Below are 57671 nucleotides of genomic sequence, written 5' to 3'. Positions count from 1 at the left end.
AACCTTCGCGATTATAAACGAGTGCCTCGTTATTCATATTCTATGCCGCTATCAGTATCATCTGGTTCACCAAACCATTCTTTTAACTCTCTTACCGAAATATAAGGTGCTATCCAAACTGTTCGAACTTTTGACGGAAACATATTAAGATTATAACCTCCATGCACGGCAGTATTAGGAGCATCACATTCTGTACATCCTGCCTCTTGCCAAACATCAGGTGCTCCAAATTCTTTTTTTCACTGCAGATATATCTTTTCCCATTACGCTTAATTCAAATGGTTCCAGCTTCCCTTCACGAAAAGCGATTTCTAACACGTTCTGCACTCCTTGTTTTGTATTTATTTGGAATTTAGAAGCTGACGTACTTACTATTTTTATTTCGTCATAAATCTAACAAATTCGAATTTGTTATGAATATAGTTTCCCTTTTATATACTCTACCTTCCATTAATGTTTCGTCAAAAGCTCATTCATTGCCAACCTTCCATTTTCTAATACTTTGATTTTATACGTATTGTTAAAGCTTTTAATTTTAGTTGTCCCATCACCATATGTAATTCCATATTCTTCATAAGCAGTTACGACATATTCTGCTTTATTAATTAATTTAATACTATTCACTTGATAGGGTAGCAACGTCTCTGAGATATTTTTATCATTTATATATTTAATATATTTTTGACTTTCTCGGTACGCTTTTCCTTTCGGATCTAAAAAACTCTTTATGTACGAGAAGTCATTTTCCCTAATTGCTTTCATACCAGCATCTGCATATTTCTCCATAAAATCTCGAATTTCATCTTCTGACACTTGTTCCTTAGTAGACTCCTCTATTTTATATTTATTTTCTGAGAAGTTTTCTTTCTTCTGCCCCTTTTCAACTGATGTGATCTGCTCCTCTTGTTTCTTTTGTTCCTTTTTCAGCTCACCTTGAGATTCAAGATATAAATACATAGGAGCCTTATCTAAGTCTTCATAGAGATTTTTCATAATTGTAGAAGCAAACGACATATCCCCAAGAATAAACTGCTGGTTCATTATATTATATGTTGTAAAAAGTTTTATTGTATACCTGACCAACTGTTGCTCAGACTCTGTATATCCATGTTTTTTAGGATCAATCTCATCCGATAACAATTTTTCATAATTTCGAAAAAAACTTAAAATGAATGCATGATCTTTTCTAGAAATTGTTCCTCGTTCACTCCGAACAGGAACACCTTTTGCAATTTCATCGGTAGCGTTAGAAATAATACTTATAATCTTTTGACTCTCTCTACTAACTTTCGAACTCTTATCATGATAAAAATAATGATTATACGCTATATAGCCTCCTATCGAAATTATTATAAACAAAAATATAAATAAGCATTTTTTAAACAAAACTTCCTCCTCATCATCTATAAACTTTATTTCGTTCGTAATTACTAAAATACTCTATATCACATTATTAAATCTATATATCTTTATAAATAATTTATTTATTATAAAAAACTCAATACTTTACTTGAAATAAAAGCTTTATCAATTACATATAAAATAAGTTCATTACGTTTATGATAATCGGTAAATGGCTCAGGATTCATATAACGTTTGACAAGTTCTTTCTTATTTTTATGATTCATAACCATATCAGATGTTAACAATAGCGTATTTGCCATAAAAATCGTTATATCTTCTGTAAGGTCAGGAAACGTTCGCAAAATAGCACGATTATATAAATCTTCCGTCATACAAAAATGGCGTGAAATTTCAAACAATATTCAAATTCTAATTAAGGTTATTTTTCATTCTTTTTACTATAATAAAGTTAACAGAAACATTCCATTTTACTACTAGCATAGTTACGTTAAGAGAAAGAACTTTATATTCCAAAAGTAATTGATAATTAATTTCAATAAAGTTATACATTTCTCTTGACAAAATAACAGATTTTATATGATAATTAATATCGAATTAGAATTATTATCGTTAATTAAGAACTTTATTTTCTGAGCACACTAGTTTATGTTGCTCAAAACTTATAATTAGGAGGAAATGTGATATGTTATTAATCGGCACAGAAGTAAAACCATTTAAAGCAAATGCTTATCATAATGGAGAATTCATCCAAGTTACTGACGAAAGTTTAAAAGGAAAATGGAGTGTAGTTTGCTTCTACCCAGCAGACTTCACATTCGTTTGCCCAACTGAACTTGAAGACTTACAAAATCAATATGCAGCTCTTAAAGAACTAGGTGTTGAAGTATACTCTGTATCTACAGATACTCACTTCACACATAAAGCATGGCATGATAGCTCAGAAACGATTGGTAAAATCGAATACATTATGATTGGTGACCCAACTCGCACAATCACTAGCAACTTCGACGTGTTAGTGGAAGAAGAAGGACTTGCAGCTCGCGCTACATTCATCATCGATCCAGATGGCATTATCCAATCTGTAGAAATCAATGCTGACGGTATTGGTCGCGATGCAAGCATCCTTATTAACAAAATTAAAGCAGCACAATACGTTCGTAACAACCCAGGCGAAGTTTGCCCAGCGAAATGGAAAGAAGGAGCTAAAACACTTAAACCAAGCCTTGACCTTGTAGGTAAAATCTAAGGAGAGCGATCAAAATGATACTAGATGCAGATATAAAAGCACAACTATCCCAATACCTTCAACTAATGGAAAGCGACATCTTACTTAAAGTTAGCACAGGAGACGATGATGTTTCTAAAGATATGTTAGCTCTAGTTGATGAATTAACTGCTATGTCATCTAAGATTAAAGTCGAAAAAGCGCAACTTGAGAGAACACCAAGCTTTAGTGTGAATCGTATCGGCGAAGAAACTGGCATAACGTTCGCTGGTATTCCTTTAGGACACGAATTTACTTCATTAGTGTTAGCATTACTTCAAGTAAGTGGACGTGCTCCAAAAGTTGAACAAAAAGTAATTGATCAAATAAAAAATATTCAAGGTGAATATCATTTTGAATCTTATATCAGCTTAAGCTGTCACAACTGTCCTGATGTTGTTCAAGCTCTTAACGTAATGAGCGTTCTAAATCCTGGTATTACACATACTATGATTGACGGCGCTGCATTCAAAGAAGAAGTAGAAAGCAAAGATATCATGGCAGTACCAACTGTTTACTTAAATGGCGAACCTTTCGGAAGCGGTCGTATGACACTTGAAGAAATTTTAGCTAAAATGGGTAACGGTCCTGATGCATCAGAATTCTCTGATAAAGATCCATACGATGTTCTTGTTGTTGGCGGTGGCCCAGCTGGTGCGAGTGCAGCAATTTATGCAGCACGTAAAGGCATCCGCACAGGTATCGTTGCGGAACGCTTTGGCGGTCAAGTAATGGATACACTAGGTATCGAAAACTTCATTAGCGTAAAACGCACCGAAGGTCCTAAGCTAGTAGCAAGCCTTGAAGAGCACGTAAAAGATTACGATATCGATGTAATGAAATTACAACGTGCAAAACGCCTAGAGAAGAAAGAGCTTATTGAAGTGGAACTTGAAAATGGTGCTGTTCTAAAAAGTAAGAGTGTAATCATTTCAACAGGTGCTCGCTGGCGTAATGTTGGCGTACCAGGTGAAGCTGAGTTCAAAAACAAAGGTGTCGCATACTGCCCTCACTGTGACGGTCCACTATTTGCTGGAAAACACGTAGCAGTTATCGGCGGCGGTAACTCTGGTATTGAAGCAGCAATCGACTTAGCAGGTATCGTAAAACACGTAACTGTTCTTGAATTCATGCCAGAATTAAAAGCTGATGCTGTACTGCAAGAACGACTTTACAGCTTACCTAACGTAACTGTTCTGAAAAATGTTCAAACAAAAGAAATTACTGGTACCGACACAGTAAACGGCATTTCTTACATCGATCGCGAAACAGAAGAAGTTCATCATATCGAACTTCAAGGTGTATTCGTTCAAATCGGTCTTGTACCAAACACAGACTGGTTAGGAGACACTGTTGAACGTGTTCGCGGTGAAATCGTAATTGATAAACACGGTGCTACAAACGTACCAGGAGTGTTTGCTGCAGGTGACTGTACAAATAATCCGTACAAACAAATTATTATTTCTATGGGTTCAGGAGCAACTGCAGCTTTAGGTGCTTTTGATTACTTAATCCGTAACTAATCAAGTTTTTACAAAAGCAGGTGCCTTTGGCACCTGCTTTCTTTATCATGCTAATCTATAAACTAAAAACCTTTCATTCCCATTCTTCTCATAAGCTCCCGGTAACCTTACTTCCGTCTCCAGCTCAAAAGCTGTCTGATTCTCTAGGAAAAAGATATAATCCTCGGACGGATAATATAAAATAATATCTACACTTCTCTCTACTTCCTCCACCGAAAGTAATATGTTATTTACAACATTCATAAACACTTGTACCGAAAACGGGTTAAAAAAATAAAAACGATTATCACGCATGTCAATCTTATATTCTTGTGCTAAGCAACATTGAAACTCAATTTTATCCTTACTATTTTTCGATTTTTTTGCATAACGATCACGATTTTCCACTGCTTCTTTATAGAACACTTCATTCATTTCAATCCCAACTGCCGAAGCACCGCACTTATGATGCATATAAAAGTTCAATCGCCCTTTGCCGCACCCAAAATCTACAACTCGATCACTACTTTTGATTTCGTATTGATTCAATAACTCATCTAAACCACTATATGGCGTTGGTTCATAGCGATGATAATGCATAGACTTATTAAATCCTTTTTGCTCCCCTACAGTCTTTATATTTAACACTGCGTCGTAATATTGTTCGTTCATTTATTTGCTCCTATTGAGAAATGATACTTTTATTATATACGATAAAGAATTCTGCTACATTCATAGAGGATCGAGCTGACAAGTACATAAAATTATATCGGCGCTTCTCCCCTATTTATCGGCGATATTTTCATTATATCGGCGCTTAGACACAACTTATCGACTATTCGACAAAGGATATCGATTTCGCGACATATAACGACAAAAAGCAAGAGCTAGAAAGCCCCTGCTTTTTCATTCCTTCATCTCTGTTCAAATTTATTAAGCAATGCACGCACTTCATCTGTTGATTTCGTGCTCATCAATTGATTTCTTAATTCAGCAGCTCCATGGAATCCTTTAACATAAATTTTGAAAAAGCGATGAAGTCCTGTGATGGAACGTGGTAGTACTTCCGCATATTGATCTTGAAGATCAAGCTGTAGTCTTAAAAGATCAAGGTGTTCTTTACTGCTATGTTCTCTTGGCTCTTTTTCAAACGCAAACGGATTTTTAAAAATACCTCGCCCGATCATCACACCATCAATGCCGTATTTTTCAGCAAGCTGTAGCCCGGTTTGACGGTCAGGAATGTCTCCATTGATTGTTAGGAGCGTATTTGGTGCGATACGGTCACGTAATTTTTTGATTTCTGGAATTAACTCCCAATGAGCAGCCGCTTGGCTCATTTCTTCTCTTGTACGTAAATGAATAGAAAGGTTTGCAATATCCTGTTTGAAAATATGCGTTAACCACTCCTCCCACTCATTTACTTCCTTAAAGCCAAGTCGTGTTTTTACGCTGACAGGTAGTCCGCCTGCTTTTGCTGCTTGAATAAGTTCTGCTGCGACGTCTGGACGCAGAATAAGGCCACTACCTTTTCCTCTCGAAGCTACATTCGGTACAGGACAGCCCATATTAATATCGATTCCTTTAAACCCTAGTTCTGCCATGCCAATACTCATTTGACGGAAATATTCGGGATTATCTCCCCAAATATGCGCCACTATTGGCTGTTCATCTTCTGTAAAAATCAAACGGCCACGCACACTTTTCATACCCTCTGGATGACAATAGCTATCCGAGTTTGTAAACTCCGTGAAAAATACATCCGGTCGACCGGCTTCACTTACTACGTGACGAAAAACAACATCTGTCACATCTTCCATTGGTGCAAGTACAAAAAATGGTCGTGGTAAATCACGCCAAAAATTATCTATCATGTCAAACTCAAATCCTCTCAATTAAAAAAGTCTAAAGTCAAATGTTACAATCGCTTATTATCAAACACCAGTACATTTGAACATTTATTATTTGTAAAAATCAGCAATATTTATAAACCAAAAAGCAGATGGTATAGATTTTTTCTATATCAACTGCTTTTTTATTATACCAACTTAAGCCAAGCTACACACTCCACATGAGTCGTATGCGGGAACATATCAACAGGCTGTACTTCTTGTGTTTTATACCCGCCTTCTTCTAGTACTTTTAAGTCGCGTGCAAGTGTTGCTGGGTTACATGATACGTATACGACGCGCTTTGGTTTCATGTCGATGATTGTATTTAGTAATGCTTCATCGCAACCTTTGCGCGGAGGGTCGACGACGATTGTGTCGGCGATTACGCCTTCTTTGTACCAGTTTGGAATGACAACTTCCGCTTCTCCAACTGCAAATTCTGCATTTGTCATGTTGTTGAGTTCTGCGTTTCGCTTTGCGTCTTCGATTGCTTCTGGCACAATTTCAACGCCATATACTTTTTTCGCTTTTTGCGCTAAGAATAGAGAAATGGATCCGATTCCGCAGTACGCATCAATAACTGTTTCATTTCCGTCTAGTTGTGCATATTCTAATGCTTTATCGTATAGCACTTTCGTTTGCTCTGGGTTTACTTGATAGAACGAACGCGCTGAAATCGCAAATTGAATATCACCGATAAAGTCATAAATATATTCTGATCCATATAGAACTGTTGTTGTCTCTCCAAAAATAACATTTGTACGTTTCGTGTTTACGCTTTGAACAATTGATTTTACATTTGGGAATTTCGCTGTAATTTCTTCGATTATCGCCTTTTTATTTGGAAGTTCTGCCGTGCGCGTGATGAAAACAAGCATAATTTCCCCTGTTACGTGTCCATATCTTGCCATTACGTGGCGAAGTGTGCCTTTATGACGTTCTTCATTGTACGCACGAATGCCATGCGTTTCACAAATGCGTTTCACTTCTTGAATTAATGTATCGTTCTCTTCCGCTTGAATTAAGCACGTTTCCATATTGATAATATCATGCGTCCCTTGACGGTAAAAACCCGCTACTAGTCCGCCTTCACGTTCTCCAATTGGCACTTGTGCTTTGTTGCGATACACCCACGGATTTTCCATACCGAGAACAGGGTGAACTGGCACGTCATGAAGACCTCCAATACGCTGCATGACATCACGTACTTGCTTTTGCTTCGCTGCTAACTGTCCTTCATACGTTACGTGCTGAAGCTGGCAACCACCGCATTGGTTGTAAACCGGGCACTCTGCCTCTTTACGATATGGACTTTCTGTGTAAAGCTTCATTAAGCGGCCAAATGCGAAATTCTTTTTTACTTTAATAATTTTAATTTGCGCTTTTTCACCTGGTAATCCGTTTTTGACGAAAATGGGATATCCGTCCACTTTCGCAACACCGGCACCATCATGGGTTAAATCTTCAAATACTACATCTATAAACTCGTTTTTTTCAACTGGTGGCGTCATTTTATTACTCATTTTCCGACCTCTCTTTTTCATAACACTGCGTTACATTTTATCATACTTACATAGTCTTTTTCTATTGGAAGAAAAAAAGCTATTGACGACACTTCTCTATTAATGTTACGCTACTAATAATTTAATACGGACGGTGTTACCTCATATATCCTCGATAATATGGATCGAGAGTTTCTACCTGGCAACCAATAATTGCCGGACTATGGGGAAAACTAATGAATATTAGCTTATAGGAAGACTTATATTGATTAGCTTTCTCTCATAGATGAAAGTGAATCTATTATGAGTCTTTTTTTATTTTCACTTTTAACAGGTCGGACATCTTACGTATGACATAAAACTTTTTAATCCTTTATTTATTAGTTATATAACTAATGTTTTATGTAAAAACTTTATAAGAACTTGTGAAAGGGGCAATTACATGCAATATGTAATAAGCATTATCGGCATCCTCGCCGTGTTAGGTTTATGCTTTGCTTTATCAAACAACAAAAGTAAAATTAACTTTCGTGCAATTGCTATTATGATTGTTTTTCAAATTTTTATTGGTTGGTTTATGTTTGCCACAAAGGTTGGTCAACAAATCATTATTTTAATTAGTAAAGTCTTCAACAAACTCATTAAACTTGGTACAACAGGTGTTGATTTTCTTTTTAATGGAATTCAACGAGATTTTGTCTTTTTCTTAAACGTACTATTAATTATCGTCTTTTTCTCGGCACTACTTTCTATTTTTAGTTATTTAGGCGTTTTACCATTTATTGTTCGCGTTGTAGGTGGTGCTATTTCAAAAGTTACTGGTTTACCACGCGTCGAGTCCTTCCATGCCGTAAATTCTGTATTTTTCGGTTCAAGTGAAGCTTTAATCGTAATTAAAAATGACTTAAAACACTTTAATAAAAACCGTATGTTCATCATTTGTTGTTCAGCGATGAGCTCTGTTTCAGCTTCTGTTACCGCATCATACGTGATGATGCTAGATGCGAAATATGTATTAGCTGCTCTTCCATTGAACTTATTCTCAAGCTTAATTGTTTGTTCTTTATTAACACCCGTTGATACAAAACGCGAAGAAGAAACTGTTCAAAAGTTTGATCGAAGCTTATTTGGTGATAGCTTCATTGGTGCAATGATTAATGGTGCATTAGACGGCTTAAAAGTAGCTGGTATCGTTGCTGCATTAATGATCGCCTTCATTGGTGTAATGGAAGTTGTAAACTACGTAATTACCTCCGCTTCAGGTGCAATGGGACATACAATTACACTACAACAAATTTTTGGTTATATTCTAGCCCCATTTGCTTTCCTAATGGGGATTCCAGTTCATGAAATTATCCCAGCTGGCGGCATTATGGGAACGAAAATCGCCTTAAATGAATTTGTAGCAATTCTTGATTTAAAAGAAATTGCGAAAACATTATCTCCACGTACAATTGGAATCGTTACAGTATTCTTAATTAGCTTCGCAAGTATTAGCCAAATTGGTGCAATCGTTGGTACCATTCGTGCTCTTTCTGAAAAACAAGGAAGTGTTGTTTCTAAATTTGGTTGGAAAATGCTATTTGCATCAACACTTGCTTCTATTTTATCCGCTACCATCGCTGGATTATTTATTTAACAAAAAGTCTCTATGATACGAGTCGTATCATAGAGACTTTTTGATTTCGCTTACTTTAAATTTAGCTTAATTCTTATTTCCTAATATTTATTATCCTTCCCAAAATGTTATAATTTGTAAAAATGAGATGAGGGATTATAATGAAGGCTCATATTCTTTTTGATTTTTTACATGTACTGTTTTTCAGTTTAAAAAGCTACTATATATTAGGAATTCCAATGTATGTATTCATTCTACCTGTCCTTTTTGTAGCAGCTTATGTAAGCATTTCCTTCAATAAAAAAAGAAAAAGTAGGTCGATTCACAACCACTAATTTTCCTCAAATGATATGATGAACAAGGGTATAAACCCACCACTCTTATAGGGGTGGGTATTTCAATGTAAATAGGCAACATACTACACAATAGAAGGTGATCGTTATGAAAAAATATATCGCTATTGCTTTATGCACATCTGCTATTCTAGCGGGCTGTAACACTAGCAATGTAAGTAATGAACCAAAACAAGAGAAACAGGTTCAAAAGCAAGTAAAAAAACAAGACGAGCTTGTAAAACCGCAAGGAAAGATTGTTTCTGATCCTATTACATATGAATCTATGAATACATCAATTCGTGTGACAGATGTAAAAGATTCTTTCACAGAAGTACAATATAAAATTTGGCGAACAGCAGACGGGAAAGAGAGCGCAAAACCTTTCGCTTCTAAAGAAAAAGACAATCAATTTGTAATTCCTTTTCATGTAAACGAGTTTGAAGGAAAACGCGGTGAATATCAAATTGAAGCATTCGGTGTGAAAGAAGACGGCAAACGCATCCCTCTTACACCATCTACCATTACATTCCAGCAACATGTTCCTATCTTAATGTATCATGCTATCGATGATTATCACGGTCAAGGAATTAAAGACTTATTTGTATCACCTGCTAACTTTGAAGCACAAATGAAATATTTAAAAGACAACGGGTATACGTTATTAACATTTGAACGATGGAACGAGATTAATAAAGTGAATAAACCGATATTTGTAACACTTGATGATGGGATGAAAAATAATATGAATGCATTCCGCATTCTGCAACAATTAAAGGATGCTACTTTTAAACCGACTGCAACCGAATATATGATTGTTGATAATGTAGGTGTTGAAGGTGCCTTATCAGCTGATGAAATAAAAGAGATGGTGAACTCTGGTATTTTCTCTGTCCAATCTCATACAGCGACACATGCTGACCTACCAAAAATCACAAACTATGAAGAAGAATTAAAAGGATCGAAAGAAAAGCTTGAAAAGATTACTGGAAAGCCTGTGATCGCTATTGCCTATCCGTTTGGACATGTAAATGATCAAGTTGTTGCAGAAACGAAAAAATATTATCAGTTTGCTACAACAACTAAACCAGGACAATTCATTACAAAAGGTGAAGCGGACGAATTGTTAAAAATGAAACGTGTTCGCGTCCACCACACAACTACGGTAGAGCAATTTGCTGCGTCTATTAAATAAGTATACATAAAAGCTCAATAACAGATGTATTCTATTTATATTTTTGAATTTTTCCTGTATTATGTATATAATAAACATTTCGAATAAAGGAGATTACATATATGTCATTTGAACAGAACTTAGAGAAATATGCTGCACTTGCAGTAAATGTTGGCGTAAACATTCAACCTGGTCAAACGTTATCGATTAATGCTCCACTTGAAGCTGCTCCATTTGTACGTCTCGTTACAGAAAAAGCATATAAATCTGGTGCAAAGCATGTATATGTAGATTGGAATGATGAAGTGTTAACACGCTTAAAGTTTGATTTAGCTCCAGATGAAGCGTTCTCTGAATTTCCTGCTTGGAAAGCGCGTGCACGTGAAGAATTAGCAAAAGAAGGTGCGGCATTTATGTCTATTTATGCAGAGAATCCTGACTTATTAAAAGGTGTAGATGCAACAAAAATTGCAACTGCTCATAAAGTTGCTGGAGAAGCGATGAAGGTATATCGCGATTATGTACAAGCTGATAAAGTAAGCTGGTGCGTCATCTCTGTTCCTACAAAAGAATGGGCTGCAAAAGTATTCCCTGATGTATCGCCCGAGCAACAAGAAGCAAAGCTGTGGGATGCTATTTTCCAAGCGACTCGTACAAATCTTGAAAACCCAGTTGAAGCATGGAAAAAGCATGATGAAACATTACATAAAAAAGTCGACTACTTAAATGAAAAACACTATAAAGCACTTCACTACACAGGCCCTGGAACAGATTTAACAATTGAACTTCCAGAAAAACACATTTGGGCTGGCGCTGGTAGCTTAAATGAAAAAAATGTACCGTTTATGGCTAATATCCCAACAGAAGAAGTCTTTACTATGCCATTAAAGACAGGTGTGAACGGCTATGTTTCGAACACAAAACCATTTGTGTTTTCCGGAAATATTATTGATAACTTTACACTCACTTTTGAAAATGGTCGCATCGTTGACTATAAAGCAGACGTTGGCGAAGAAGCGTTAAAACATTTAATTGAAACAGATGAAGGCTCTCATTTCTTAGGGGAAGTTGCCTTAGTGCCGCATGATTCACCGATTTCAAATACAAATATTCTATTCTACAATACACTATTTGATGAAAATGCCTCTTGTCATTTAGCAATTGGAAATGCTTATGCATTTAACTTAGAGGGCGGAAAAACAATGACGAAAGAGGAGCTTGCAGCAAACGGAGCAAATGCTAGCATTACACACGAAGACTTCATGATTGGTTCAGCTGATCTTGATATCGATGGTATTACAGCTGATGGGAAACAGGAGCCTATCTTCCGTAAAGGGAATTGGGCGTTTTAATACAACATAAAAGCTGTCTTCCAAAAATCGGAAGACAGCTTTTATGTTGCTGATGAAACCTTTAATCCGATTACACCTAATACAATGAACAGAATGCAAAACGCTTGAAACAAGCTAATATGTTCTTTAAAAAAGCAAAAGCTAATGATTGTAATACATAATGTGCCTAAACCGGACCAGATTGCGTAAGCAATACTTAAATGAATCTTTTTTACAACAATGGCAAAAACGCTAAAACAAATGCCATAACATACAAAGATGAATACACTTGGAACAAACTTCGTTAAACCATTTGATAACTTCATTGCGACCGTTCCAGCGACTTCAAATATAATTGTTACGAGTAGTAATAACCAATATATCATCTAGATCCCTCATCTTTTTGTTAGATTATAGAGATTCTAGTATATATTTTTATCTTCTCCTAAACAAGATTGTTAGCATTATAATCCTAATGAAATATATTTAATTTCTAAATACTCTTCAATTCCAAAGTGACCGCCTTCACGACCGATCCCGCTTTCTTTAAATCCACCAAACGGCGCTTGTGCAACAGATGGAAGGCCATCATTTAAACCGATAATTCCATATTCTAATGCTTCACTAATTTGGAATGCTTGACTCATATCTTTTGTAAATATATATGCCGCTAAACCATATGGCGTATTATTCGCACGCTCAATCACTTCTTCTACCGTTTTAAACTTCGCAACTGGCGCTACTGGACCAAATGTCTCTTCTGTCATGCATAGCATCGTATCATTTGCACCGCCAATAACAGTTGGTTCAATAAAGTGACCATTTAATTCTGTAACCGTTTGGCCTCCATATAAAATTTCGCCGCCTTTTTTCACTGCATCTTCAATGTGCTCTTGTACTTTTTCTACTGCATTTGCATCGATAAGCGGTCCTACAGTTGTCCCTTCACCAAAGCCATCTCCAACTTTTAACTGTGCAACTGCTTTTTTGAATTTCGCTACAAATTCTTCATATACCGCTTCCTGTACAAAAACGCGGTTTGTACAGATACATGTTTGCCCAGCATTACGGAATTTCGACCCAATTACAGCTTCGACAGCTTTATCTAAATCCGCATCATTCATCACGATAAATGGAGCGTGCCCTCCTAGTTCAAGTGACACTTTCTTCATCGTTTTCGCAGCGCTAGACATTAATTCTTTTCCAATTTCCGTTGATCCTGTAAAGGAAACTTTTCTTACGCGGCCATCTTCCATCCAAGCATCTGCAATCGCTTTGGCACTACCTGTTACAATGTTTAAAACACCTTTTGGAATATTAGCTTCATGTGCTAATTCCGCTAATTTCAGCGCTGTTAACGGGGTTTGGCTAGCAGGTTTTACAACTGCTGTACAGCCTGCTGCAAGTGCTGGTGCTACTTTTCTTGTAATCATTGCCGCTGGGAAGTTCCATGGTGTAATAGCTGCAATAACCCCAACAGGTTGTTTCGTTACTAAAATACGTTTATTCGGATGAGAAGCTGGAATCATTTCACCGTATACACGTTTTCCTTCTTCTGCATACCACTCTACAAAGCTATTTGCATAATTTACTTCTCCAAGTGCCTCAAGAAATGGCTTTCCTTGTTCTCTCGTCATAATAGCAGCAATTTCTTCTTTATTTTCATCAATAAGCGTAAACCATTTTCTTAATTTCTCCGCACGCTCAGCCGCTGTTAATTTTGACCAAGATTTAAAAGCTTCATGCGCAGCATCAACGGCTTGCTTCGCCTCTGTCACTCCACCTTTTGGAACCGTGGCAAATATCTCTTGTGTTGCTGGATTATGAATTTTAATTTGTTCCTCTAATTGAATCCATTCACCATTTATATACATTGCTTTTTGATCTAAATTTACATATGTCGCTTTCTTATCCAAAATTCTCTTCCTCCTCTATACTTTCCTGTTTGAAAGTGTTTCTTTTATACTTACCGAGAAGCATTCTAATAAAGAAATAACCTCCCAAAGTTACCCAACCTAGTACCATTAACCATTCATATGGCCAAATTAGCGCCGCTGGCATGCCTGGCATATATAATACAATAAAGCCAATACTTAATATAATTGCAATACTTCCAACTACTCTTCCATTCTTTACTTGAAATGGTCGCTTCATCTTCGGTGCTCTTTTGCGTAATATGAAAAAGGATAGACTGACTAATAAGTAAGAAACAACAATGCCAAGTCCACCTGCATCTACAATCCAAACAAGCGCCGGTCTTCCTAGTAATGGTGCAAAAAAGGATAGCATCCCTAAAAAGATGATAGAATGAGAAGGGGTGTTATATTTTGGATGCACTTTTCCAAACCATGCCGGTATCATTCCTTCTTTCGACATTGCGTATAATACACGGCTGCCTCCAATGATGAAAGCATTCCAACTTGTAATGATACCAGCTAAGCCACCAAAAATTAAGATATTCGCAAATACTTTAGAACCGAACACTGCTCCCATAGTATCTGCTGTTGCTAATTTTGTTTGAAGAAGCGCTTTCTGATTTAACGCCATTGATACACCTAATGCTATAAAAAGATAGAAAATCACAGCACAAATGACAGAAAAAATTAAAAGTTTCCCAATCTCTTTAAATGGAAGATTTACTTCTTCAGCAACTTGAGGGATTACATCGAATCCAACAAATAAAAACGGAACCATAATAAGAACGGTCATAACTCCGCCTATACCATCTATAAAAAACGGTTCTAAATTTTTTGTATCGCCGTTGAAACCAGCGCCAAAAACAAGCATAATTCCTGTTACTACAATAAAGAGAGTAAATATACTTTGAAACACAGCTGCTGTCTTCACACCAAAATAATTGATAATTGTAATAAACAGGGCACCACCCATTCCAATCATCGCCCATGTCAAGTATACATCCCAACCAGCAATCGTCCATAAATAAATGCTTTGATAATGAGGTAATACATAATCTACCACTGTCGGTAATGCAACAGCTTCAAAGGTAACGACAGATACATATCCTAGTATGATTGCCCATGATGCAACAAAAGCCGCCTTCTTTCCAAATGCCTTACGTACATACAATAAGCCACCGCCTGTTTCCGGCATCGCGGAAGCAAGTTCAGCGTATGTTAATCCAACGAAAATAACAAGTAACCCTCCAATAATAAAGGCAATTACAGCCCCCATTGAACCAGCAGATGTAACCCAATCCCCCGAGAGAACAACCCAGCCCCATCCAAGCATTGCACCGATCGCAAGGAAAAGAACATCAAAACGTGATAACACCTTTTTAAGTTTCTTCTCTCCCAACTATGAAATCCCCTCCTATTAACTTTTTAATTTTCCGAGTAGCTGCCGATTGGCTTATTTTCAAAAACTCTGCTACTTTATAGCTTGATCCATATGTTTTATATGCTTTTAAAATAATATTCCGCTCTACTTCCTCCAACATTTGGTATAGACTTTGACCAGATTGTTCAATCGTTACTTCTTGCATAGATACTGGTAAATCTTCTATCGTAACAATATCATCAGCAGTAATAACAAGCCGCTCAATTACATTCTCAATTTCACGATTATTCCCTTCCCAAGGATATCCTACAAACATTTGTAATGTACTAGGGGCTAATTTCACATCTCGTCCATACTTTTCATTAAAGTGCTGTAAATAATGATAAACTAATGGCAAAATATCCTCTGTTCTTTCACGAAGGGGCGGAATTTGAATCGGTATGACATTTAGACGGTAAAACAAGTCTTTTCGAAAAGTCCCTTGTTTCACCATTTCTGCTAAATTTCTATTCGTAGCTGCTACAATACGAACATCCACCTTTTTTAATTCTCTACCCCCTACCGGGCGGAATGTTTTTTCCTGTAGCACTTGTAATAATTTCGCTTGCATTTCTAGCGGTATTTCTCCTATTTCATCTAAAAAAAGCGTTCCTTTATGTGCGAGTTCTAATATTCCTTTCTTCCCTTCACGATTGGCACCCGTAAAAGACCCTCCAGCATATCCAAATAGCTCTGATTCAATAAGATTTGTTGGCAATGCCGCACAGTTCATTTCATAAAACACTTCATTTTTTCGATGGCTAATTTCATGTAAATGACGTACTAATCTACTCTTTCCTACACCGGTCTCACCCAAAATGAGGACTGTACTATCTACCATGGATATTTTTTTGATTGTTTCGACTATTTTCTGCATAGCTACACTTTTAAAAATAAGTCCTTCGTGCTCATATGTTTCTCGTAATTCCCTTTTATATGTCTTTAATTGATGATCCATCTCCTCTACTTTTTTTCGTAATTGATAAAGTTCAGTGAGATCACGAGAATAACTGATGACTCTACGTAAATTTCCCTTTGCATCAAACACCGGTCTTGTACGAACATGTAAATACTCACCTGATTTTGTTGTCTGAACAAGTTCAATTGGTTTCTTCTTCTCAATGACTTCTAATGTTGCAGATGGATAGAAAATCCCTTCCTTTTGCAAATCTTTCACATGTTTCCCAATCAATTCTTTCGCGGACAATTGATAGTGCCTTTCACATGTACTATTTACACGTACAACAATCCCTTTCTCATCCGTAACAAAGATTTCGTCAAACGCATATTCAAATACATCTTTTAAATCCATATATGCTCTTTCCTTTTCTGCAACCATTCTAGCCACTCCTCAAAGTCAATCCCTTACTCCAATTATTTACCTCTTATATTCTATTATAAATCTAAAACTTAATTTAAGGGAATTTTCTGTATTTTTAAGGCGGTAAACTAGAATAATTGCAACTGTGTTATCGGTACATCCACCCTTTATACCCGAGCCATATTTGCTTGTGTATAACAAGATTGTAAAGATTCTTCAATAATTGTAAGCCCTTCTTCCAATTGCTCATCTGTAATAATGAGCGGCATAAGAACACGAATGACATTTCCATAAGTTCCCGCTGATAATAAAAGCAAGCCACGTTTATTCGCTTCAGCACATAAGTTTGCAGTTAAAGCTTTATCAGGCTCTTTCGTACTGCGATCTTTCACAAGCTCAAATGCACACATTGCCCCTAATCCACGAACATGACCAATACAATGATATTTCTTCTTCATCTCTTCAAATCGTTCCATCACAATTTTCCCAATATGCATAGCTCGATCATTTAACTTTTCTTTCTCAATAATATCTAAAACAGCTAATGCGGCTACGCAGCCAAGTGGACTTCCCGCGTACGTTCCTCCAAGCTCGCCTGGTGCTGCCTCATTCATTATCTCCTTACGACCAATAACTCCACTAATTGGTACTCCAGCCCCTAGTGACTTAGAAACCGTAATTAAATCTGGTACAACATCGTAATGATCAATTGCAAAATATTTTCCTGTCCGGCTAAATCCTGTTTGAATTTCATCAGCTACAAATAAAATGTCATATTCCGAGCAAAGACGACGTACTTCTTGAACAAACTTTTTACTTGGAACGATAAAACCACCCTCACCTTGAACAGGTTCCATTACAACAGCAGCTATGCTTTCTGGAGCTACTTCTGATAGGAAGAAGTTCTTCAATTCTTCAATCATAAAGTTATCATATTGCTCATCTGTTAACCCTTCTGGACGGCGATACTCATATGGAAACGGCGCTTTATATACTTCAGGGGCAAATGGTCCAAAGCCAAATTTATACGGTTTCACTTTACTTGTCATCGTCATTGTCATTAATGTGCGACCATGAAATCCTTTTGAAAATGCAATGATACCAGATCTTCTCGTATATTTACGAGCAATCTTCACCGCATTTTCAACTGCTTCCGCACCGCTATTTAAAAATAATACTTGCTTATCAAAATTTCCTGGTGCTAATCTAGCTAATTTCTCTGCTAGCTCAATATACGGTTCATACATCATAACATTAAAGCCAGTATGAATATATTGATCTACTTGTTTATGAAGCGCTTCTGTTACTGCTGGATGACAATGCCCTACATTAATCGTTCCAATCGCACCTGCAAAATCAATGAATTGATTTCCATCGACATCTGTTACAAGTGCTCCATCTGCTGATTGTACAAACGTTGAAATCCCATTACTCACACCTCTTGGTATAATATTTTGACGACGTTCTAATAAAGAAGCTGCTTTTGGCCCTGGAATTTGCTCATTTACTTTTGCATATTTTTTTATACTCATCGTTTTTCCCATCCTTTTCTATACAATGTTTTTTCTTATATCCATTGCAAAATGTATGCCAACTTATGATCCTAGCATTCTTCCCTTTTTCTTTATATTTCAACATAAAAAATAAGTCTATAACGACTTATTTCAAGTCAGTATAGACTTATTTTATTTACCTATTAGGCTTTACTTGTTCAAAAAGAAGTGTACCAGAACTTGAAATTAGATCTCCTACCGAATCTAATATAAGATCGGCAAGCGGTGCTAAAGTTTGATAATCCCCAGTCCCAGATAGCACACCAATCGCATAACAATCCCCGCTATTTTTCGCTAAATGTAAATCTGTTGGGGTATCTCCAATAACAGCAATTTCTGACGGTATGAGATGAAATCTTTCGCAAATGAATTCTATAATTTTTTTATCTGGTTTTTGTGCTGGGAAAGTGTCAGAAGTAATTATACAATCAAAGAAAGATTCCAATTGATATTGCTTCAAGAATAATTCTGTTGGCGCTAAATCATCAGCTGTTACAACACCTAAAATAAATTCTCTATCTTTCAACGCTTGCAAAATTTCCGGAATATTCGCGGTCATTTTCATATGAGAGCGGTGTTCATACATAAGAGTAAATAATTGCTGACTCACCCACTGAGACATATTCTCTTCTTTTTCTGATGAAATATATTCACAAAATACTTTTGCTACATCACGACTTGTTCCAGCTGCTAAGGCACTCTCAGGATGAACAAAATTTTCTTCTACACCTATTTCACTTAAAAGCGTTTGTTGTAAAGATTGTGGTAAATCATATACCTTTATAAGTTGAGCGACAAGTTCTCCGGCCACTTTTACCCAAACGGAATGAAAATCCATTAATGTACCATCTTTATCAAATAATATTGCTTTGATCTTCTCCATAACCCCCCACCTTTCTCTTCTTCTCTCTCCCATTGTAACAAGGAAATATGGATAAAAAATGAATATATTGTAAAGATGCCATAAAAAACAAACAAACTTCCAATTTACAATCTAAATCGAATCATTTGACTATCATTTTGGAAAGGCGTAGAATTACTTTCATCGTAATGAGCTAATTATTTAACTTTATTAACTATCATGATAGTTTCCTACAATTTTTATATTATTATAGGAGATGTTTATATGGTTGAAGAAATGTTTTATCGAAAAATATTAGAAAATCTCTTTTCAGACCCTATTGAAGTGACACTTTGGGATGGAAAAACAGTTCAATATGGTGAAGGAGAACCTCTATTTCAAATTACATTCCATAAACCCCTTTCCAAAAAAGAACTTGCCAACGACCCATCGATTGCATTCGGCGAAGCTTATATGAATGGAGATATTGAATTAAAGGGTGATCTTGAAAAAGCGATTGAGTCCATTTACAAGAGCCAAGAAAGCTTTTTAGGAAATAGTAAGTTGCAATACTTCACAAGTAAATGGAATTTTTCAAAGAAGAAAAACAAAGAAGACATTACTCATCACTATGATATTGGAAACGACTTTTATAAATTATGGCTTGATGACACAATGACGTATTCTTGTGCTTATTTTCAGCATCCTGATGACCCCTTAACAACAGCTCAACATAATAAAGTAAATCACATTCTAAAAAAATTAAATCTGCGTAAAGGAGATACTTTGTTAGATATCGGATGCGGATGGGGAGAACTGATTACAGCAGCCGCGAAACAATATGGCGTGAAGGCAATGGGCGTAACATTAAGTGAAGAACAATACGCAAAAACTACTGAAAAAATTAAGCAAGAAGGCCTTACTGATTTAGTGGAAGTTGCCTTACTTGATTATCGTGACATTACAAATCGCAAGTTCGACAAAATTGTAAGTGTTGGTATGATTGAACATGTGGGAAAAGATCGTATTACTGAATATTTTCATACAGTAAATCGTCTATTAGCAGACGGTGGTGTTTCTGTACTACATTGTATTACTTCCCCAACAGATGGAGCTACAAATGGATGGATTGAAAAATATATCTTCCCTGGCGGATACGTTCCAGCTGTTAGTGAATTAATTACAAACATCACGAATCAAAAAATGTTCCTCGTGGATGTGGAAAGTTTACGAAGACACTACGGTAAAACATTGGAACACTGGGCCAAAAATTTCGAAAATGCACTTGATGAAATTCGCAAAACGAAAGATGAACGCTTCATCCGGATGTGGCGCCTCTATTTAAATGCTTGCGCAGCTTCATTCTATACTGGCAATATCGACTTACACCAATTCGTATTTACTAAAGGGATTAATGATGATATTCCATGGACACGCGCCTATATGTATGATACAAAGCAATAATAAGCTATTAAAAAAGAGGATGCCATTATAAGGCGTCCTCTTTCTGCTCAGGAACAAATAGTTCTAAGCAATGATAGATGTTTTCAAACTCCATCGGTGCATCTCCACCGTATTCACCATCTAAGTTGATCATTAACTTATCAGGCGAATGCACCTTAATACGATTTGCTTGCGTATATAATACTTTTGGATTGTTAATATGCTCACCGCGCTGCGCTTGAGTTGCCGCTTTAATTAAATCCGCTATTGATCCTTTTTTCAGTACTAACAAGTCAAATAACCCATCATTAATAGAAGCATATGGTGCTACCTTTTCAAATCCACCTACTGAACGTGTATTTGTAATTAAAAACATCGTAATTTCTTCTTGCAGCAACTTTCCATCATACTCAATCTCAACATACGTTGGATGTAATGACGGTAACATTTCAATTCCTTTTAAGTAATATGCTAATTGTCCTAGCACTGTTTTTAATTTGCTCGGCACTTCATACGTTAACTCTGTAATACGTCCGCCTCCAGCAATATTAATAAAATATGTATCGTTTGCTCTACCAAGATCTAACGGGACCGTTTTCCCTTCACAGATAATATCTGCCGCTTCTTCAATAGAACGTGGGACACCAATAGCACGTGCAAAATCATTCGTTGTTCCAACTGGAATAATTCCAAACTTCGGACGATGTTCCTGCTCTACTAAACCATTTACCACTTCATTTAAAGTCCCATCACCGCCTGCTGCAATGACTACATCAAATTTACGCTTTGCCGCTTGCCTCGCCGCAATTGTTGCGTCTCCAGGACCTGTTGTCGCGTGACAAGATGTTTCATATCCAGCTTGTTCTAATTTCTGTAATACTTCTGGTAAATGCTTTTTAAATAACTCACGACCAGAAGTAGGATTATAAATTATTCTTGCTCGTTTCATCATGTATTAGCACAGGAATTTTCTCATTCATCAATTCAGAAAAAAGAATATATCCAACTTTTCTCCAGCCTTCCTATGCCTGCCTCCTCTCATCTCCATATCCTTCTTTTATCCCAATTTAAAAGGACAAGTAAGAACCAGGATTCATATCGCTATGCATTCGCAAATCCTACCATTCTTCATCGCTATTACTGTTTGTTTTATGGAAAACATGGGAATCTTAATGATCTATTTTTCATAAGATAAAAAACTTTATATGTCTAGATGTATCATTATTCCCACCTTTTTGCAACTATCATACCATAGTTGCTATACAAACATTTTCCCACATTTTACAGAAAAAAACACCCACATGCGGGTGTTTTTTTCCTTGATCTTTCATTACGGACTAGTTCTTGCAGCTAGAAGGATCAGGCGTTTCTCCTCCTGTAGTGAAGCAAAAAACACTTCTCTTTCGAAGGCTCCAACGCCTCCTTCTTCTAATCGAACCGCCTATGTTTTTCTTTTTATCGCTTATTTATTTCTTCTAGTAAGATTTTATTCACAAGCGGTGGGTTTGCTTGTCCTTTTGTCGCTTTCATAATTTGACCAACTAAGAAACCAATTGCACGGTCTTTACCGTTTTTAAAGTCTTCAATAGATTGTGCATTATTATCAAGGATTTCTGTTACAATCTTACGAAGTGTACCTTCATCAGAAATTTGAACAAGACCTTTTGCTTTCACGATTTCTTCTGGGTCTCCACCTTTTTCAATTAACTCGTTAAATACTTTCTTCGCAATTTTAGAAGAAATCGTACCTTTCTCGATTAATTGAATCATTTTAGATAGCCCAGCAGGTGTTAAAGCTACATCTTTTAATTCTTTTTGTTGTTTGTTTAAATATGCAAGCACTTCACCCATTAGCCAGTTTGATGCTAACTTCGCATCTGCACCGCCTGCAACTGTTTCCTCAAAGAAATCAGACATTTCTTTTGTTAATGTTAATACGTGTGCATCGTAAGCTGGCAGACCAAGTTCTGCAACATAACGTGCTTTACGAGCATCTGGAAGTTCAGGAATGGAAGCACGAACTTGTTCTTTCCATTCCTCATCAATATAAAGTTCAACTAAATCCGGTTCTGGGAAGTAACGATAATCGTCAGATCCTTCTTTTACACGCATTAAGATTGTTTTCTTTGTAGCTTCATCATAACGACGTGTTTCTTGTTGAATAATACCACCGGATAGTAATTCTTTTTCTTGACGAGCTTGTTCAAACTCAAGACCTTTTTGAACATAAGTGAAAGAGTTTAAGTTTTTTAGTTCTGCTTTTGTACCAAACTTCTCTTGCCCTACTGGACGAAGAGAAATGTTTGCATCACAGCGAAGAGAACCTTCTTCCATCTTACAATCAGATACACCAGTGTATTGAATGATTGATTTTAATTTTTCTAAGTATGCATATGCTTCTTCTGGCGTACGCATATCTGGCTCAGATACGATCTCAATTAACGGAAGGCCTTGACGATTGTAGTCTACTAATGAGTAACCTTCACCTGTATGTGTTGATTTACCTGCATCTTCTTCTAAATGAAGACGAGTAATACCGATTCGTTTCTTTTGACCGCCTACTTCGATTTCAATCCAACCATTTTGCCCAATTGGTTTATCAAATTGAGAGATTTGGTATGCTTTCGGATTATCTGGATAGAAATAGTTCTTGCGGTCAAACTTCGTTTCTGTTGCGATTTCACAGTTTAAAGCCATTGCAGCTTTCATTGCAAAGTTGACTGCCTCTTTGTTTAAAGTTGGAAGTACCCCTGGGTATCCTAAATCAATTACACTTGTTTGTGTATTTGGATCCGCTCCGAATTCTGTTGGACTCGCAGAGAAAATTTTCGAATTTGTTTTTAACTCAACGTGAACCTCTAAACCAATAATTGTTTCAAAATTCATCTATGCTCGCCTCCTTACAGACTTGCTTTTTTTGTATGATAGTCTGTTGCTTGCTCAAATGCATGTGCAACGCGGTAAATTGTCGCTTCATCGAAATGTTTACCAATGATTTGCAAACCAAGCGGCATATTATTAGCGCCGAATCCACATGGAACAGAAATCGCTGGAACACCTGCTAAGTTTACTGGGATTGTTAAAATGTCATTTGCATACATTGTCATTGGATCATCAATTTTTTCGCCTACTTTAAACGCTGGAGTTGGCGTTGTTGGTCCAATAATCACATCGTAATTTGCAAATACATTTTCAAAGTCATTTTTAATTAATGTACGTACTTGTTGTGCTTTTTTGTAATATGCATCATAGTAACCAGAGCTAAGTGCAAATGTACCGAGCATAATACGACGTTTTACTTCGTCTCCGAACCCTTCACTACGCGTATTTTTGTAAAGATCCATTAAGTTATTCACATTATCAGAACGAACACCGTAGCGTACGCCATCAAAGCGTGACAGATTAGAAGACGCTTCAGAAGAAGAAATTAAGTAGTACGTTGCTAGCGCGTATTTAGAGTGCGGAAGGGATACTTCTTCCCAAGTTGCGCCCATACCTTCTAACACTTTTAAAGCAGCTAGTACGGACTCACGAGCTTCTTCACCAACACCTTCTCCTAAATATTCTTTTGGTACAGCAATACGTAAACCTTTTACATCGCCTGTTAAACCAGCTAAATAGTTACCTACTTCAATATTTGCAGAAGTTGCATCCATACGGTCAACACCTGAAATAGCTTGTAATAAGTACGCATTGTCTTCTACAGTACGTGTAATTGGTCCGATTTGATCAAGTGAAGATGCAAATGCGACTAAACCATAACGAGATACACGTCCATAAGTTGGTTTTAAACCTACAACACCGCAATATGCAGCTGGCTGACGGATGGAACCGCCTGTATCAGAACCTAGAGAGAATAATACTTCTCCAGCTGCAACTGCTGCTGCAGAACCACCGCTAGAGCCACCTGGAACATATTCTAAATTCCATGGATTTTTCGTAGCATAAAAACCAGAGTTTTCATTGGAAGAACCCATTGCAAACTCGTCCATATTTAATTTACCGATTGTAATTGTGTCAGCTTCGTTTAACTTCTGCACAACTGTCGCATCATAAATTGGATCAAAGTTTGCTAACATTTTGCTTGCACAAGTTGTACGAAGACCTTTTGTTACAATGTTATCTTTAACACCGATTGGCATACCGAATAATAGACCATTATCTTCAGCACCAATTTTTGCATCTAATTCTTTCGCTTTCGCACGTGCGTTTTCTTCATCTAATGTAAGAAACGCTTTTACGTTATCTTCAACATCCGCAATACGTTTGTAAGACTCTTCTACTAAATCCGTAACGGAAATTTCTTTGTTGTTTAATTTCTTATGTAACTCTGATACAGAATGATCAAATAATGACATCGAAATTCCCCCCCTATTCTAATACTGCTGGAACACGGATTTGATTCTCTTTGTGATCCGGTGCATTTTTTAATACTTCTTCTACTGGTAAACCTTGTTCTGGTACATCTTCACGCATAACATTTCTCATCGTTAATACGTGAGTTGTTGGTTTGACATTTGTTGTATCCAATTCATTTAACTGTTCTGCAAAAGTAACAATTGCATCGAGTTGTTTTTGAAACTTTTCTGCTTCTTGATCTGTAATGGCAAGACGCGCTAAATGCGCTACATGCTTTACATTCTCAACGGAAATTCTTGACACGGCTAGGCCACCTCCATAATATATCGTGCAATCTACAATACTATTGATGATACCAAATTTTCAGTACTTCAAGCAAGTCAACACATGGCACTTATAGCACTTTTACATAAAAAAAGAAAGGCTTTTGCCTTTCTCGTAAATCACTCTTTATCTAATGGTTTATTTTTCGGAAATCTTTCGTTATCTTCTTCATTATCACGAATTGTTTTTTGAAGTACAAAACATGACATTGTTAAAAACAATGTACCTATTAAATAGTATCCTTTTACACTAAGCGTTTCATCTAGTGTATAAATACCAATCAACATACCTGAAAGCGCACAAACAAACGAAGTCCATGCTAAAAACGTGAACGCTTGCGTATTTCTCCTTCTCATTGTTCTCCCCCTTATAGCTGCATATCCATTATAGATAAATATATTTATCATCATGGATTTTTATGTAATTTTTTCTCTTTATTAATCTATCATAAAATTTTCTCACTTCACAACTTATTTTCGAATTAATCAAAAAAATATATGGCGTTATCGTTATTGACTGTGCACCAACGAGTGAAACACTTGCTATGTTAAGTTTTCTTGACATGCTCGGATGGTGGATGGAAAAACTCTTTTCTATTAACAGAAAAGTATTAAAAGTTGCCCGTCCTGTGGCACAACCTTTACTCGGTATCCCTTTCCTACAGATGATATCATGGATGAATTAACAAACACACTCAAGCAACTAGAAGAAATACGAGAACTTTTTTCCAATCGTGATATAATAAAGTGAAACTTTAATCAGTGGGGTTTTTCTTCATCTCCCACTGATTATGAGCCCTCACCAATCGGGCTGTTACGGGCAGCCCTACTCCCACCTATCTTCCTTGCTTCTCTCTGAATCTTGAGGTGGGAGTCTTACTGCCCTAAAATAGCGGGATAAATTCACATTGTTGTAAATCCTGAAAAAATGATGATTAACGAGGCTCAGTATAGCTTTACCTATTAAAGTATTACTATCGAATAACAATATGGGAAGCCCTCTCCTTAAGGGCTTTCTATTCCTTTACTCGGAGATGATCGATTTGATTAAAACACCTAAAGCAAAACATGTATCTACCAATATGATAATTTGGATTATTCCCTTATTATTTTTCATTCATAATCTTGAAGAATCTATTAGTATGCCTCAATATCTCGCTAATCAATTCTCTATCAACTTCATAAATACGCATCAATTTCTAATAGCAATTTGTATATTAACAACCATTGTTCTGCTCTTTATCATTCTCTATCAACTTCATATTATCTCTTCTATTTACTGGATTATTTTTATACAAGGTGCTATTTTCTTTAACGCTGTTCAACATATGATTTTATTTTTCATGTATCGCGCATACAACCCTGGAGTGATATCAGCATTTATCATTGGACTATTTTCCCTCTACTTATTTTCTTTAATACAAGTTCCAAAAAAGAAACTAGTCCTTATACTAATTTTCAGCTTACTCTCCTATCCTTCTATGATTTGGATCACCTTATATTTAGCTAGTTTCTTTGACTAACCAAAATAAGAGAGAACAGGAAAACTCCTGATCTCTCCACTCTCCTTCACAGACGTTATTTTTTATGGTATACAGAATTGGAAGATACAAAAAATTAGGGTTTCATCTGTTAAGTAAGATTATATGTTGAACAGACTAACAGCGGAGGGGTTCCTTCTGTTAATCCGTTAAACGCACTATCATTTAACAATTTTTTCTATTTCATCAAGTGAAAGATCTACTGAGATCGAACCATCCTTCGTTTCTTTCTTAATTGCATCTGTTACTTCTTTTGAATGGTATAATTTAATCACTTTTTTGATTGTTGGATCATCTTTATCTTTCGTACGAGCTGCGAAGATGTTAATATACGCTTTCGCACTGTCGTTTTTTGGATCTTCTAAGAAAATAGGATCTTTCGCTGGATTTAAACCAGCTTGACCAGCTACACCATTGTTAATAACGGAAGCTGCTACATCCTTTAATACACGAGGGGTTTGCTGCGCAATAACTGGTGTAATTTTTAATTTTTTTGGATTTTCAGCAATACCACTTGGATCGCCGAATAAACCGAAATCTTTTTTCAATTTTAATAGGCCCGCTGCATCAAGAAGTTTTAAGGCACGTGCTTGATTCGTTGGATCATTCGGAATAGCAATTTCTGAACCATTTGGAATGTCATTTGGTTTTTTATACTTTTCAGAGAATAATCCCATTGGTGCAATTTGCGTTGTACCTACAGCTGTAATATCTAATTTATGTTCCTTTTTAAACTGCTCTAAAAAGGCAATATGTTGAAATGCATTCAATTCAATATCCCCATCAGCTAATGCTTTATTTGGCGTTGTATAATCAGAGAACTCCACAAGTTTGATTTTCATACCTTCTTTCTCAGCTTTCTTCTGAAGAATGCTCCAAGCTTCTCCATCCGTTCCTGTTACACCGATGCGAACGACCTTCTCCTTTTCTTTCGCTTCAGCATCCCCATTTGAGCAACCACTCAAAGCGGTAATTCCTACAATTGCTGATAATGCAAATGCTAATATCTTTTTCATCTTCTATCCCTCTTCTCTTCTTTATGACCTTCTTAAAAATATTTTCGAGAAATAATTCCCTAGATGTTGAGCTAATTGTACAAGAATAATAAGCAATACAACTGTCACGAACATAACCGATGTATCAAAGCGTTGATAACCATATGTCATTGCTAAATCACCAAGACCACCGCCACCAACAAGCCCAGCCACTGCTGAAAACTCAATTAAACCAACAGTCATAAACGTAACCCCTAAAATTAATGGTGCCAATGCCTCCGGAACAAGAATTTCAAACACAATTCTTAATGGTGATGCCCCCATTGCTTGCGCTGCCTCGATTACTCCTTTCGGTACTGAAACAAGATTTGTTTCTACCATTCTGGCAATTCCAATCGAAGCAACAAGTGTCATTGGAAAAATCGCTGCAGCTGTTCCGATTGTTGTTCCAATAACAGTTCTTGTAATGGGACTTAAAGCTACTAAAAAGATAATAAACGGAATTGGACGAATCGTATTAATAACAATATTAAGAATAGAAAAGACCAATTTATTTTCTAAAAAATTACCTTTCCTTGTCACATATAAAAGTAAACCTAGAGGTATACCTAGTATTGTAGCAAATATAAGAGTTACAATTACCATTAAAAGGGTATCCCCTGTCGCATCGAGAATCCGTGGCCAAAATATACTCCAATCAACTCGCATGTGCTTTAACCTCCTTCAGTTGTACTTGCAGTCTGAGATATTGTAAGGCTTTTTGAATTTCTTTTTGCTCACCTTGCAGTTCTACAAGAAGATTTCCAAATAACACATTTTGTAATTCAATAATGTTTCCGTAGAGCACATTTACATCCACATTATAATTTTTGGCAATATACGATAATACCGGCTGTCCTGTCTCTTCACCCGTAAATGTTAATCGATAAATTTGTCCACCAGTTTGAATTTTTGCTAGTACACTTTCTGGTAAATGGTCATTCACAACAGAACGAACAAAATTTTGAGTCGTTTTTGTTTTTGGTTTTGTAAAGATATCAAATAATGTCCCTTCTTCAATGACTCTCCCTTTCTCCATAACCGCCACGCGGTGACAAATTTCTTTCACAACTTGCATTTCATGTGTAATGAGGAGAATTGTTAATTTATATTCTTTGTTTATTTTCTTTAATAGATTCAAAATTTCTGTGGTTGTTTCAGGATCTAATGCCGATGTTGCTTCATCACAAATAAGAATATCTGGTGATGTAGCAAGTGCTCTCGCAATTCCAACACGTTGTTTTTGTCCCCCTGACAATTGCTCTGGATAATAATTTGCTTTATCTTCTAATCCTACAAATTCCAACAGCTCATTTACTCTTTCTTTTATCTCATTCTTCGGTACTTTCGCTAACTTTAATGGATATGCAATATTCCCAAACACTGTTCTTGAATTGAATAAATTAAAACTTTGGAAAATCATTCCGATTCTTTGTCTTAACTGTCGTAACTCCTTTGTTGTTAGAGATGTAATGTCTTTATCATCTATTGAAACCGTTCCTGAAGTCGGTCTTTCTAACATATTAACTAAGCGTAATAATGTGCTTTTTCCAGCGCCACTAAACCCAATAATACCGAATACTTCTCCCTTTTTAATCGAAAGTGTTACATCTTCTACTGCATGAACAGGCTCTCCACCAGATTCATATACCTTACTTACATTTGTAAAAGAAATCATTTTTTCCCCTCCCATATGCTATAGCAACTTGAAGTAGACCTCCCGAGGTAAAATAAAAAGCGCCCTCCTTCTTATCAGTCATAAAAGATAAGAAGGAGAGCACTTTTAAATATACTCGTTCACATCTTCTCATCTTTCAAGTCCTTTTTAGACTTGCTGGAATTAGCACGGTATTAAAAAACCCGTTGCTGAGGTATCATAGGGCCAGTCCCTCCACCTCTCTGGATAAGAATGTCTCGATTTAATTGTTATTTAATTATTTTTTATTATAAAACTCAGAAAAGTTAGAGTCAACATAAAATTCCTAAAGTATAGCGATTATTTTTCTATTGGAATTTTCAAATCAAATGTAAAATTCTTCTCTTATTCTCTTTTGCAAAGGAAAATATCCCTGCCTCATTGAATAAAATGACATGAATACGAAATATAGTGGAGGACGATAAATAATATGAAAACAGCACTGTTACTCGTTGATATTCAAAATGACTATTTTCCGAATGGAAAGATGGAATTACGTAATGCCGTAGAAGCTAGTGAGTACGCTCGTCAATTATTACAATATTTTCGACAAACAAACCAACCAATTTTTCATATTCAACATGTATCTTTTGGGGATCATGCAACTTTCTTCCTCCCCAATACAGAAGGTGTTCATATTCACGAAAGCGTTCGTCCCTTACAAAATGAAACGGTGATTTTAAAACACTATCCAAATAGCTTTCGAGAAACAAATCTATTACAGAAACTACAGAAATTAAAAATCGAGCGTATTATTATATGCGGAATGATGACACATATGTGTATTGATGCTACCGTGAGAGCTGCTTTTGATTTTGGGTTTCATTGCACCGTGATACATGATGCTTGCGCGACGAAAGACCTTCTCTTTAAAAACGCCACTATTCCCGCTGTCTATATTCATAACACCATTTTGGCAAGTCTAAATGAAGGATATGCTGATGTAATAAGTACAGAAGAATTTTTACCCGTCTAAAAAATTCTATCTATTACCCTTTTTACTATATTTGTGAATATAAAAACACTACTTTCAGTCAATAAAACTGAAAGTAGTGTTCTCTTGCCTAACCATAGATTTTCTTTCAAGTTGTATTATACAGGAATTCCATAAAAATAATACAGAAAAATACGACGAATTGAATAAATTTTGTAGCATTCTATTCGTTTCATAACATGACCTACGTAAAAGAGCACAAAACCATGAACTTTTAATATCAACACAAAATGACAATAGATCAGCTTAATCAAAAAATGTTGCTATTACAAACGTAAAAAGAACCCGTCCAAAAGTTATACATTTTGGAAAGGCTCTCTTTGTTACTTCTTATAACATTTCAGAAGTTGTTTTTGCTTGCATATGAAGCACTAAGTAATCAGGACCACCAGCTTTAGAATCTGTACCAGACATGTTAAAGCCACCGAATGGTTGATAACCTACGATTGCTCCAGTACATCCACGGTTAAAGTATAAGTTACCTACATGGAAGTCTTCACGTGCTTTTTCAATATGTGCACGGTTGTTAGAGATTACTGCTCCTGTTAAACCGTATTCTGTATTATTTGCAATTGCAAGCGCATGATCAAAGTCTTTTGCTTTACAGAATGCTACTACTGGTCCGAAGATTTCTTCTTTCATTAAGCGAGCATCTTCTGCAACGTCAGCAACGATTGTTGGCTGGATAAACCATCCTTTAGAATCGTCTCCTTCGCCACCTGCTACTATTTTCCCTTCTTCTTTACCAATTGCAACATAGCTCATCACTTTATCAAATGCAGCTTGATCATTTACTGGTCCCATATTTGTTCCTTTTTCAGCTGGGTTACCTACAGTTAATTCTTTTGTTAATTCAACTGCACGATTTAATACTTGATCGTATACCTCTTCATGGATGACTGCACGAGAGCAAGCAGAACATTTTTGTCCTGAGAATCCGAATGCGGATGCAACGATAGATTTCGCTGCTAATTCAAGATCTGCTTCTTTATCAACAACGATTGTATCTTTACCACCCATTTCAGCAATAACGCGTTTTAACCAAATTTGACCTGGGTGTACTTTTGCAGCGCGTTCGTAAATACGAATACCTACATCACGTGATCCAGTGAAACTAATGAAACGCGTACGAGGATGGTCTACTAAATAGTCACCAACTTCAGAACCACTACCAGGGATAAAGTTTACTACGCCTGCTGGTAAGCCTGCTTCTTCTAAAACTTCCATAAATTTCGCTGCTACTACAGGTGTTGTACTAGCTGGTTTTAATAATACTGTATTACCAGAAACTAACGCAGCTGTTGTCATTCCTGCCATAATTGCAAATGGGAAGTTCCAAGGTGAAATAATTACACCTACTCCTAATGGAATATAAGAGAAACGGTTATATTCAATAGGACGGCTTTCTACTGGAATACCGTCTTTTAATTTCAACATTTGACGTCCATAATATTCCATAAAATCAATTGCTTCTGCTGTATCAGCATCTGCCTCATTCCATGGTTTACCTGCTTCTTTTACAAGAATAGCAGAGAACTCATGTTTTCTACGGCGAACGATTGCTGCAGCGCGGAATAAAATGTCTGCACGCATTTCGGGTTTCGACTTTCTCCAAGTTTGGAATGTCTCATCAGCCACTTGCATTGCTTTTTCAGCTAATTCGCGACTAGCCTTTGAAACGCTACCAATAACTTCTTCTTTATTCGCAGGGTTTACAGAAACAATTTTATCTTCTGTAGTAATTTTTTCTCCCCCGATAATTAATGGATAGTCTTGTCCAAGATAAGATTCTACTTTCTTTAACCCTTCTTCAAACGCTAATTTGTTAGCCTCTACTGAAAAATCTGTAAAGGGCTCATGTTTGTACGCTACTACCATTCTTTTTAGCCTCCCCTTAGAAAAACGTTTACATTTTACAACATTATTCTACACGATAATTTAGATTTATTCAAATATTCCTAGACTTATATTTTAAAAATTAATAAATTTTTAAAATATAGTAAAAAGATTCATACAAAAGTATGAACCTAAAAAACATGCGTATATTCTAAAACATTTTTTCCAATTAACAAAATCGTCACCAATAGAAATAAAGTTCGGACATACCCAACACCTTTTTGCACTGCAAATCTCGACCCAAAATATGCTCCGATAATCATTGATAATCCCATAATAATACCGTATTCAAAATGAATAATATCTAAAAATAAAAATGTAAAGAAAGACACAATATTACTAACAAAATTCAAAACTTTTCCAGATGCAACTGCTCGAATAAAATCTAAACCAATTAATAAAAATGCAAAAATTAAAAAGGATCCGGTACCTGGACCAAAAAAACCATCATAAAATCCTATCATTAAAATTGCAAAGTAAAACATTAAAGCTTTTCCCTTTGTCATCTTTTTATAAGTAGAGACGCTTCCCCAATCCTTTTTTACAATAATATAAATGGCGATAAATACCAACATAACTAATACAAGTGGCCGTAAAATATCCGGGGGAATACATTTTACAACTAACGCTCCCGCAATTGCTCCCATAATAGTTAATGGGATTAACTTTCCTACAATGCAAAAATCAACTTTTTTTGAACGAATAAAATAAATTGTGCTTGTGAATGCCCCCATTGTTGAAGCTAATTTATTTGTTGCAATCGCTGAAGCAGGTGATAATCCTACGAACATAAGTGCAGGTAATGAAATTAATCCCCCTCCTCCAACAACAGAATCAATAAAAGAAGCTAAAAAGCCGAAAGCCACTAGTAAAACGATAACCTGAAGACTTAATTCATCCATTTCTTTTCCCCTCATCCTTTTATTTGTAACATTAGAAATTATAACAAAATTATTAAAGAAAAAAAGCTATTCCATGAATGGAACAGCTTTTTTCTTTAATTTAAAATTTTCACAAACGGTTCGTCCTGCTTCGCTTCACGTACAATCACAGCTTCTGGATGTTCAACTGACCTAATCGTTACTTGTACTTTCATATAGTTTGGGAAGTACTGCATGACACTTCCAGCTACATATTGAGTAAAGCCGATAATTTCTGATTTTCCATTAAATTGAACCGGAATATCCACTTTCATCTCTTTTAATTCATCATCCTTATAAAATCCTGTACCCACAACAGCCCTGTAATCTCCTTCAAAGTACTTGCTCAGATTCGTCTTAAAGTTATCCATCATGGCATGATCTTCACGTTTATCAGATTTCGCTGCTTCAGAAGGGAATAAGTAATACTTTTCATTAATTGGATTCCATTCTTCAATCGAATCGCTGCCTTTATCAAGTTTAGCATAGGACAAAAAGTTTCCCGGTACAAGTGTCGACTTTGGACCTTGACGATAAATAGCAAAGATAACTGGAACCTCTTTTACCTTTGGATCCTCTTTTTGCATCTCTTTTAAAATTTCCTGTGCCATTTTCTTTCCTTGTTCTAACATCACTTTTTTTGAAATTTCACTTTCACGTGGGTAACCGTGCTCTTCATTATAATATTGAATTGAATTCATCGCTAAGCCAACTACAACCCCACCAAGTTCAGCTTTGTTATTCTTTTGCACATAATAATCATGTTCTAAAATGTTAGAAAGGTATATTGGGGCTTTTTTATGTTTTACCTCTAATGACTCTGCCCCCTCTGGTAACGGCGGATTCAAACCAATATTAGGAAATTTAACGGCATCTTTTTTTAGTTTTTCTTCCAGTTCCTTTTGTTCAGCATCTGTCCGTTTTCTTTTGACAAGCATTTGAATCTTCTGGCCCGTTAAAATTTTGCCGCCTCCAAATAAATAATCCTTTGTACTAAATGATTCTTTTGCAATACGCATTAAACCTGTTTCGAACTCATCTATATCCAAACGACTATTTAACCCTTGTACAACTAAGCCACGTGCCTCACCTGGGTCAAACGGAACGGTCGTTTTATAGTAATCATCGGAAATAGAATACTTCGGAACAATGGCTTGTTCTTTCGCCCCACCTGATTTTTCCACGATCTTCTCTTCTTTTTTTAGTCCCGTGCTACAACCACTTACAAGTAGCCCAAGACTCAATACCGCTAATGCTATTTTTTTCATGGTAAGTGCACCTCTTACTTATTCAGCTCTTGTAAGAACCTCTCTTCATTCCAAATTTCAATATTATGTTTCTCTGCCTGTGCTAATTTCGATCCAGCCGCTTCACCTGCTATGACAAGGTCAGTACTTTTACTTACACTACCCGTTACTTTTCCGCCTAATGCTTCAATTTTTTTCTTTGCTTCACTTCGTCCCATAACTTCTAGTTTACCTGTTAATACAACTGTTTTTCCAGCAAAGTAAGATGCGATATTTTGCAAATCAGCACGCTTTATACCTTTATATGTCATATTAACGCCATAGTCTTTAAACTGTTGAATTAAGTGTAGTACATCTTCATTATCAAAGTACGTAACAATAGATTGCGCCATTTTTTCACCGATCTCATTAATCGCCTTTAATTCTTCTTCCCCAGCTTTCACAAGATTATCCATCGTTTCAAAATGTTCAGCTAATGTTCGTGCTGCTTTTGCTCCAACATGGCGAATACCTAATCCAAATAACAATCGTTCTAATGAGTTTTCTTTCGAAGCTTCAATTGCTTGTACTAAATTAGAAGCTGATTTTTCACCAAAGCGATCAAGCTGGAGTAACTGATCTTTCGTTAAACCATATAGGTCCGCAAATGTTCGAATATAATTTGCTTCAAATAGCTGTGTGATAACGCGTTCTCCTAGCCCATCAATATTCATCGCATTACGTGATACAAAGTGGATTAATCCTTCACGAATTTGAGCTGGACAAGCTGGATTAATACAGCGAAGAGCCACCTCTTCTTCTAAGCGGACAAGCCCACTATCACAAGTAGGACAGTGCGTTGGCATATGGTATGCTTCTTCTTTACCAGTTCGTTTATCGAAAACAACATTCACAACCTCAGGAATAATATCGCCCGCCTTCTTCACAACGACATAATCGCCAATGCGAATGTCTTTTTCCCGAATTAAATCTTCATTATGTAAAGAAGCACGGCGAACAATCGTCCCAGCTACTCGCACTGGTTCAAGTTCTGCAGTTGGTGTTACAACCCCTGTACGTCCTACACTTAGTTCGATACCAGTTAATCGTGTTACAACTTCTTCAGCTGGGAATTTATAAGCGATTGCCCACCTTGGACTCTTCGCAGTCGTTCCTAAACGTTCTTGCAATGTTACATCATCTACTTTAATTACGATACCGTCAATTTCATAATCAAGATTTGGACGTTTTTCTTGCCATTCTTCTACATAAGCAATTACTTCTTCAATTGTCTCACAGATGCGACGATTCGGATTTGTTTTAAACCCTAGCTCTCCTAAGAAATCTAGTGCTTCACTATGAGATGTAATTGTTTTTCCTTCTATATCAGCTAGTCCATATACAAACATAGATAAGTTACGTTTTGCTGCGATTTTTGGATCCAGTTGACGTAAAGACCCTGCTGCTGCGTTACGAGGATTCGCAAATACAGCTTCGCCATTTTGCTCTTTCTCTTCATTTAATTTTACAAATGAACGCTTCGGCATATAAGCCTCGCCTCGCACTTCTAACGTTACTTCTTCTTGCAAACGTAAAGGAATCGCCTTAATCGTTTTTAAATTTTGTGTAATATCTTCGCCTGTAATACCATCGCCTCGTGTTGAACCTTGAATAAAGCGGCCTTTTTCATAGTGAAGAGAAACTGCAAGGCCGTCAATTTTCAATTCACAAATATATCTTACATTTACACCATCAATTCCTTGACGAACTCTGCGATCAAAATCACGTAAATCCCCTTCATTAAATGCATTTCCTAAACTTAACATCGGTGATTTATGCGTTACCTTTTCAAATATATCAAGGACAGCTCCCCCAACACGAACAGAGGGAGAGTCTTCCGTTATAAATTCTGGGTTTTCTGTTTCTAATTTTATAAGCTCCTGCATATTGCGGTCATATTCCGCATCAGAAACAGAAGGATTGTCTAATACGTGATATTGATAATTAAATGTATTTAAAAGATCACGAAGTTCTTCTATACGCTGTTGTACCGCCTCTTTTGACATATCCTCATTCCTTTCTTATTGTTTCGTCACAGGTGCAAATTTCGCTAATAATCGTTTAATTCCAATCGGACTTGGGAATGCAATATCTAATTCTTTTGCATCACCTTCTCCTTTTACACTGACAACCGTACCGACTCCCCACTTTTGATGGAGCGCCTTATCGCCTACTGCCCAACCAATTTGCTCTCCTCCTGTTGTTTTCACAGTTGGCCTTACAATCTGCGAACGAGAACGTGTCGTTGTCGCTGCCACTTTTGCTTTTGCACCAAATGTTTCTCTTTTTGGTTTTGTTTCATTTAATGGTTCAATTAGTTCTGTCGGAATTTCTGAAATAAATCGAGATGCTGCATTCATATTTGTTCTACCAAATAATGTGCGCATTTGCGCATTCGATAAATATAGCTCTTCTTCCGCACGTGTAATCCCTACATACGCAAGACGGCGTTCTTCTTGCATTTCATCCTCTTCCATAAGCGAACGAGTATGCGGAAAGACCCCTTCCTCTAAGCCAATAATGAAGACAACTGGAAACTCTAACCCTTTCGCTGAATGCATTGTCATTAAAATCACTTCTTCACCAGAAGTTGGGTCTTCATCCACTCGATCGATATCTGCAACAAGTGCTAAGTCTGTTAAGAACGCAACTAAACTCTTATCTTCACTTTGTGATTCAAATGTTTGTGTAACAGATAAAAACTCGTCTAAGTTTTCTAAGCGGCCTTCAGATTCTAAAGTTCGCTCATTCTTAAGCATGTCGCGATAACCCGTTTTTTCAATTACTTCTTCTACTAATTCTGTAACTGATAAATATTCTTGCATGTTTACCCAATTGTGTAATAAACCCGCAAACTCTTTCACAGCCTTTGTAACTTTCGCACTCACACCAACATGTTCAATTTCATCTAATACAGTTGTTAATGAAATTCCATTTTGTACACCGTAATTAATAATCTTATCAATGGAAGTGGCACCAATTCCGCGTTTTGGCACATTAATAATGCGCGCAAAGCTAATTTCATCATCCGGATTCGCAATAAGACGTAAATATGCCAAAATATCTTTAATTTCTTTACGGTCATAGAACTTAATTCCGCCAACAATTTTGTATGGGATATTTGATTTCAAGAAAATCTCCTCGACCATACGAGATTGGGCATTCGTACGATATAATACAGCAAAATCTGTATACTTTCTGTTTCCCATTTGAACTTCATCGCGAATTTTCTTCGCAACAAAGTATGCTTCATCTTTTTCCGTTGCAGCTCGATAATATGAAATTTTGCTTCCAATTTGATTTTCTGTCCATAATTTCTTTGGCTTACGATTTATATTGTTCTCAATAACGGCATTCGCTGCATTTAAAATATTTTTTGTGGAACGGTAGTTTTGTTCTAACAAAATAACCTTTGCGTTCTCATAGTCCTTTTCAAATGAAAGAATGTTGGAAATATCCGCACCACGCCAACGATAAATTGACTGATCAGAATCACCAACAACACAAAGATTTTTAAAGCGCGCTGCCAATTTATTTACAAGCATATATTGCGCTCTGTTCGTATCTTGATACTCGTCCACATGAATATATTGAAACTTACGTTGATAAAATTCCAATACCTCAGGTACGCGCTCAAACAGGTGAATCGTTGTCATAATTAAATCATCAAAATCCAATGAATTATTTTTCAAAAGACGCTTCTGATATTCTGTATACACATCGCTTGATAATTTTTCAAATGGATCCGCAATTGAAATTTGTTTTGCATACTTCTCTGCAGATAACAATTCATTTTTCGCATTACTAATACGAGCTAAAATAGAACGTGGATCGAATTTTTTCGGATCAATATTACGTTCTTTCATAATCTTTTTTACAACAGTAAGTTGATCGCTTGCATCTAAAATAGTGAAGTTTCGATTAATTCCAATACGATCAATGTCACGTCGTAAAATGCGTACACACATAGAGTGGAATGTAGAAATCCAAATATCTTCTGCTTCAGGTCCAACAAGTGTATCGATACGTTCACGCATTTCACGAGCTGCCTTATTTGTGAAGGTAATTGCTAGTATGTTCCACGGTGCAACCCCCTTCTCACCAAGTAAGTATGCAATACGGTGCGTTAACACGCGTGTTTTACCACTACCTGCACCCGCCATTAATAAAAGGGGGCCTTCTGTTGTTTGTACCGCTTTTTGCTGTTCTGGGTTTAAACCGTTCAATAATCGATCTGTCATACTCATATTTACTTGCACCTACTCTCCTTTTACAGCTTTTACTGTTTGTAACGCTGCTTTTATATTCTCATAAATGACGTTCCCAACAACAACTGTATCGGCATATTGCGCTACCTCTTTTGCCTCTTTCACATTTGAAATTCCGCCGCCGTAATACAACTTCGCTTGCTGTAATTCTGCCTTTACTTTCTTAACAAGTTCCACATCTCCGTATGTGCCGCTATATTCTAAATAGAAAATCGGTAAGTGTAACAGCTTGTCTGCCATGCGAGCATATGCAATCACATCATCTTCCGTTAAGTCACATTTTGCTTCTGTCAGCTGAGCTACTTTCGCTTCCGGATTTAAAACACAATATCCTTCCATGAAAATTTCATCCCAGTTCATAATATCTCCAAATTCTTTTAGCGCCTCATGATGAACGCCCGTTAACCATTCAACTTTTCGGCTATTCAACACGCTTGGTATATAATAAAAATCAAATCCCGGTGTAATTGCTTCCACATTAGAAACTTCTAATACACAAGGAACTGCATATCTACGAATGCTTACAAGCATGTGCAATACATTATCAATTGTAACTCCATCACTTCCGCCTACAATAACAGCATCTGTGCCAGACTCACAAATCATCTCTAAATGTTCATCACTTATTTCCTTATTCGGATCAAGTTTAAATACATGTTTCCACTTTGAAATATCGTACATGAAAACACCCTTTCTTTTTTCTAATCACCTATTTATTCAAAAAAGGAGTCCGAAGAACGCTAGCTACATAGCGAAAAAACTGGGACTGGTCTTTTTTCATTTCCTTTACGCATTCTTACATTATAACAAAAAAAACATCTTACACACACGCCCTAATCAACATCTTTTCCACCGTCAAATGTTGGATTACATATCGCAAAACTTAGGTGGAACAATAAAAGATGAAATAGTACTTTTTCTATTTCTAAGCTCATTAAGAAAGGAATGTTTTTCTGATGAAGCCAAATATCGGAACAATAAATGCCCTAATTCGAATTACACTCGGATTCGTTCTGTTAAGTTGTAGTACAGCTAAACTCGTACGTAAACCTTGGTGTACTTGGTCTCAAGTTTTATTATGGTGCGGTGCGATGAAAATTGCGGAAGGGTTTGTTCGTTTTTGTCCAATTGTAGAGGTATTGAAATTCGGAAAATATATGAATGCTGTTAAAATTCCTAGCATGGATTTTAAGAAAACGGGACATACTAATCAGGAAGCGAATTCCCCTTCTAGTTCTGACAAACAAACGTCGAATGGAAGTTATGATGCTTCTGACAAAGAGATTGAGTCAGCAATTGAAAAAGCAATTCTGACCAAACCGCTTTGAATCATTTGTCATAGATGCTCTCAAAAAGACTTAGCTGCTGCAGTGGGCAGCTAAGTCTTTTTATTTTACCATAAATCAGAACATACATTCTCAATTTGTTATTTTTCGGAATTTTTCGTTTTAATCATTGTTTAAATGATATAAAAGTGATATCATTTTTATATCAAAAGGAGGCGATTTGTATGAAAGAAAAACAGGTGTTTTATGTAAATGGGTTTCTAGGTATTATCGGGCTCTTAGTCTTAGCTGGTATCGGTGTATTTTGCCTCGTACAAGAAGTATTTATCGTAGCTGCACTTTGTATCATTTTAGCTGCCATTCTTGCTACTGGCATTGGAATTGTTCCACCAAACCAAGCAAAAGTTATTACATTTTTCGGTAATTATTTAGGAACGATTCGTGAAAATGGTTTATTTTTAACAATTCCTTTATCCTTCCGTCAAACTGTTTCTCTTCGCGTAGAAAATTTTAATAGTAAAAAATTAAAAGTAAATGATATTGATGGGAATCCAGTTGAAATTGCAGCTGTTGTTGTTTATAAAGTTGTGGATTCAGCAAAAGCAATTTTCGGTGTAGAACATTATGATGAATTCGTAGAAATTCAAAGTGAAACAGCAATCCGCCACGTCGCAACGAAATATCCGTATGATAATTTTCAAGATGATAAATGCATCACACTACGCGGAAATGCTGAAGAAATTTCAGAAGAACTAAAGCGTGAACTAGAAGCACGCTTAGAAATCGCTGGTGTAGAAGTATTAGAAACTCGTTTAACACATTTAGCTTACGCGACAGAAATTGCGCATGCCATGCTACAGCGTCAGCAAGCAAAAGCGGTACTGGCTGCGCGTAAAGAAATTGTTGAGGGTGCCGTTCAAATGGCAAAAGACTCTATTCAGAAGCTAGATGAAGAAGGTATACTTGATTTAGATGATGAACGTAAAGCAAATATGGTGAATAACTTATTAGTTGCCATCGTTTCAGATAAAGGAGCACAACCGGTTATTAACACAGGAAGTCTATATTAAAGGTTGTAGGTAATATGGCGAAAAAGAAAAGTTTTCCATTACGCATTGATCCTGAATTACACGCAATCATTGAAAAATGGGCGAATGATGAGTTTCGTAGTGTTAATGCTCACATCGAGTATTTACTTCGAGAAATGGCGAAACAAAAAGGAAAGCTCAAAAAAGAGAAATAGGCTTAAAGTTCCCCTATAAAGTTCTTCCCTTTAACAGATAAAAGGAAAGCTATTTTATAAATAGGTTTTAAAATTTCTTAAAAAGTATATAATCATAGTAAGTCTAAAGAAGAGAGTATCTGCCAATACTCTCTCTTATAATATTTAGGTAGCACTCTTTGCATATCCGCAATAATAAAACAGACAAAAATTGACTTTCGAACACTCATAATTAATTATGCAAAACAATCTCTTCTCCAGATTTTCTTTGGAAATCTATCATCCTATAATCGACTATGCCATGAGAAAAATACAAAAAAATCCTTATTTTGCATATAGTAACATAAAAGTTTTTATATCACCTTCCTATTCTGCTCTCTTGAAATAATTTGCCTATGCGATGATTAAAGATGAATACAGTCTCTTCTCTTCAATTATCGAATTCCCAAAAGTATAAGAGTAATTTTAGAACCCCTATCTCTCCTATACTATACGAGAAGTCTGATAAATTCATTAAATGTAGCGGTTTTCACACTATCCTTCCGATAAATAAAATACGTTGGAATAAATCTATTTTCATTTAATAACGGTTTCCGAACGAGCTCTTGATGAGAATCGAACTGCTCTGCTACTTCTCTCGGGAGTATAGATACCCCAAGCCCAGCTTTTACACAGCCGATAATACCATCCAAAGAATTTAACTCCATCACTTTCCTCGGAACAATTCCTTCTGACAATAGCCATTCTTCCAATACTTTTCTATAAAAACAGCCCGATTGGAAAACAATAAACGACTGATTTTCCATATACTTATGGTCCAGTAACAAACTTTTCTTTGACAGCAGCATCATTTCTTCTTGAAATACTTCAATTTTTTCGAGTGCTGGATCATCTATACAATTTGCTACAAATGCTCCTTCAAGCTCATGCAAAAGCACCTTTTTCGTTAATTCTTCCGTGCTATTCGTTTGAAGCGCAATCTCAACTTCTGGATATTTTGTATGATAATTAGAAAGAATGTTTGGCAGTCTAACTGCTGCTGCCGTTTCCATCGCTCCAATCTTTAATGTCCCCTCTGGTAAAATCGTATATTTAATATCTCTTTTTGACTCATTCAATAATTGAATCATTTTTTCAGCATATATTAGTAACTTTTCTCCTGCATGTGTTAATGTCACCCCATTTCGATGGCGATAAAACAACTGTGTTTCGTATTCTACTTCTAATCTTTTTATTTTAGCTGTTACATTCGATTGGACAAAATTAAGACGAACTGCTGCTTTTGAAATGCTCTTCTCTTGCGCAACCATATAAAAAGCTACAAAATCTTGTAAATTCATTTTTTCTCATCCTTTCATTCATATCATTATTTTTGATATTACATATTGAAAAACAGTATTTTACGCACTATGTATATTCCACTATCATATGTATTAAGAGCTATTTCAAGAAGGGAGATTACATGAAAGACACAAAAACATGGAAAATGATTTTATCCGGTATCTTTGCCCTAGTAGCTGTAATGGGCATCAGTCGATTCGCTTATACACCCATTATTTCTTTTATGGAAAAGCAAGCTCATGTAGAAGAAGACCTTGCTGGATATTTAGCATCCAGTAACTATCTCGGTTATCTCCTTGGCGCCTTCTTCATTGGATTAATTACGATAAAAAATCGTGAAAAAGTGTTACATCATTATTTATTTTTCAATGTTCTTTCGACCCTTTGTATGGGCGTTCCCTCTCAAATTTACTTTTGGTTTCCTCTTCGATTTATTGGAGGATTTACGAGCGCTATCGTATTTGTTCTTGCCTCCAGTATTGTTTTAGATTATTTATTTCATCGGAATAAAGTTGTACTAAGCGGGATGATTTATAGCGGCGTTGGAATCGGAATTATTTTTGCTGGAGTATTCGCTCCTCTGTTCAACTCATTTTGGAATTGGCAAGGTGCTTGGCTTGGATTAGGTCTTATTAGCTTTAGTCTAGCTATTTTTGTGTGGAAATGGTTAAAAGAAGATACAAAACATACCGAACAAAAATCAAAAGTTCCTTCAATCCATACAAATCATAGAAAAAACTATTTATTTTGGCTTATTTTAGCTTATGGATTTGAAGGATTTGGCTATATCATTACTGGTACTTTCCTTGTTACGATTGTCGAAAGAATGACACATTCTCTCTTTTACGCATCTTGGAGCTGGATTATTGTTGGAATTGCCGTGATTCCATCTAGCTATCTTTGGTCAAGTCTTGCACAAAAATACGGAACAACGCGTACCCTTACTTTTGCTTATATTTTACAAATGATAAGTATCCTTTCCCCGCTCCTCCTTCCAAATGTTCTCGGATCATTTTTAAGCGCATTATTTCTGGGAGGCACCTTTGTTGGGATTACCATCTTAACAACGACAGAAGCAAAGCGAATCCAGCCGAATGAAAGTAATAAAATTATCGGCTATACAACAGGTGTTTATGGAATTGGGCAAATTATCGGGCCTATATTAACAGGTGTTATCGCAAAACAAACTGATAGCTTTTTCTTCCCACTTCTCATCGCCGCTCTCACTTTATTCATCGCAATTCTACTCTTATTCATCGGTGAAATACGATGTAAACAAGCAGCCAAAAACTCTCTATCGGTACAAGACTCTTTATAAGCTGTTGAAACCATTCCACATTCCCTTTCTTATTTCCTTTCAAAAAAAGAAGCTAACATCTGTTAGCTTCTCGTCATTTCATTTCCAATTGCACGATATCCTATATCATTTCGATAAAATAAACCATCGCTCTTAATCTTTGTAACTTCTGTATATACTTGATCTTTGGCAGATTGTAAGTCGTGCGCTTTGCATGCAACAAATAGCACACGACCACCATTTGTTACAAAATCTCCATGCTGCATCTTTGTCCCTGCATGGAACACAATTACATCTTCTAACATCTCTAGCCCAGAAATAACAGCACCTTTTTCATATGATTCCGGATATCCTTTTGAGGCAAGCACAATACCAATCACAGCTTCTTTAGACCATTTTAGTGTTAACTCACGATTATCCAATACAGCATGACATACATCAACTAAATCATTTTCCAAGCGAGGTAATACAACCTCTGTTTCTGGATCACCAAAACGTGCATTGAATTCGATTACTTTCGGTCCCTCATTAGTTAAAATAAGTCCCGCATATAAAATACCTGTAAATGAACGTCCTTCTTGAATCATTGCTTTTGCAGTTGGATGTAAAATTTTCTCCACCGCTTCATTAACCGCTGATTGTGGAATTTGCGGTACTGGAGAATATGCTCCCATCCCGCCTGTATTCGGTCCTTTATCCCCATCAAAAGCACGTTTATGATCTTGTGCAATTACCATTGGGTGTACTGTTGTTCCATTTACAAATGCCATTAAAGAAAATTCTTGTCCATCTAAAAATTCTTCAATAACAATCTTTTTGCTCGACTCACCAAATTTTACATCGTGCAGCATTTCTCGCGCAGCTTTGAGTGCCTCTTCAAGCGTCATTGCGACTGTCACGCCTTTACCAGCTGCTAAACCGTCCGCTTTAATTACAATTGGTGCACCGACTTTTTTTATGTATGCGACTGCTTCCTCATAATCCGTGAATGTTTCATATGCTGCTGTTGGAATATCATATTTTTTCATTAATTCTTTTGCAAAAGCTTTACTTCCTTCAATTACAGCAGCCGCTTTATTCGGTCCAAAAACGCGAAGCCCCTCTGCTTCAAAACGATCAACGATTCCATTCATAAGAGGAATTTCTGGACCAACAAATGTGAAACCGATATTGTTTTCTTTCGCAAATAAAATAAGTGCATCAAACTCATGTTCCTCGATATCAATTGGTGTTGCTACATCTCGCATACCTTCATTACCTGGTGCTACATACACCTTCTCTATTTTCTCAGACTGTGCAAACTTCCAAGCTAAAGCATGTTCACGTCCGCCGCGGCCGATTACTAATATATTCATATGTCATCCTCCACTTTTAAAATGGAAAATAGGAGCAAGCCTATTTTTCGTGTCGTATTTTGTAGATACGTCGATATCTCATGTCGAAACGCCGATATATTTCAACTTGCGCCGATAAAATTTCATGTACTTTTATATGCCTATTAATGTTTGAAATGACGTACGCCCGTGAACACCATCGTAATCCCATATTCATCCGCTTTTTTAATCGAATCTTCGTCACGGATTGACCCGCCTGGTTGAATGATTGCTGTAATCCCCGCTTTTGCGGCCTCTTCTACTGTGTCTGGCATTGGGAAGAACGCATCGGATGCTAAGGCGCTACCTTGCGCTTTGCTACCTGCTTGCGAGATTGCAATTTTTGCAGAACCAACACGATTCATTTGTCCAGCGCCAACACCGATTGTCATATTATCTTTTGCGAGTACAATTGCATTTGATTTTACATGTTTTACAACTTTCCAAGCTAATTTTAAGTCGTTCCATTCTTGCTCTGTTGGTTCACGTTTTGTAGGAATTGTGATTGTCTCTTCATTTAGCGCTAACGTATCTTCTTCTTGAACAAGAAGTCCACCTTGAACAGAAGTTAGTTTTTTACTTGCACTTGTTGTCTTCTCAATATTTACCGTTAACAGACGTAAGTTTTTCTTACTTTGCAATACTTCTAAAGCCTCTTTCGAAAATGAAGGTGCAATAATAATTTCTAAGAAGATTTCATGTAATTTCTCTGCCACACGTTTATCAATTTCACGGTTCGCTGCAATAATGCCGCCGAAGATTGATACTGGATCCGCCTCATAAGCACGTTTATACGCTTCATGGATATCCGTACCAACACCAACTCCGCATGGATTCATATGTTTTACGGCGACTACCGCTGGTTCTGTAAATTCTTTCACAATGCTAAGCGCTGCATCTGCGTCATTGATGTTGTTATAAGATAGTTCTTTTCCGTGCAATTGCTCTGCATATGCAACAGAAGAAACCACCGCAAATGGTGCTTTATAGAATGTTGCTTTTTGATGCGGATTTTCTCCGTAACGTAAATCTTGCTTTTTCTCGAATGTTACTGTTAATATTTCTGGGCTTTCTTCTCCCATTTGTTCAGTCAAATAGTTTGAGATTAATGCATCATATGCCGCTGTATGACGGAATACTTTCGCTGCTAATTTACGCTTTGTTTCGTCTGTAACCTCACCTTTTTCTTTTAATTCAGCTAATACAACGTCATAGTCTGCTGGATCTACAATTACTGATACAAATTTATGATTTTTTGCAGCTGAACGAATCATTGTTGGACCACCGATATCAATATTTTCAATCGCATCAGCAAATGTTACATCAGGCTTAGCAATCGTCTCTTTAAATGGGTATAAATTTACAACGACAAAATCAATCAGCTGAATGCCTAATTCACTCATCTCTGCTACATGCGCTTCATTATCACGCACTGCAAGTAATCCACCATGAATATTGGGATGTAATGTTTTGACACGACCATCCATAATCTCTGGGAAACCTGTTACTTCAGAAATCCCCATTACTTGTAAGCCATTTTCCTCTAATAATTTTTTCGTGCCACCTGTTGAAATCACTTCAATTCCTTGTTCAAGCAAACCTTTCACGAATTCTACTACTCCTGTTTTATTAGAAACACTTACTAATGCACGCTTTTTCATTTCTTTTACACCCCTATTTCACAGTTCGTTCTTTCATAGATTGAATGATTTTATTTACCGTATTTACATATAAACGATGTTCCACTTGTTGAATTTTCTTTTGCAAACTATCTCTCGTATCATTTTCAGAAACCTGCACTGCTTCTTGTGCAATAACCGGTCCTGTATCCATACCAGCATCTACATAGTGAATCGTTACTCCAGTTACTCCCACCCCTGCTTTTAACGCTTGGCCAATAGCATCTTTTCCTGGAAAGCTCGGTAATAACGATGGATGAATATTAATGATTTTTCCCCCATATGCTTCTAGTAATGTCGGTCCGATAAGACGCATATATCCCGCTAAAATAACAAAATCAATCTCGTATTCTCGTAATTTTTTTAATATCTCTTTTTCAAACGCTTCCTTTGATTCATATGCTTTCGCCGAAAAAGCAAAGCATGGAACATGATGATAATGCGCTCTTCCGATTACACGCGCCTCGGGTTGATCACATACTAGCAAACTAATTTCAGCATGTAATCTATTTTCTTCTACTGCGTTAACGAATGCTTGAAAGTTAGATCCGCTTCCAGAGGCAAATATTGCCAATCTATTCATGATCTATTCCTCCATTAAAAGCAACACCTGATCCTTTTACAGTGCGTCCAATGATATACGCTTTTTCTCCTTGTTCTTCAAGAAGACGAACAACCGCTTTTGCATTTTCTTCTTTCACCGCTACTACCATACCAATACCCATGTTAAAAATATTGAACATTTCCTTCTCTTCTATCTTTCCAACCTCTTGAATTAGGCTAAAAATCGGTTGAATGTTCCAAGAGCCAAGGTCAATTTCTGCTCCAATTCCTTTCGGTAACATACGTGGAATATTTTCAATAAAACCACCACCTGTAATATGTGCCATGCCATACACTTCATATTTCTTCAATAGTTCTAAAATAGGTTTGACATAAATTTTCGTCGGCTTTAATAACTCTTCACCAAGAGGTAGTTCTAACCGTCCATATATACGGTCTAAAGACATCTGTCCGTCTTCTAATAATACTTTGCGAACTAAGGAATAACCGTTACTATGAATCCCACTAGAAGCTAAACCAATTAACACATGCCCCTCATCAAGCGAATGACCTGTTATAATTTTCTTTTTATCAACAATCCCAACAGTAAATCCTGCTAAATCATACTCTTCCTTGGAATACATACCTGGCATTTCTGCTGTTTCCCCTCCAATTAGTGAGCATCCAGCTTGCCGACAACCTTCCGCTATACCTTTGACGATGTGCTCAATTTTACTTGGATCAGCTTTACCACAAGCAATATAGTCAAGGAAAAATAATGGTTCTGCTCCTTGAACAACGATATCATTTACACACATTGCTACTGCATCGATGCCAATTGTGTCATGTTTATCTGCCATGAAAGCAAGCATTAACTTTGTACCTACACCATCTGTTCCTGATACTAATACAGGTTCTTCTAATGGCAATTTTGATAAATCAAACATACCCCCAAAACCACCTAGACCGCCTAGCACTTCTTTTCTCATTGTTGTTTGTACGTGTTTTTTCATGCGAGATACCGCTTCATATCCAGCTTCAATATCTACTCCTGCTTGCTTATACGCATTCGCCATTGTTTTTCACACCTCGTCTTTTAATTTCTCCCCATCTAGGGCGACCGTTTTCAGAAAGAAGCTAGCTTCTACATAGAAAGAAGTAGAAGCTTCTTTTCTTTTTTATTTCATACTTTCTAAAAGTTCTTGTTCATAATCGTAAAGAGCGGTCGGATAATCTCCATTAAAGTAAGCCATGCATAACCCGCCGTATTTCCCTTCATATGGACGTCCAATTGCATCTACTAATCCATCTTCACTTAAAAATGTTAGAGAATCTGCACCGATGATTTGACAGATTTCCTCTACAGAGTGATTTGCAGCGATTAATTCTTTTCTCGTTTGAATGTCAATGCCATAGAAACATGGATACTTAAGAGGAGGGGAAGCAATTCTTACATGCACTTCTGTCGCTCCTGCTTCACGAAGCATGCGAACAATCCGCTTACTGGTTGTCCCTCTTACAATTGAGTCATCAATCATGACAACACGTTTTCCTTCAACTACACCGCGTACTGCAGAAAGCTTCATTTTCACCCCTTGCTCACGCAGCTCTTGGGATGGTTGAATAAAGGTACGTCCGACATAACGATTTTTAATTAATCCTAATTCATATGGAATTCCCGTTGCTTCTGCATAACCAATGGCTGCTGAGATGCTAGAATCAGGTACCCCTGTTACAACATCTGCCGCAATAGGTGCTTCCATTGCTAAACGTTTCCCCATATTTTTACGCGCCGCATGAACATTGACGCCGGCAATATTAGAGTCTGGTCGTGCAAAATAAATATATTCCATACTACAAATTGCGTGCTCTACTTCATTTGTAAAACGATCTACTTGAATCCCTTCATCATTTATGATAAGAAGTTCTCCAGGTTCAACATCACGAATATATGTCGCACCAACTACATCGAAAGCACATGTTTCAGATGCTACAACATAGGCATCCCCCATTTTCCCAATCGAAAGCGGGCGAAACCCATTTGGGTCTAGTGCAACAATCATTTCATGACTTGTTAGTAACAAATATGCAAATGCACCTTTTACTTTATTTAACGCATCCTTTACACTCTCGATTAATGACCCTTTCGTATTTCGCTTAATTAAATGCAGCAATACTTCTGTATCTGAACTTGTTTGAAAGATACTTCCTTCTGCCTCTAATTCACGGCGAAGCATTTTGGCATTAATTAAATTCCCATTGTGAGCTAATGCCATACTATGATCAGAGAAACGAAATAGTAATGGCTGAACGTTTGCTACTTCACTTCCGCCCGCTGTTGCATAACGCACATGGCCAATGGCCGATTTTCCATTTAAACCTTCTAACTCGCCTCTTGAAAACACTTCTGATACTAAACCTAACCCCTTATGACCAATAATTTTCTCCCCATTATTCACCACAATACCTGCACCTTCTTGCCCACGGTGCTGTAAACTATGCAATCCGTAGTACGTAACTTGTGCTGCATTTTCATGCCCCCAAATTCCGAAGATGCCACATTCTTCATTTAACCCCTTTATTTCAGCAAGCATGGGATTGCCCCTTTCCAAGCCTTTCTCATTTCATCAACATTTGCTGTAAGTAGTACTTCATTTTCTTCATTATGAATTGTTACTTCATTTGTATTTGTGACTTCACCAACTTGAATTGCTTCTACTACTTTTTCAAACGCTTCTTGTTGTTCACGTTTTACTGTTACAACAAAACGAGATTGTGATTCTGCGAATAATGCCGCTGTTGCCTCCCCAGCTAATTTCACAGTAGCACCTAAGCCTTTCGCGCCGATTGCACTTTCAGCAATCGCAACTGCTAATCCGCCTTCTGCAACGTCATGTGCCGATTGAACAAGTCCCGCCTGAATTGCTTCTAGTAATTGTTTTTGACGTTTTGCTTCTACTTCTAAATCAATACTTGGTGATTGACCGAAGATTTTACCGTACATCATCTTCTGTAATTCACTTCCACCAAATTCAGCTTTCGTTTCACCCATAACATAAATAAGATCCCCAGCTTGCTTAAATTCTTGTGTTGTTACATGTTTTAAATCGTGAACAAGCCCAACCATTCCAACAGTTGGTGTTGGATATACAGCTTCACCGCTGCGCTCGTTGTACATTGATACATTTCCACCAATAACTGGAGTTTGTAATGTACGACAAGCTTCGCTCATACCATCTACTGATTTCTCAATTTGCCAGAAAATTTCTGGTTTCTCTGGATTACCAAAATTTAAGCAATCTGTGATTGCAAGTGGTTCTCCGCCAGAACATACAATATTACGCGCAGCTTCTGCTACTGCAATTTTACCGCCCGTTTCAGGATCTAAGTAAATATAACGAGAGTTACAGTCCGTTGTGATTGCTAATGCCTTCTCTGTACCACGTACTCGCACCACCGCTGCATCTGATCCTGGTGTAACAACAGTACTTGTGCGTACTTGATAATCATACTGATCATATACCCATTCTTTACTTGCAATCGTTGGTTGTTGTAATAAAGCTAGTAATGTTTCTTTATAGTTATCTACTTTTGGCGTCTTCATTTTCATTTCTTGAAATTCCTTAAAATATGCTGCCTCTTTTGAAGGTTTATGATAAATTGGCGCTTCTTCTGCTAATGCATCCGCAGGTACTTCTGCTACCATTTCACCTTTATGGAATAAACGAAGCATTTTATCTTCCGTTACTTTTCCCATCGCAACTGCCGCTAAGCCATACTTTTCAAATAACTCTACAACTTCTTGCTCTCTACCTTTTTTCACCACAATCAACATACGTTCCTGTGATTCAGATAACATCATTTCATATGGTGTCATACCTGTTTCACGCTGTGGCACATCGTCTAAATACATTTCAATACCCATTCCCGCTTTACTTGCCATTTCCGCAGAAGATGATGTTAAGCCCGCAGCGCCCATATCTTGAATTCCAACAAGCGCATCAGATTGGATTAACTCTAAGCATGCTTCAATAAGAAGTTTCTCCATAAACGGATCGCCTACTTGTACTGCTGGGCGTTTTGCTTCTGAACTCTCAGATAGTTCTTCTGATGCGAAAGTTGCACCATGAATACCGTCTCGTCCTGTTGAAGCACCGACATACATAACCGTGTTACCAGCACCGTGCGCTTGCCCTTTTTTTATATCTTCATGATGAATTAACCCAACGCACATTGCATTGACAAGTGGGTTTCCTTCATAACATGGATCAAATTGTACTTCTCCGCCAACAGTTGGAATACCAATACAGTTACCGTATCCTGCAATCCCTGCAACTACTTCTTCAAATAAATACTTCACGCGTGGTGATTGGAGTTCACCGAAGCGCAGTGAGTTCAATAATGCAACCGGACGTGCTCCCATAGAGAATACATCACGAATAATACCGCCAACCCCTGTTGCTGCACCTTGATACGGCTCAATTGCCGAAGGATGATTGTGACTTTCCATTTTAAATACAACTGCTTGATTATCACCAATATCTACAATACCTGCGCCTTCTCCAGGTCCTTGTAATACACGTTCTCCTGTTGTTGGGAACTTGCGAAGAACTGGTTTTGAGTTTTTATAACTACAATGCTCTGACCACATAACAGAGAAAAGCCCTGTTTCCGTATAGTTCGGCAGACGTCCTAAAATCTTTTCAATCATGGCAAACTCTTCGTCTGTTAACCCCATTTCCGCATATATACGTTCTTCTTTAATTTGTGTTGGATTTGGTTCAAGCATTAACGACATATGTTTCCCTCCAATATTTCAAAATAGATTGAAAGACTTTTAACCCTTCTGCACCGCCAAGAATTTCATTCACAGCACGCTCTGGGTGTGGCATCATGCCAAGCACATTACCTTTTTCATTTACAATACCTGCAATATCTGAAACACTTCCGTTTGGATTGTCTACATAACGGAATACAATTTGATTCTTCTGCTCTAATTTTTTAAGAGTTGCTTCATCACAATAATAATTTCCTTCACCATGTGCAATTGGGATATGAATGATTTCCCCCTTGTTATATTGTGATGTAAACATCGTTTCATTATTTTCAACACGTAACGGAACAGTTCGGCACATGAATTTTAAGTTTTGATTTCGTATCAATACCCCTGGTAATAATCCTGATTCAACAAGAATCTGGAATCCATTACACACGCCTAAAATAGGCTTTCCTTGCTCAGCAGCTTTTTGCACTGCTTTCATTGCATTCGCAAATCGAGAAATGGCACCGCAGCGAAGGTAATCACCATAAGAGAATCCACCTGGTAAAAGAATCGCATCATATTCGTCTAAGTTCTCTGCATCATGCCAAACATAATCTACATCTTCACCAAGCTCATCTTTAATTGCATGAAACATATCAACATCACAGTTCGAACCTGGAAAAACGATTACGGCAAATTTCACTGTGCGACAACCTCCTCAATTTCATAACGGAAATCTTCCATTACAACGTTTGCTAATAGTTTTTCACACATTTCTTTTACTTTTCTATCAAGATCAGTTACCGATTTATCAATTGTTAACTCCATATATTTACCAATGCGCACATCTTGTACTTCTGTAAAGGAAAGGCTGTGAAGAGCACCTTTTACTGCTGTTCCTTGTGGATCTAATACACTCTCTCTTAATGTTACATATACCTTAACTTTATACATGTGAAGCCCCTCCTAAACGTTTTAAAATTTCTTCATATGCCTCGGTTAAATTACCTAAATCGCGGCGAAATACATCTTTATCAAATTTCTCATTGCTCTCTTCATCCCATAAACGACAAGTATCTGGTGAGATTTCATCCGCTAATACAATCTTGCCTTCCTCTGTAATACCAAACTCTAATTTAAAATCTATTAACCTTACACGACAGCTTGCGAAATGCTCAATCAAAACTTGATTGATTCGTAGAGCCTTTTCTCGTAATGTACTTATCTGCTCTAATGTTGCAGCGTTTAACACACGAATATGATCTTCTGTTACAAGAGGATCTCCTAAATCATCATCTTTGTAGTAAAATTCTACGATTGGTTTCGTAAGTGGTATTCCCTCTTCCATTCCTAATCGTTTGGAAAGGCTCCCTGCAATGACGTTTCTTGTAACAACTTCTAATGGAATAATACTTACTTTTTTCACAAGTTGTTCTGTATCTGATAGCTTCTTTACAAAATGTGTTTCAATTCCCACTTCTTGCAACTTTCTGAACAAAAAAGTTGTAATTTCATTGTTCAAACGACCTTTTCCTGTAATGGTCGCTTTTTTCTCTCCATTGAAAGCAGTAGCACTATCTTTGTACTCTATCCAAACCATATCTGCTGCTTCTGTACGATATATTCTTTTTGCCTTACCTTCATACAGCAATTCTAGCTTTTGCATTTCGCAAGCCCCCTGTAGTTTGAAAAATGTGAATAATATTTTTATAAAGAATGGCACAGAATAACGCTATTCTGTGCCATATAAAATTTTCTGCTTAGTTTAGTCCAAGACGTTCAAAAATAGTATCAACATGTTGTAAGTGATATTCATAGTTGAAACATTCGTTGATTTCTTCTTGTGTTAACTTGTTTGTAATACGCTCATCTGCCTCTACAAGATCTTTAAATTGTACTTGTGTCTCCCACGCTTCCATCGCTTTAGGCTGTACGATATCATAAGCTTCTTCACGTACCATACCTTTGTCGATAAGAGTAAGCATGACACGTTGCGAATAAATTAAACCGTATGTTCTTTGCATATTGCGTTTCATGTTCTCTGGGAATACCGTTAAGTTTTTCACGATATTACCGAAGCGGTTTAACATATAGTTTAATGCAATAGTTGCATCGGGTAAGATAACACGTTCTGCAGAAGAGTGCGAAATATCACGCTCATGCCATAATGGAACATTTTCATAAGCTGTTAACATATAACCGCGAATAACACGTGCCATACCAGTCATATTTTCAGAGCCAATCGGGTTACGTTTATGCGGCATAGCAGAAGAACCTTTTTGACCTTTTGCGAAAAACTCTTCTACTTCACGAGTTTCACTCTTTTGTAAACCGCGAATTTCAACTGCCATCTTTTCAATAGATGTGGCAATCAATGCAAGTGTTGACATGTAATGCGCATGGCGATCACGTTGCAATGTTTGTGTAGAAATTGGCGCTGCTTCTAATCCTAAGTTTTCACAAACATATTTTTCTACAAATGGATTAATGTTTGCATACGTACCAACTGCACCTGATAATTTACCGACGCGAACTGTATTAGCTGCTTGTTTGAAACGTTCCAAGTTACGTTTCATTTCTTCATACCAAAGACCAAGTTTTAAACCAAACGTTGTTGGTTCTGCATGAACACCATGTGTTCGCCCCATCATAACTGTGTATTTATGTTCTTTCGCTTTATTTGCTAAAATCTCAATAAAGTTTTCTAAGTCCTTTAATAAGATTTCATTTGCTTGTTTTAAAATATAAGACAATGCTGTATCTACTACGTCTGTTGATGTTAAACCGTAGTGAATCCATTTGCGTTCTTCCCCTAATGCAGGTGTTTCTGATACTGCACGAGTAAATGCTACTACATCATGACGTGTTTCTTTTTCAATTTCATAAATACGATCCATATTAAATGATGCATTTTCGCGAATTTTTTTCACATCTTCTTTTGGAATTTCACCAAGTTCCGCCCATGCTTCACAAGCTAAAATCTCCACTTCCAACCATGCTTTAAATTTATTTTCTTCCGTCCAAATCGCACCCATCTCAGGGCGTGTATAACGACTAATCATCTTTTTCCCTCCAACAGTTGTTCTTGATGGTCCCAAATATGCAAACTACGCGCTTTTTCTAGAGCCACTTCGATATTTTCATTCAAAATATTAACATGTCCCATTTTACGCTGTAATTTTGCTTCTTCTTTTCCATATAAGTGTAAATAACACCCGGTTAATCTATTCACTTGTCTTAGGACCCCTTCTATATGTTCGCCTAAAATGTTTACCATGACAACTGGTTTTAACAAATTTGTTTCCCCAAGAGGTAAATTACAGATTGCTCGAATATGCTGTCTAAACTGACTCGTTTCACATGCATCAATTGTATAATGACCGGAATTGTGAGGACGTGGAGCCAATTCATTAATATAAATTTCACCATCAACTGTAGCAAACATTTCTACTGCTAGTGTTCCCACTAACTGAAGTTCATCCGCGAGTATCTGTGCATATTGAATTCCCTTTTGGGAAAGGTTTGCTGTAATGCGAGCTGGTACGATTGATTCATGTAAGATGTTATTCACGTGAATATTTTCAGCTACTGGAAATACCTTTGTTTCCCCGCTTACACTGCGCGTTACAATAACAGATATTTCTTTTTCAAATGGCACCCATTTTTCTAAAATACATTCAGATTTACTAATCAGTTCACTTGCTCTTGTAATATCAGCTTCGCTTCTTAAAACAACCTGACCTTTGCCGTCGTATCCTCCCGTTGTTGTTTTTAATACACAAGGGAAAGACAGTTCCCTTATTGCCGTAAGTAGCTCATTTTGCTTTTGAATGAGACGATATGGTGCTACCGGCAAACCAGCTTCTACAATCGTATTCTTTTCTGTAAAACGATTTTGGGTTTTGAATAGTAATTGGCTCCCTTGTGGCAAATATGCATACTTCTCAAGCCACTGTAAACATCTATAATTAATGTTCTCAAATTCATATGTAACAACATCGCTTATTTCCGCCAAATGCTGTATCGCTTTTAAATCGTCATAAGCGGCTACAATTTCAATATCAGCAACTTGTGCACATGGAGAATGTCTTATTGGATCTAAAACAGCGATTTTATAGCCCATTTCCTTCGCTGCTAAAGCCAGCATTCTTCCAAGCTGACCGCCGCCAATGATTCCAATTGTTTGTCCAGGTAAAATGATTTTCGTCATATTAGCTCACTACCTTCGCGCACATTTTTCTCAATTGCTTCTCGTCTCAGTTCTAATGCATCATGTATGTCATCATAAAATGAGCCAAGTATTTGTGCCGCGAGCAACCCTGCATTTGTGGAACCAGCCTTTCCAATGGCAACTGTCGCAACGGGAACTCCCCCTGGCATTTGAACAATAGATAATAATGAATCCAAGCCATTCAATGCTTTTGATTGCACAGGCACACCAATTACAGGAAGATTTGTCTTTGCTGCAACCATTCCTGGTAAATGAGCAGCACCTCCAGCTCCAGCGATAATCACTTTTAATCCACGCTCACGAGCGGTTTCTGCATATTCAAACATATAATCCGGAGTCCGATGAGCAGATACAACTTTCTTCTCATACGGAATTTTTAATTCATTTAAGATGTCACAAGCATATTTCATTGTTTCCCAGTCTGACGTGCTTCCCATTATGACTCCAACTAGTGATTTCATAGTAGAATCCCCCCGATTCAAATAAAAAAAGCCTGAAATAGAACATTTCTCTTACTATAAGAGAAAGCGCTCTATCCAGGCATACGTATCCCTTGTGAATAGAAAATACCGAGTGACTTTCCCTCATAGTCTAACGAATAACGGTCGTTAGGTAGAGACTTGCAGGCCATAACCCCGCGATTATATGAGGTGCGATATAATATTGTTTCTATGGTTATATTAACAATATTCAGTAAGCGATGTCAACAAATAATCGAATGTTTTTTTAAACACTAAAAAAAATGTTCGATTATTTGTTGACATATTTATGCGAATTATTATTAATATAAAAGAATTTTAAGTCATTCTCTCATGTTTCTTTTTATCCTCTTAAATTGCTAAAAGCTAAACTTAGGGGGGAAGGATTCCTATAGTTCTTTCTAACCTAAGATATCTAAATCCACCTCACCTATGTAGCTATTTCTATTCATATTAAAAACATAGTAGAACAAAAGAATTGCAAAGTGAGCTTGATAAGTTACAATCAAACACGAATATTCAAATGATAGAGAAATAACAAAAAACCTAAGTCAGATTGACTTAGGTTTTTTTGCTTGGCGACGTCCTACTCTCACAGGGGCAAGGCCCCAACTACCATCGGCGCTAGAGAGCTTAACTTCCGTGTTCGGTATGGGAACGGGTGTGA

Annotated in this window: 49 protein-coding genes, 1 rRNA gene, 2 pseudogenes and 3 riboswitches; of the genes and pseudogenes, 13 read left to right on the top strand and 39 right to left on the bottom strand. The window is 36.8% G+C overall.

Going from position 1 to position 57671, the window contains the following annotated elements:
- Positions 1-450 precede the first annotated feature (450 nt).
- Together MR056_RS16270 and MR056_RS16265 are read right to left on the bottom strand one after the other, a co-directional pair.
- Positions 451-1386: a TcaA NTF2-like domain-containing protein gene (locus tag MR056_RS16270; protein WP_048724283.1), complete on the bottom strand. Its 936-nt coding sequence runs from the start codon at positions 1384-1386 to the stop codon at positions 451-453.
- A gap of 110 nt (positions 1387-1496) precedes the next feature.
- A pseudogene (locus MR056_RS16265) lies at positions 1497-1739 on the bottom strand (S-methyl-5-thioribose kinase); the annotation flags it as partial.
- Between the two features lie 308 nt (positions 1740-2047).
- On the opposite strand from MR056_RS16265, the gene ahpC reads away from it, so the two are divergent.
- Together ahpC and ahpF are read left to right on the top strand one after the other, a co-directional pair.
- Positions 2048-2611 (top strand): alkyl hydroperoxide reductase subunit C, encoded by a 564-nt coding sequence (ahpC, locus tag MR056_RS16260; RefSeq protein WP_011983436.1) that lies wholly within the window; start codon positions 2048-2050, stop codon positions 2609-2611.
- A 14-nt stretch (positions 2612-2625) separates the two neighbouring features.
- A complete protein-coding gene (gene ahpF / locus MR056_RS16255; RefSeq protein WP_011983435.1) occupies positions 2626-4152 on the top strand; it encodes an alkyl hydroperoxide reductase subunit F in 1527 nt (508 codons plus the stop codon).
- 45 nt (positions 4153-4197) lie between these two features.
- Here ahpF and MR056_RS16250 read toward each other — a convergent pair whose 3' ends face one another.
- The 3 genes from MR056_RS16250 to rlmD all read right to left on the bottom strand — a co-directional run bounded on the left by MR056_RS16250 (position 4198) and on the right by rlmD (position 7546).
- Positions 4198-4803: an SAM-dependent methyltransferase gene (locus MR056_RS16250; RefSeq protein ID WP_048724286.1), complete on the bottom strand. Its 606-nt coding sequence runs from the start codon at positions 4801-4803 to the stop codon at positions 4198-4200.
- 242 nt (positions 4804-5045) lie between these two features.
- Complete coding sequence (locus tag MR056_RS16245; protein ID WP_087097599.1) at positions 5046-6005, bottom strand: tRNA dihydrouridine synthase; 960 nt, start codon at positions 6003-6005, stop codon at positions 5046-5048.
- A gap of 164 nt (positions 6006-6169) precedes the next feature.
- Entirely contained in the window at positions 6170-7546 is a 1377-nt protein-coding gene (rlmD, locus tag MR056_RS16240; RefSeq protein WP_087097597.1) for a 23S rRNA (uracil(1939)-C(5))-methyltransferase RlmD, read from the bottom strand.
- 121 nt (positions 7547-7667) lie between these two features.
- Positions 7668-7769, top strand: a riboswitch (purine riboswitch).
- 198 nt (positions 7770-7967) lie between these two features.
- On the opposite strand from rlmD, the gene MR056_RS16235 reads away from it, so the two are divergent.
- From MR056_RS16235 to MR056_RS16225, 3 genes are all read left to right on the top strand, one after another.
- On the top strand, positions 7968-9164 hold the full coding sequence (locus MR056_RS16235) for a NupC/NupG family nucleoside CNT transporter (RefSeq protein WP_011983431.1): 1197 nt from the start codon (positions 7968-7970) through the stop codon (positions 9162-9164).
- Between the two features lie 420 nt (positions 9165-9584).
- Positions 9585-10670, top strand: coding sequence for a polysaccharide deacetylase family protein (locus MR056_RS16230; protein WP_011983430.1), 1086 nt, complete (start codon positions 9585-9587; stop codon positions 10668-10670).
- Positions 10671-10771: 101 nt separating this feature from the next.
- Complete coding sequence (locus MR056_RS16225) at positions 10772-12001, top strand: aminopeptidase (protein WP_242136586.1); 1230 nt, start codon at positions 10772-10774, stop codon at positions 11999-12001.
- 41 nt (positions 12002-12042) lie between these two features.
- Here the strand turns inward: MR056_RS16225 and MR056_RS16220 are convergent, their stop codons facing one another.
- From MR056_RS16220 to MR056_RS16195, 6 genes are all read right to left on the bottom strand, one after another.
- Positions 12043-12366, bottom strand: coding sequence for a DMT family transporter (locus MR056_RS16220; protein WP_011983428.1), 324 nt, complete (start codon positions 12364-12366; stop codon positions 12043-12045).
- Between the two features lie 78 nt (positions 12367-12444).
- Positions 12445-13896, bottom strand: coding sequence for an NAD-dependent succinate-semialdehyde dehydrogenase (locus tag MR056_RS16215; RefSeq protein ID WP_011983427.1), 1452 nt, complete (start codon positions 13894-13896; stop codon positions 12445-12447).
- Positions 13889-15295, bottom strand: coding sequence for an APC family permease (locus MR056_RS16210; protein WP_087097593.1), 1407 nt, complete (start codon positions 15293-15295; stop codon positions 13889-13891). The genes MR056_RS16215 and MR056_RS16210 overlap by 8 nt, the downstream gene beginning before the upstream one ends.
- Positions 15276-16655, bottom strand: coding sequence for a sigma-54 interaction domain-containing protein (locus MR056_RS16205; protein WP_011983425.1), 1380 nt, complete (start codon positions 16653-16655; stop codon positions 15276-15278). Before MR056_RS16205 ends, MR056_RS16210 begins: the two co-directional genes overlap by 20 nt.
- A 149-nt stretch (positions 16656-16804) precedes the next feature.
- The gene (gene gabT, locus MR056_RS16200) at positions 16805-18169 is read right to left on the bottom strand and encodes a 4-aminobutyrate--2-oxoglutarate transaminase (RefSeq protein ID WP_011983424.1); all 1365 of its coding nucleotides are present in this window, start codon (positions 18167-18169) and stop codon (positions 16805-16807) included.
- Positions 18170-18326: 157 nt separating this feature from the next.
- Positions 18327-19073, bottom strand: a complete 747-nt coding sequence (locus tag MR056_RS16195) for an HAD family hydrolase (protein ID WP_087097591.1) — start codon at positions 19071-19073, stop codon at positions 18327-18329.
- A gap of 243 nt (positions 19074-19316) precedes the next feature.
- Here MR056_RS16195 and MR056_RS16190 point away from each other — a divergent pair, with 243 nt between their 5' ends.
- Positions 19317-20495 carry an SAM-dependent methyltransferase gene (locus MR056_RS16190; protein ID WP_087097589.1) on the top strand — a complete coding sequence of 393 codons (1179 nt, stop codon included), beginning with the start codon at positions 19317-19319 and terminating at the stop codon, positions 20493-20495.
- A gap of 25 nt (positions 20496-20520) precedes the next feature.
- Here the strand turns inward: MR056_RS16190 and MR056_RS16185 are convergent, their stop codons facing one another.
- From MR056_RS16185 to MR056_RS16165, 5 genes are all read right to left on the bottom strand, one after another.
- A complete protein-coding gene (locus MR056_RS16185) occupies positions 20521-21426 on the bottom strand; it encodes a diacylglycerol kinase (protein ID WP_011983421.1) in 906 nt (301 codons plus the stop codon).
- A 503-nt stretch (positions 21427-21929) separates the two neighbouring features.
- Complete coding sequence (gatB, locus tag MR056_RS16180; RefSeq protein ID WP_011983420.1) at positions 21930-23360, bottom strand: Asp-tRNA(Asn)/Glu-tRNA(Gln) amidotransferase subunit GatB; 1431 nt, start codon at positions 23358-23360, stop codon at positions 21930-21932.
- A 14-nt stretch (positions 23361-23374) separates the two neighbouring features.
- Positions 23375-24832: an Asp-tRNA(Asn)/Glu-tRNA(Gln) amidotransferase subunit GatA gene (gene gatA, locus MR056_RS16175; protein WP_087097587.1), complete on the bottom strand. Its 1458-nt coding sequence runs from the start codon at positions 24830-24832 to the stop codon at positions 23375-23377.
- Positions 24833-24845: 13 nt separating this feature from the next.
- Positions 24846-25136, bottom strand: a complete 291-nt coding sequence (gene gatC / locus MR056_RS16170) for an Asp-tRNA(Asn)/Glu-tRNA(Gln) amidotransferase subunit GatC (protein WP_011983418.1) — start codon at positions 25134-25136, stop codon at positions 24846-24848.
- 140 nt (positions 25137-25276) lie between these two features.
- The gene (locus tag MR056_RS16165) at positions 25277-25513 is read right to left on the bottom strand and encodes a YiaA/YiaB family inner membrane protein (protein ID WP_001254393.1); all 237 of its coding nucleotides are present in this window, start codon (positions 25511-25513) and stop codon (positions 25277-25279) included.
- 140 nt (positions 25514-25653) lie between these two features.
- Here MR056_RS16165 and MR056_RS16160 point away from each other — a divergent pair.
- Both MR056_RS16160 and MR056_RS16155 read left to right on the top strand, forming a co-directional pair.
- Positions 25654-25898 (top strand): annotated as a pseudogene (locus MR056_RS16160) (ArsA-related P-loop ATPase); the annotation flags it as partial.
- A 301-nt stretch (positions 25899-26199) separates the two neighbouring features.
- On the top strand, positions 26200-26679 hold the full coding sequence (locus MR056_RS16155; protein ID WP_087097584.1) for an HXXEE domain-containing protein: 480 nt from the start codon (positions 26200-26202) through the stop codon (positions 26677-26679).
- A 179-nt stretch (positions 26680-26858) separates the two neighbouring features.
- Here MR056_RS16155 and MR056_RS16150 read toward each other — a convergent pair whose 3' ends face one another.
- Genes MR056_RS16150 through MR056_RS16140 form a run of 3 tightly spaced genes read right to left on the bottom strand, consistent with a single transcriptional unit; the run spans position 26859 to position 29409 of the window.
- Entirely contained in the window at positions 26859-27713 is an 855-nt protein-coding gene (locus MR056_RS16150) for a MetQ/NlpA family ABC transporter substrate-binding protein (RefSeq protein WP_011983415.1), read from the bottom strand.
- A 21-nt stretch (positions 27714-27734) separates the two neighbouring features.
- Complete coding sequence (locus MR056_RS16145) at positions 27735-28400, bottom strand: methionine ABC transporter permease (protein WP_048724296.1); 666 nt, start codon at positions 28398-28400, stop codon at positions 27735-27737.
- A complete protein-coding gene (locus tag MR056_RS16140) occupies positions 28390-29409 on the bottom strand; it encodes a methionine ABC transporter ATP-binding protein (RefSeq protein WP_048724297.1) in 1020 nt (339 codons plus the stop codon). Before MR056_RS16140 ends, MR056_RS16145 begins: the two co-directional genes overlap by 11 nt.
- 126 nt (positions 29410-29535) lie before the next feature.
- Positions 29536-29641, bottom strand: a riboswitch (SAM riboswitch).
- A gap of 216 nt (positions 29642-29857) precedes the next feature.
- Between MR056_RS16140 and MR056_RS16135 the strand changes: the two genes are divergently transcribed.
- Positions 29858-30403, top strand: coding sequence for a cysteine hydrolase family protein (locus MR056_RS16135; protein ID WP_011983412.1), 546 nt, complete (start codon positions 29858-29860; stop codon positions 30401-30403).
- Positions 30404-30751: 348 nt separating this feature from the next.
- Here MR056_RS16135 and pruA read toward each other — a convergent pair whose 3' ends face one another.
- The 6 genes from pruA to pcrB all read right to left on the bottom strand — a co-directional run bounded on the left by pruA (position 30752) and on the right by pcrB (position 39472).
- Positions 30752-32299 carry an L-glutamate gamma-semialdehyde dehydrogenase gene (gene pruA, locus MR056_RS16130; protein ID WP_087097582.1) on the bottom strand — a complete coding sequence of 516 codons (1548 nt, stop codon included), beginning with the start codon at positions 32297-32299 and terminating at the stop codon, positions 30752-30754.
- 149 nt (positions 32300-32448) lie between these two features.
- Positions 32449-33219 (bottom strand): TSUP family transporter, encoded by a 771-nt coding sequence (locus MR056_RS16125; RefSeq protein WP_087097580.1) that lies wholly within the window; start codon positions 33217-33219, stop codon positions 32449-32451.
- A gap of 95 nt (positions 33220-33314) precedes the next feature.
- Complete coding sequence (locus MR056_RS16120) at positions 33315-34505, bottom strand: CamS family sex pheromone protein (protein WP_011983409.1); 1191 nt, start codon at positions 34503-34505, stop codon at positions 33315-33317.
- A 14-nt stretch (positions 34506-34519) separates the two neighbouring features.
- A complete protein-coding gene (ligA, locus tag MR056_RS16115; RefSeq protein WP_011983408.1) occupies positions 34520-36529 on the bottom strand; it encodes an NAD-dependent DNA ligase LigA in 2010 nt (669 codons plus the stop codon).
- A gap of 15 nt (positions 36530-36544) precedes the next feature.
- Complete coding sequence (gene pcrA / locus MR056_RS16110; RefSeq protein WP_140388379.1) at positions 36545-38770, bottom strand: DNA helicase PcrA; 2226 nt, start codon at positions 38768-38770, stop codon at positions 36545-36547.
- Between the two features lie 12 nt (positions 38771-38782).
- Positions 38783-39472: a heptaprenylglyceryl phosphate synthase gene (gene pcrB, locus MR056_RS16105; RefSeq protein WP_011983406.1), complete on the bottom strand. Its 690-nt coding sequence runs from the start codon at positions 39470-39472 to the stop codon at positions 38783-38785.
- A gap of 275 nt (positions 39473-39747) precedes the next feature.
- Here pcrB and MR056_RS16100 point away from each other — a divergent pair, with 275 nt between their 5' ends.
- The 3 genes from MR056_RS16100 (at position 39748) to MR056_RS16090 (ending at position 41320) form a co-directional block, all read left to right on the top strand.
- A complete protein-coding gene (locus MR056_RS16100) occupies positions 39748-40119 on the top strand; it encodes a YgaP family membrane protein (protein ID WP_048724299.1) in 372 nt (123 codons plus the stop codon).
- 182 nt (positions 40120-40301) lie between these two features.
- Entirely contained in the window at positions 40302-41147 is an 846-nt protein-coding gene (locus MR056_RS16095; RefSeq protein ID WP_011983404.1) for an SPFH domain-containing protein, read from the top strand.
- A 14-nt stretch (positions 41148-41161) separates the two neighbouring features.
- A complete protein-coding gene (locus MR056_RS16090; RefSeq protein WP_011983403.1) occupies positions 41162-41320 on the top strand; it encodes a type II toxin-antitoxin system antitoxin in 159 nt (52 codons plus the stop codon).
- A gap of 467 nt (positions 41321-41787) precedes the next feature.
- Here MR056_RS16090 and MR056_RS16085 read toward each other — a convergent pair whose 3' ends face one another.
- A complete protein-coding gene (locus MR056_RS16085) occupies positions 41788-42639 on the bottom strand; it encodes a LysR family transcriptional regulator (protein ID WP_048724302.1) in 852 nt (283 codons plus the stop codon).
- A 122-nt stretch (positions 42640-42761) separates the two neighbouring features.
- On the opposite strand from MR056_RS16085, the gene MR056_RS16080 reads away from it, so the two are divergent.
- Positions 42762-43958 carry a YbfB/YjiJ family MFS transporter gene (locus MR056_RS16080; protein ID WP_048724303.1) on the top strand — a complete coding sequence of 399 codons (1197 nt, stop codon included), beginning with the start codon at positions 42762-42764 and terminating at the stop codon, positions 43956-43958.
- Between the two features lie 62 nt (positions 43959-44020).
- Here the strand turns inward: MR056_RS16080 and purD are convergent, their stop codons facing one another.
- The 13 genes from purD to rrf all read right to left on the bottom strand — a co-directional run.
- Positions 44021-45292, bottom strand: a complete 1272-nt coding sequence (gene purD / locus MR056_RS16075; protein ID WP_048724305.1) for a phosphoribosylamine--glycine ligase — start codon at positions 45290-45292, stop codon at positions 44021-44023.
- Positions 45293-45435: 143 nt separating this feature from the next.
- Positions 45436-46971, bottom strand: a complete 1536-nt coding sequence (gene purH, locus MR056_RS16070) for a bifunctional phosphoribosylaminoimidazolecarboxamide formyltransferase/IMP cyclohydrolase (protein ID WP_048724307.1) — start codon at positions 46969-46971, stop codon at positions 45436-45438.
- Positions 46972-46984: 13 nt separating this feature from the next.
- Positions 46985-47572 (bottom strand): phosphoribosylglycinamide formyltransferase, encoded by a 588-nt coding sequence (purN, locus tag MR056_RS16065; RefSeq protein WP_011983398.1) that lies wholly within the window; start codon positions 47570-47572, stop codon positions 46985-46987.
- Positions 47565-48608, bottom strand: a complete 1044-nt coding sequence (purM, locus tag MR056_RS16060; RefSeq protein WP_011983397.1) for a phosphoribosylformylglycinamidine cyclo-ligase — start codon at positions 48606-48608, stop codon at positions 47565-47567. The genes purN and purM overlap by 8 nt, the downstream gene beginning before the upstream one ends.
- 102 nt (positions 48609-48710) lie before the next feature.
- Positions 48711-50126, bottom strand: a complete 1416-nt coding sequence (gene purF, locus MR056_RS16055; protein ID WP_011983396.1) for an amidophosphoribosyltransferase — start codon at positions 50124-50126, stop codon at positions 48711-48713.
- The gene (gene purL, locus MR056_RS16050; protein WP_048724308.1) at positions 50111-52330 is read right to left on the bottom strand and encodes a phosphoribosylformylglycinamidine synthase II; all 2220 of its coding nucleotides are present in this window, start codon (positions 52328-52330) and stop codon (positions 50111-50113) included. Before purL ends, purF begins: the two co-directional genes overlap by 16 nt.
- Complete coding sequence (gene purQ / locus MR056_RS16045; RefSeq protein WP_011983394.1) at positions 52314-52997, bottom strand: phosphoribosylformylglycinamidine synthase subunit PurQ; 684 nt, start codon at positions 52995-52997, stop codon at positions 52314-52316. The genes purL and purQ overlap by 17 nt, the downstream gene beginning before the upstream one ends.
- Positions 52994-53248, bottom strand: a complete 255-nt coding sequence (purS, locus tag MR056_RS16040; RefSeq protein ID WP_011983393.1) for a phosphoribosylformylglycinamidine synthase subunit PurS — start codon at positions 53246-53248, stop codon at positions 52994-52996. The genes purQ and purS overlap by 4 nt, the downstream gene beginning before the upstream one ends.
- The gene (gene purC, locus MR056_RS16035; RefSeq protein ID WP_048724311.1) at positions 53241-53960 is read right to left on the bottom strand and encodes a phosphoribosylaminoimidazolesuccinocarboxamide synthase; all 720 of its coding nucleotides are present in this window, start codon (positions 53958-53960) and stop codon (positions 53241-53243) included. The genes purS and purC overlap by 8 nt, the downstream gene beginning before the upstream one ends.
- 94 nt (positions 53961-54054) lie before the next feature.
- Positions 54055-55356, bottom strand: coding sequence for an adenylosuccinate lyase (purB, locus tag MR056_RS16030; protein ID WP_048724313.1), 1302 nt, complete (start codon positions 55354-55356; stop codon positions 54055-54057).
- Positions 55353-56504 carry a 5-(carboxyamino)imidazole ribonucleotide synthase gene (gene purK, locus MR056_RS16025; RefSeq protein ID WP_011983390.1) on the bottom strand — a complete coding sequence of 384 codons (1152 nt, stop codon included), beginning with the start codon at positions 56502-56504 and terminating at the stop codon, positions 55353-55355. Before purK ends, purB begins: the two co-directional genes overlap by 4 nt.
- Positions 56501-56986 carry a 5-(carboxyamino)imidazole ribonucleotide mutase gene (gene purE / locus MR056_RS16020; protein WP_011983389.1) on the bottom strand — a complete coding sequence of 162 codons (486 nt, stop codon included), beginning with the start codon at positions 56984-56986 and terminating at the stop codon, positions 56501-56503. The genes purK and purE overlap by 4 nt, the downstream gene beginning before the upstream one ends.
- Before the next feature lie 106 nt (positions 56987-57092).
- Positions 57093-57194, bottom strand: a riboswitch (purine riboswitch).
- A gap of 383 nt (positions 57195-57577) precedes the next feature.
- A 5S ribosomal RNA gene (rrf, locus tag MR056_RS16015) occupies positions 57578-57671 on the bottom strand; the annotation flags it as partial.

The sequence above is a fragment of the Bacillus cereus group sp. BfR-BA-01360 genome, from assembly GCF_022663595.1.
Classification (GTDB): domain Bacteria; phylum Bacillota; class Bacilli; order Bacillales; family Bacillaceae_G; genus Bacillus_A; species Bacillus_A cytotoxicus.
This window is presented reverse-complemented; position numbering and strand designations above follow the sequence as displayed.

Bases quoted from the DNA above. Each gene is read 5' to 3' on its own strand.
- purM (WP_011983397.1), bottom strand. From the start codon at position 48,608: ATGGCGAATGCGTATAAGCAAGCAGGAGTAGATATTGAAGCTGGATAT.
- purC (WP_048724311.1), bottom strand. From the start codon at position 53,960: ATGCAAAAGCTAGAATTGCTGTATGAAGGTAAGGCAAAAAGAATATAT.
- pcrA (WP_140388379.1), bottom strand. From the start codon at position 38,770: ATGAGTATGACAGATCGATTATTGAACGGTTTAAACCCAGAACAGCAA.
- MR056_RS16235 (WP_011983431.1), top strand. From the start codon at position 7,968: ATGCAATATGTAATAAGCATTATCGGCATCCTCGCCGTGTTAGGTTTA.
- MR056_RS16195 (WP_087097591.1), bottom strand. From the start codon at position 19,073: ATGGAGAAGATCAAAGCAATATTATTTGATAAAGATGGTACATTAATG.
- MR056_RS16165 (WP_001254393.1), bottom strand. From the start codon at position 25,513: ATGAGAAGGAGAAATACGCAAGCGTTCACGTTTTTAGCATGGACTTCG.
- pruA (WP_087097582.1), bottom strand. From the start codon at position 32,299: ATGGTAGTAGCGTACAAACATGAGCCCTTTACAGATTTTTCAGTAGAG.
- MR056_RS16085 (WP_048724302.1), bottom strand. From the start codon at position 42,639: ATGAATTTACAAGATTTTGTAGCTTTTTATATGGTTGCGCAAGAGAAG.
- MR056_RS16090 (WP_011983403.1), top strand. From the start codon at position 41,162: ATGGCGAAAAAGAAAAGTTTTCCATTACGCATTGATCCTGAATTACAC.
- MR056_RS16225 (WP_242136586.1), top strand. From the start codon at position 10,772: ATGTCATTTGAACAGAACTTAGAGAAATATGCTGCACTTGCAGTAAAT.
- purH (WP_048724307.1), bottom strand. From the start codon at position 46,971: ATGAAAAAGCGTGCATTAGTAAGTGTTTCTAATAAAACAGGAGTAGTA.
- purB (WP_048724313.1), bottom strand. From the start codon at position 55,356: ATGATTAGTCGTTATACACGCCCTGAGATGGGTGCGATTTGGACGGAA.
- MR056_RS16150 (WP_011983415.1), bottom strand. From the start codon at position 27,713: ATGAAAAAGATATTAGCATTTGCATTATCAGCAATTGTAGGAATTACC.
- MR056_RS16250 (WP_048724286.1), bottom strand. From the start codon at position 4,803: ATGAACGAACAATATTACGACGCAGTGTTAAATATAAAGACTGTAGGG.
- purN (WP_011983398.1), bottom strand. From the start codon at position 47,572: ATGAATAGATTGGCAATATTTGCCTCTGGAAGCGGATCTAACTTTCAA.
- MR056_RS16120 (WP_011983409.1), bottom strand. From the start codon at position 34,505: ATGAAAAAAATAGCATTAGCGGTATTGAGTCTTGGGCTACTTGTAAGT.
- ahpC (WP_011983436.1), top strand. From the start codon at position 2,048: ATGTTATTAATCGGCACAGAAGTAAAACCATTTAAAGCAAATGCTTAT.
- MR056_RS16145 (WP_048724296.1), bottom strand. From the start codon at position 28,400: ATGCGAGTTGATTGGAGTATATTTTGGCCACGGATTCTCGATGCGACA.
- gatA (WP_087097587.1), bottom strand. From the start codon at position 24,832: ATGTCATTATTTGATCATTCTGTATCAGAGTTACATAAGAAATTAAAC.
- purS (WP_011983393.1), bottom strand. From the start codon at position 53,248: ATGTATAAAGTTAAGGTATATGTAACATTAAGAGAGAGTGTATTAGAT.
- MR056_RS16095 (WP_011983404.1), top strand. From the start codon at position 40,302: ATGAAAGAAAAACAGGTGTTTTATGTAAATGGGTTTCTAGGTATTATC.
- purE (WP_011983389.1), bottom strand. From the start codon at position 56,986: ATGAAATCACTAGTTGGAGTCATAATGGGAAGCACGTCAGACTGGGAA.
- MR056_RS16245 (WP_087097599.1), bottom strand. From the start codon at position 6,005: ATGATAGATAATTTTTGGCGTGATTTACCACGACCATTTTTTGTACTT.
- gatB (WP_011983420.1), bottom strand. From the start codon at position 23,360: ATGAATTTTGAAACAATTATTGGTTTAGAGGTTCACGTTGAGTTAAAA.
- MR056_RS16140 (WP_048724297.1), bottom strand. From the start codon at position 29,409: ATGATTTCTTTTACAAATGTAAGTAAGGTATATGAATCTGGTGGAGAG.
- gabT (WP_011983424.1), bottom strand. From the start codon at position 18,169: ATGAGTATAAAAAAATATGCAAAAGTAAATGAGCAAATTCCAGGGCCA.
- purD (WP_048724305.1), bottom strand. From the start codon at position 45,292: ATGAATATATTAGTAATCGGCCGCGGCGGACGTGAACATGCTTTAGCT.
- MR056_RS16125 (WP_087097580.1), bottom strand. From the start codon at position 33,219: ATGGATGAATTAAGTCTTCAGGTTATCGTTTTACTAGTGGCTTTCGGC.
- MR056_RS16190 (WP_087097589.1), top strand. From the start codon at position 19,317: ATGGTTGAAGAAATGTTTTATCGAAAAATATTAGAAAATCTCTTTTCA.
- MR056_RS16220 (WP_011983428.1), bottom strand. From the start codon at position 12,366: ATGATATATTGGTTATTACTACTCGTAACAATTATATTTGAAGTCGCT.
- MR056_RS16080 (WP_048724303.1), top strand. From the start codon at position 42,762: ATGAAAGACACAAAAACATGGAAAATGATTTTATCCGGTATCTTTGCC.
- MR056_RS16185 (WP_011983421.1), bottom strand. From the start codon at position 21,426: ATGATGAAACGAGCAAGAATAATTTATAATCCTACTTCTGGTCGTGAG.
- pcrB (WP_011983406.1), bottom strand. From the start codon at position 39,472: ATGTACGATATTTCAAAGTGGAAACATGTATTTAAACTTGATCCGAAT.
- ligA (WP_011983408.1), bottom strand. From the start codon at position 36,529: ATGTCAAAAGAGGCGGTACAACAGCGTATAGAAGAACTTCGTGATCTT.
- MR056_RS16100 (WP_048724299.1), top strand. From the start codon at position 39,748: ATGAAGCCAAATATCGGAACAATAAATGCCCTAATTCGAATTACACTC.
- purF (WP_011983396.1), bottom strand. From the start codon at position 50,126: ATGCTTGCTGAAATAAAGGGGTTAAATGAAGAATGTGGCATCTTCGGA.
- purK (WP_011983390.1), bottom strand. From the start codon at position 56,504: ATGACGAAAATCATTTTACCTGGACAAACAATTGGAATCATTGGCGGC.
- rlmD (WP_087097597.1), bottom strand. From the start codon at position 7,546: ATGAGTAATAAAATGACGCCACCAGTTGAAAAAAACGAGTTTATAGAT.
- MR056_RS16205 (WP_011983425.1), bottom strand. From the start codon at position 16,655: ATGGTTGCAGAAAAGGAAAGAGCATATATGGATTTAAAAGATGTATTT.
- ahpF (WP_011983435.1), top strand. From the start codon at position 2,626: ATGATACTAGATGCAGATATAAAAGCACAACTATCCCAATACCTTCAA.
- purL (WP_048724308.1), bottom strand. From the start codon at position 52,330: ATGTCGTTAATGCTTGAACCAAATCCAACACAAATTAAAGAAGAACGT.
- MR056_RS16135 (WP_011983412.1), top strand. From the start codon at position 29,858: ATGAAAACAGCACTGTTACTCGTTGATATTCAAAATGACTATTTTCCG.
- MR056_RS16230 (WP_011983430.1), top strand. From the start codon at position 9,585: ATGAAAAAATATATCGCTATTGCTTTATGCACATCTGCTATTCTAGCG.